General features: G+C 71.3%; 53 protein-coding genes, 1 tRNA gene and 1 riboswitch (2 of these 55 cut by a window edge). Of the genes, 37 read left to right on the top strand and 17 right to left on the bottom strand.

Going from position 1 to position 56141, the window contains the following annotated elements; translation table 11 throughout:
- The 14 genes from rimM to ACFYYB_RS12670 form a co-directional block, all read left to right on the top strand.
- Positions 1-344: the 3' portion of a ribosome maturation factor RimM gene (gene rimM / locus ACFYYB_RS12735; RefSeq protein WP_389435145.1), read on the top strand. 253 nt of this gene lie to the left of the window's left edge; only the last 344 of its 597 coding nucleotides appear in the window; its start codon lies beyond the left edge, outside the window; its stop codon occupies positions 342-344.
- Positions 344-1165 (top strand): tRNA (guanosine(37)-N1)-methyltransferase TrmD, encoded by an 822-nt coding sequence (gene trmD / locus ACFYYB_RS12730; protein ID WP_389435143.1) that lies wholly within the window; start codon positions 344-346, stop codon positions 1163-1165. Before rimM ends, trmD begins: the two co-directional genes overlap by 1 nt.
- Positions 1166-1299: 134 nt before the next feature.
- A complete protein-coding gene (gene rplS / locus ACFYYB_RS12725) occupies positions 1300-1650 on the top strand; it encodes a 50S ribosomal protein L19 (RefSeq protein WP_112450506.1) in 351 nt (116 codons plus the stop codon).
- Positions 1651-1694: 44 nt separating this feature from the next.
- Positions 1695-2507, top strand: a complete 813-nt coding sequence (gene lepB, locus ACFYYB_RS12720; RefSeq protein ID WP_389435141.1) for a signal peptidase I — start codon at positions 1695-1697, stop codon at positions 2505-2507.
- A gap of 157 nt (positions 2508-2664) precedes the next feature.
- Positions 2665-3375: a signal peptidase I gene (lepB, locus tag ACFYYB_RS12715; protein WP_389435139.1), complete on the top strand. Its 711-nt coding sequence runs from the start codon at positions 2665-2667 to the stop codon at positions 3373-3375.
- 113 nt (positions 3376-3488) lie between these two features.
- Complete coding sequence (lepB, locus tag ACFYYB_RS12710; protein ID WP_389435137.1) at positions 3489-4406, top strand: signal peptidase I; 918 nt, start codon at positions 3489-3491, stop codon at positions 4404-4406.
- Positions 4407-4450: 44 nt separating this feature from the next.
- Positions 4451-5227, top strand: a complete 777-nt coding sequence (lepB, locus tag ACFYYB_RS12705) for a signal peptidase I (RefSeq protein WP_389435135.1) — start codon at positions 4451-4453, stop codon at positions 5225-5227.
- Positions 5217-5744, top strand: a complete 528-nt coding sequence (locus tag ACFYYB_RS12700) for an NUDIX hydrolase (RefSeq protein ID WP_389435133.1) — start codon at positions 5217-5219, stop codon at positions 5742-5744. The genes lepB (ACFYYB_RS12705) and ACFYYB_RS12700 overlap by 11 nt, the downstream gene beginning before the upstream one ends.
- A 55-nt stretch (positions 5745-5799) precedes the next feature.
- Positions 5800-6108 (top strand): DUF2469 domain-containing protein, encoded by a 309-nt coding sequence (locus ACFYYB_RS12695; RefSeq protein WP_005311352.1) that lies wholly within the window; start codon positions 5800-5802, stop codon positions 6106-6108.
- Between the two features lie 128 nt (positions 6109-6236).
- The gene (locus tag ACFYYB_RS12690; protein WP_389435131.1) at positions 6237-6608 is read left to right on the top strand and encodes a YraN family protein; all 372 of its coding nucleotides are present in this window, start codon (positions 6237-6239) and stop codon (positions 6606-6608) included.
- Entirely contained in the window at positions 6608-8230 is a 1623-nt protein-coding gene (locus ACFYYB_RS12685) for a YifB family Mg chelatase-like AAA ATPase (RefSeq protein WP_389435129.1), read from the top strand. Before ACFYYB_RS12690 ends, ACFYYB_RS12685 begins: the two co-directional genes overlap by 1 nt.
- Positions 8231-8283: 53 nt before the next feature.
- Positions 8284-9423 (top strand): DNA-processing protein DprA, encoded by a 1140-nt coding sequence (gene dprA, locus ACFYYB_RS12680; RefSeq protein ID WP_389436179.1) that lies wholly within the window; start codon positions 8284-8286, stop codon positions 9421-9423.
- Between the two features lie 239 nt (positions 9424-9662).
- The gene (gene whiG / locus ACFYYB_RS12675; protein ID WP_250743879.1) at positions 9663-10496 is read left to right on the top strand and encodes an RNA polymerase sigma factor WhiG; all 834 of its coding nucleotides are present in this window, start codon (positions 9663-9665) and stop codon (positions 10494-10496) included.
- 105 nt (positions 10497-10601) lie between these two features.
- On the top strand, positions 10602-11159 hold the full coding sequence (locus ACFYYB_RS12670) for a TetR/AcrR family transcriptional regulator (protein WP_389436178.1): 558 nt from the start codon (positions 10602-10604) through the stop codon (positions 11157-11159).
- Here ACFYYB_RS12670 and ACFYYB_RS12665 read toward each other — a convergent pair.
- Positions 11113-11721: a murein hydrolase activator EnvC family protein gene (locus ACFYYB_RS12665; RefSeq protein ID WP_389435127.1), complete on the bottom strand. Its 609-nt coding sequence runs from the start codon at positions 11719-11721 to the stop codon at positions 11113-11115. The two genes, ACFYYB_RS12670 and ACFYYB_RS12665, sit on opposite strands and share 47 nt — an antisense overlap.
- A gap of 252 nt (positions 11722-11973) precedes the next feature.
- Between ACFYYB_RS12665 and rpsB the strand changes: the two genes are divergently transcribed.
- The 9 genes from rpsB (at position 11974) to ACFYYB_RS12620 (ending at position 21766) form a co-directional block, all read left to right on the top strand.
- Complete coding sequence (gene rpsB / locus ACFYYB_RS12660) at positions 11974-12903, top strand: 30S ribosomal protein S2 (protein WP_389435125.1); 930 nt, start codon at positions 11974-11976, stop codon at positions 12901-12903.
- A gap of 135 nt (positions 12904-13038) precedes the next feature.
- A complete protein-coding gene (tsf, locus tag ACFYYB_RS12655) occupies positions 13039-13875 on the top strand; it encodes a translation elongation factor Ts (RefSeq protein WP_389435123.1) in 837 nt (278 codons plus the stop codon).
- Between the two features lie 162 nt (positions 13876-14037).
- Positions 14038-14817: a UMP kinase gene (gene pyrH, locus ACFYYB_RS12650; protein WP_389435121.1), complete on the top strand. Its 780-nt coding sequence runs from the start codon at positions 14038-14040 to the stop codon at positions 14815-14817.
- A 50-nt stretch (positions 14818-14867) separates the two neighbouring features.
- Positions 14868-15425, top strand: a complete 558-nt coding sequence (frr, locus tag ACFYYB_RS12645) for a ribosome recycling factor (RefSeq protein ID WP_112453867.1) — start codon at positions 14868-14870, stop codon at positions 15423-15425.
- Positions 15425-16504, top strand: a complete 1080-nt coding sequence (locus tag ACFYYB_RS12640; protein WP_389435118.1) for a phosphatidate cytidylyltransferase — start codon at positions 15425-15427, stop codon at positions 16502-16504. Before frr ends, ACFYYB_RS12640 begins: the two co-directional genes overlap by 1 nt.
- Positions 16505-16597: 93 nt before the next feature.
- Positions 16598-17710, top strand: coding sequence for a 23S rRNA (adenine(2503)-C(2))-methyltransferase RlmN (gene rlmN / locus ACFYYB_RS12635; protein ID WP_327255165.1), 1113 nt, complete (start codon positions 16598-16600; stop codon positions 17708-17710).
- A 58-nt stretch (positions 17711-17768) separates the two neighbouring features.
- Positions 17769-17877, top strand: a riboswitch (TPP riboswitch).
- 84 nt (positions 17878-17961) lie between these two features.
- On the top strand, positions 17962-19068 hold the full coding sequence (locus tag ACFYYB_RS12630; protein ID WP_389435115.1) for a thiamine ABC transporter substrate binding subunit: 1107 nt from the start codon (positions 17962-17964) through the stop codon (positions 19066-19068).
- 59 nt (positions 19069-19127) lie between these two features.
- A complete protein-coding gene (locus tag ACFYYB_RS12625; RefSeq protein WP_389436177.1) occupies positions 19128-20744 on the top strand; it encodes an ABC transporter permease in 1617 nt (538 codons plus the stop codon).
- Positions 20744-21766 (top strand): ABC transporter ATP-binding protein, encoded by a 1023-nt coding sequence (locus ACFYYB_RS12620; protein WP_389435113.1) that lies wholly within the window; start codon positions 20744-20746, stop codon positions 21764-21766. Before ACFYYB_RS12625 ends, ACFYYB_RS12620 begins: the two co-directional genes overlap by 1 nt.
- Before the next feature lie 183 nt (positions 21767-21949).
- Here ACFYYB_RS12620 and ACFYYB_RS12615 read toward each other — a convergent pair whose 3' ends face one another.
- The 6 genes from ACFYYB_RS12615 to ACFYYB_RS12590 form a co-directional block, all read right to left on the bottom strand.
- Positions 21950-22855: a hypothetical protein gene (locus ACFYYB_RS12615; protein ID WP_389435111.1), complete on the bottom strand. Its 906-nt coding sequence runs from the start codon at positions 22853-22855 to the stop codon at positions 21950-21952.
- Positions 22856-22956: 101 nt separating this feature from the next.
- Positions 22957-24066, bottom strand: a complete 1110-nt coding sequence (locus tag ACFYYB_RS12610; RefSeq protein ID WP_389435109.1) for an LOG family protein — start codon at positions 24064-24066, stop codon at positions 22957-22959.
- A gap of 26 nt (positions 24067-24092) precedes the next feature.
- Positions 24093-25166: a hypothetical protein gene (locus tag ACFYYB_RS12605; protein WP_389435107.1), complete on the bottom strand. Its 1074-nt coding sequence runs from the start codon at positions 25164-25166 to the stop codon at positions 24093-24095.
- A complete protein-coding gene (locus tag ACFYYB_RS12600; RefSeq protein WP_389435105.1) occupies positions 25148-25957 on the bottom strand; it encodes an ABC transporter ATP-binding protein in 810 nt (269 codons plus the stop codon). Before ACFYYB_RS12600 ends, ACFYYB_RS12605 begins: the two co-directional genes overlap by 19 nt.
- Before the next feature lie 185 nt (positions 25958-26142).
- Positions 26143-27504, bottom strand: a complete 1362-nt coding sequence (locus tag ACFYYB_RS12595; protein ID WP_389435103.1) for an aspartate aminotransferase family protein — start codon at positions 27502-27504, stop codon at positions 26143-26145.
- Between the two features lie 3 nt (positions 27505-27507).
- On the bottom strand, positions 27508-28011 hold the full coding sequence (locus ACFYYB_RS12590) for an Lrp/AsnC family transcriptional regulator (protein WP_327304302.1): 504 nt from the start codon (positions 28009-28011) through the stop codon (positions 27508-27510).
- A 172-nt stretch (positions 28012-28183) separates the two neighbouring features.
- On the opposite strand from ACFYYB_RS12590, the gene ACFYYB_RS12585 reads away from it, so the two are divergent.
- The 3 genes from ACFYYB_RS12585 (at position 28184) to ACFYYB_RS12575 (ending at position 31544) form a co-directional block, all read left to right on the top strand.
- Positions 28184-29623 (top strand): gamma-aminobutyraldehyde dehydrogenase, encoded by a 1440-nt coding sequence (locus ACFYYB_RS12585; protein WP_389435101.1) that lies wholly within the window; start codon positions 28184-28186, stop codon positions 29621-29623.
- A gap of 118 nt (positions 29624-29741) precedes the next feature.
- A complete protein-coding gene (locus ACFYYB_RS12580) occupies positions 29742-30920 on the top strand; it encodes a spermidine/putrescine ABC transporter substrate-binding protein (RefSeq protein ID WP_389435099.1) in 1179 nt (392 codons plus the stop codon).
- 90 nt (positions 30921-31010) lie between these two features.
- Positions 31011-31544, top strand: a complete 534-nt coding sequence (locus tag ACFYYB_RS12575) for a hypothetical protein (RefSeq protein WP_389435097.1) — start codon at positions 31011-31013, stop codon at positions 31542-31544.
- Positions 31545-31551: 7 nt separating this feature from the next.
- Here the strand turns inward: ACFYYB_RS12575 and ACFYYB_RS12570 are convergent, their stop codons facing one another.
- The 5 genes from ACFYYB_RS12570 to ACFYYB_RS12550 form a co-directional block, all read right to left on the bottom strand.
- Entirely contained in the window at positions 31552-32796 is a 1245-nt protein-coding gene (locus tag ACFYYB_RS12570; RefSeq protein WP_389435095.1) for a serine hydrolase domain-containing protein, read from the bottom strand.
- 147 nt (positions 32797-32943) lie between these two features.
- On the bottom strand, positions 32944-33633 hold the full coding sequence (locus ACFYYB_RS12565; RefSeq protein ID WP_389435093.1) for a response regulator: 690 nt from the start codon (positions 33631-33633) through the stop codon (positions 32944-32946).
- On the bottom strand, positions 33630-34736 hold the full coding sequence (locus tag ACFYYB_RS12560) for a sensor histidine kinase (protein ID WP_389436176.1): 1107 nt from the start codon (positions 34734-34736) through the stop codon (positions 33630-33632). The genes ACFYYB_RS12565 and ACFYYB_RS12560 overlap by 4 nt, the downstream gene beginning before the upstream one ends.
- Before the next feature lie 95 nt (positions 34737-34831).
- Positions 34832-35521: a glycerophosphodiester phosphodiesterase gene (locus tag ACFYYB_RS12555; protein ID WP_389435091.1), complete on the bottom strand. Its 690-nt coding sequence runs from the start codon at positions 35519-35521 to the stop codon at positions 34832-34834.
- A gap of 20 nt (positions 35522-35541) precedes the next feature.
- Positions 35542-36567, bottom strand: a complete 1026-nt coding sequence (locus ACFYYB_RS12550; RefSeq protein WP_389435089.1) for an adenosine deaminase — start codon at positions 36565-36567, stop codon at positions 35542-35544.
- Between the two features lie 121 nt (positions 36568-36688).
- Here ACFYYB_RS12550 and ACFYYB_RS12545 point away from each other — a divergent pair, with 121 nt between their 5' ends.
- Positions 36689-37408: a DUF4190 domain-containing protein gene (locus ACFYYB_RS12545; protein WP_389435087.1), complete on the top strand. Its 720-nt coding sequence runs from the start codon at positions 36689-36691 to the stop codon at positions 37406-37408.
- 73 nt (positions 37409-37481) lie between these two features.
- Here the strand turns inward: ACFYYB_RS12545 and ACFYYB_RS12540 are convergent, their stop codons facing one another.
- The 3 genes from ACFYYB_RS12540 to ACFYYB_RS12530 form a co-directional block, all read right to left on the bottom strand.
- Complete coding sequence (locus ACFYYB_RS12540) at positions 37482-39113, bottom strand: TROVE domain-containing protein (protein ID WP_389435085.1); 1632 nt, start codon at positions 39111-39113, stop codon at positions 37482-37484.
- Positions 39114-39457: 344 nt separating this feature from the next.
- A tRNA-Ser gene (locus ACFYYB_RS12535) sits at positions 39458-39519 on the bottom strand.
- A 51-nt stretch (positions 39520-39570) separates the two neighbouring features.
- Complete coding sequence (locus ACFYYB_RS12530) at positions 39571-40146, bottom strand: NADAR family protein (RefSeq protein ID WP_389435083.1); 576 nt, start codon at positions 40144-40146, stop codon at positions 39571-39573.
- Positions 40147-40340: 194 nt separating this feature from the next.
- Here ACFYYB_RS12530 and ACFYYB_RS12525 point away from each other — a divergent pair, with 194 nt between their 5' ends.
- The 8 genes from ACFYYB_RS12525 (at position 40341) to ACFYYB_RS12490 (ending at position 50203) form a co-directional block, all read left to right on the top strand.
- The gene (locus ACFYYB_RS12525) at positions 40341-41867 is read left to right on the top strand and encodes a gamma-aminobutyraldehyde dehydrogenase (RefSeq protein WP_389436175.1); all 1527 of its coding nucleotides are present in this window, start codon (positions 40341-40343) and stop codon (positions 41865-41867) included.
- Between the two features lie 54 nt (positions 41868-41921).
- Positions 41922-43172: a spermidine/putrescine ABC transporter substrate-binding protein gene (locus ACFYYB_RS12520; RefSeq protein ID WP_389435081.1), complete on the top strand. Its 1251-nt coding sequence runs from the start codon at positions 41922-41924 to the stop codon at positions 43170-43172.
- 83 nt (positions 43173-43255) lie between these two features.
- On the top strand, positions 43256-44407 hold the full coding sequence (locus tag ACFYYB_RS12515; protein ID WP_389435079.1) for an ABC transporter ATP-binding protein: 1152 nt from the start codon (positions 43256-43258) through the stop codon (positions 44405-44407).
- On the top strand, positions 44404-45333 hold the full coding sequence (locus ACFYYB_RS12510) for an ABC transporter permease (protein WP_389435077.1): 930 nt from the start codon (positions 44404-44406) through the stop codon (positions 45331-45333). The genes ACFYYB_RS12515 and ACFYYB_RS12510 overlap by 4 nt, the downstream gene beginning before the upstream one ends.
- On the top strand, positions 45333-46139 hold the full coding sequence (locus ACFYYB_RS12505) for an ABC transporter permease (protein WP_266881382.1): 807 nt from the start codon (positions 45333-45335) through the stop codon (positions 46137-46139). Before ACFYYB_RS12510 ends, ACFYYB_RS12505 begins: the two co-directional genes overlap by 1 nt.
- 22 nt (positions 46140-46161) lie before the next feature.
- Positions 46162-47580 carry an NAD(P)/FAD-dependent oxidoreductase gene (locus ACFYYB_RS12500; RefSeq protein WP_389435075.1) on the top strand — a complete coding sequence of 473 codons (1419 nt, stop codon included), beginning with the start codon at positions 46162-46164 and terminating at the stop codon, positions 47578-47580.
- 195 nt (positions 47581-47775) lie between these two features.
- Entirely contained in the window at positions 47776-48240 is a 465-nt protein-coding gene (locus tag ACFYYB_RS12495; RefSeq protein ID WP_389435073.1) for a hypothetical protein, read from the top strand.
- Between the two features lie 151 nt (positions 48241-48391).
- On the top strand, positions 48392-50203 hold the full coding sequence (locus ACFYYB_RS12490) for a chitinase (RefSeq protein ID WP_389436174.1): 1812 nt from the start codon (positions 48392-48394) through the stop codon (positions 50201-50203).
- On the opposite strand, the gene ACFYYB_RS12485 is transcribed toward ACFYYB_RS12490, so the two are convergent.
- Positions 50188-50769 carry a phosphatase PAP2 family protein gene (locus tag ACFYYB_RS12485; protein WP_389435071.1) on the bottom strand — a complete coding sequence of 194 codons (582 nt, stop codon included), beginning with the start codon at positions 50767-50769 and terminating at the stop codon, positions 50188-50190. The genes ACFYYB_RS12490 and ACFYYB_RS12485 overlap by 16 nt on opposite strands.
- A gap of 483 nt (positions 50770-51252) precedes the next feature.
- Complete coding sequence (gabT, locus tag ACFYYB_RS12480; RefSeq protein ID WP_389435069.1) at positions 51253-52587, bottom strand: 4-aminobutyrate--2-oxoglutarate transaminase; 1335 nt, start codon at positions 52585-52587, stop codon at positions 51253-51255.
- A gap of 251 nt (positions 52588-52838) precedes the next feature.
- Between gabT and ACFYYB_RS12475 the strand changes: the two genes are divergently transcribed.
- Positions 52839-55241, top strand: coding sequence for an ATP/GTP-binding protein (locus ACFYYB_RS12475; RefSeq protein ID WP_389435067.1), 2403 nt, complete (start codon positions 52839-52841; stop codon positions 55239-55241).
- 162 nt (positions 55242-55403) lie between these two features.
- Positions 55404-56141 carry the beginning of a PucR family transcriptional regulator gene (locus tag ACFYYB_RS12470; protein ID WP_389435065.1) on the top strand. Its footprint extends 840 nt past the window's final position, so only the first 738 of its 1578 coding nucleotides appear in the window; it begins with the start codon at positions 55404-55406; the stop codon falls past the right edge of the window.

Here is a 56141-nt window from a genome sequence, read left to right as displayed (position 1 = left end):
ACCCGGCGGAGCTGCCGGCCGAGGACGACGAGTACTACGACCACCAGCTGATGGACCTCGATGTCGTCCTGGAGGACGGCACCGTGATCGGCCGGATCACCGAGATCTCCCACCTGCCCTCGCAGGACCTGTTCATCGTCGAGCGGCCGGACGGCACCGAGGTGATGATCCCCTTCGTCGAGGAGATCGTCGCCGAGATCGACCTCGAAGAGCAGCGCTGCGTCATCACCCCGCCGCCCGGTCTCATCGACGAGCGCGAGGCGATCGTCGTGTCCGCCCGGGACGAGGAAGCCGCGGAAGCGGGGCCGGACTCGGCGTCGGACTCGGACGGGGAAGACGCCTGATGCGTCTCGACGTCGTCACGATCTTCCCGGAGTACCTCGAACCGCTCAACGTCTCCCTCGTCGGCAAGGCGAGGGCGCGCGGCCAGCTCGACGTGCACGTCCACGACCTGCGGGACTGGACGTACGACCGGCACAACACGGTGGACGACACCCCGTACGGCGGCGGTCCCGGCATGGTCATGAAGACCGAGCCGTGGGGCGAGGCCCTGGACGCGGCCCTGGCCGACGGCTACGAATCGGGCGCGCACGGGCCCGTCATCGTCGTCCCCACCCCCAGCGGCCGGCCCTTCACCCAGGAACTGGCCGTCGAGCTCTCCGAACGACCCTGGCTGATCTTCACCCCGGCCCGGTACGAGGGCATCGACCGCCGGGTCATGGACGAGTACGCCACGCGCCTGCCGGTCTACGAGGTGTCCATCGGGGACTACGTCCTGGCCGGCGGCGAGGCGGCCGTCCTGGTCGTCACCGAGGCCGTGGCCCGGCTGCTCCCCGGGGTGCTCGGCAACGCCGAATCGCACCGGGACGACTCCTTCGCGCCCGGGGACATGGCCAACCTGCTGGAGGGGCCCGTCTACACCAAGCCCCCGGAGTGGCGCGGCCACGGGATCCCGGACGTGCTGGTCAGCGGCCATCACGGCAAGATCGCCCGGTGGCGCCGCGACGAGGCCTTCCGCCGTACGGCGGCCAACCGCCCGGACCTGATCGAGCGCTGCGAGGCCTCGGCCTTCGACAAGAAGGACCGCGAGCTGCTGAGCATCCTCGGCTGGAAGCCGTCCTCCGACGGCCGATTTTGGCGCAGGCCGCAGACCGTGGAAGAATAGGCGGCTGCTGTGTGCTCGCGTACGCCCCTGCCACAGGGGGACCGTCGTCCGCCGAGTCCCGCAGCTCCCGAATTCTCTCCGGAAACCCCGCATCGGCGACCTGTGGCGTCATGCGAAGAAAGCAGACGAATCACATGTCTCACCTGCTCGATGGCGTCAACGCCGCCACCCTGCGCTCGGACCTCCCGGCCTTCCGCCCGGGTGACACCGTCAACGTGCACGTCCGCGTGATCGAGGGCAACCGCTCCCGTATCCAGCAGTTCAAGGGTGTCGTCATCCGCCGCCAGGGCGCGGGCGTCTCCGAGACCTTCACCGTCCGCAAGGTCTCCTTCAGCGTCGGCGTGGAGCGTACCTTCCCGGTCCACTCCCCGATCTTCGAGAAGATTGAGCTCGTCACCCGCGGTGACGTGCGTCGCGCCAAGCTGTACTTCCTCCGTGAGCTCCGCGGCAAGGCCGCGAAGATCAAGGAGAAGCGCGACCGCTGATCTGCTCCCGGGGTTCAGGGGAAGGCCGGATAGGCTCGCCCCCGATGGACACCGAAGCACCTCACACGCAGCGCGGCCACTCTTCCCCCGACGAGGGGGAGGGGCGGTCGCGTTTCGTGCTTTCCGGAGCGGGACCGGACTCGGGTCCGACTCCGGGCACGGCCCCGGCGGCGGGCCCGGTGGCGGACTCGGCGGCGGACTCGGGTCGGGGCCCGTTGGACCGGCTGAGCTGGCGGCGTGCCGGGCTGCTCGGCCTCGCCTGCACCGTCTTCCTGCTGCTGTTCAGCAATTTCGTGCTCCAGCCCTTCCTGATCCCGAGCCACTCGATGGAGCCCACGCTCGCCGTCGGGGACCGGGTCCTGGTCAACAAGCTGGCGTACCGTTTCGGCGACCGGCCGGAGCGCGGGGACGTCGTGGTCTTCGACGGCACGGGCTCCTTCGTACAGGAGGACCGGGGCGGGAGTCCGATCGGCGACGCCCTGCACGGGGCGGTCTCCGCGCTCGGGCTGGCCGAGCCCTCGGACACCGATTTCGTGAAGCGGGTCGTGGGTATCGGCGGCGACGACGTGGTGTGCGACGAACAGGGCCGGATCAAGGTCAACGGGGTCCCGCTGGACGAGCCGTACCTCTTTCCCGGCGACTCCGGATCGAAAGTGCCGTTCCGTATCGTCGTGCCCCTTGGGAGCCTGTGGGTCATGGGTGATCATCGTTCCCAGTCCCGGGACTCCCGGGACCACCTCGGGGAGCCGGGCGGGGGGATGGTGCCGGTGGAGAAGGTGATCGGGCGGGCCGACTGGATCGGCTGGCCGGTGTCGCGCTGGGGTGCCGCGGATTCCGCGGGCGGCGGCCGTGGGTAGCCGCGGGCGCCCGCGGGGAGACCGGTACGAGGACGCCGGCTCGGAGCCCGAACCGGAGCCGGAGCCCGAGCCAGGCGCCGGGCCCGCCGAGCCCGGCAGCCGGGCCGAACGGCGTCGCCTCGCCCGCCGGGTGAAGCGCAGGCGGCGTACCCGGCGGGTGGGTGAGCTTCCCCTGCTCGTGGTGGTCGCGCTGTGCATCGCCCTGATCCTCAAGACCTTCCTCGTCCAGGCCTTCTTCATCCCGTCGGGATCCATGGAGCAGACGATCCGCATCGGCGACCGGGTCCTGGTGGACAAGCTCACCCCGTGGTTCGGCTCCCAGGTCGAGCGGGGCGACGTGGTCGTCTTCAAGGACCCGGGAGGCTGGCTGGGCGCCGACAGCGTCCAGCCGGCCGAGGACCCGGTGGGCGTCAAGCAGATCAAGCAGACGCTCACCTTCATCGGCCTGCTGCCCTCGGCGAACGAACAGGACCTGATCAAGCGGGTCATCGGGGTCGGCGGGGACAGCGTGAAGTGCTGCGACGCCCGGGGGCGGGTCAGCGTCAACGGCTCGCCGCTCGACGAGCCGTACGTCAACCCGGGCAACGCGCCCTCGGAGATCCGCTTCGAGGTGCAGGTGCCCGCCGGACGGATCTTCGTCATGGGCGACCACCGGGCGAACTCCGCCGACTCCCGCTACCACCTCGACGAGGCCTTCCACGGCACGATCGACGTCAAGGACGTGGTCGGCCAGGCCGTGGTGATCGCCTGGCCCGTCGGGCACTGGCACCGGCTGGAACAGCCCGCCACCTTCCGCATGGTTCCCGACCAGGCGCGCGGCGGTCGCCGCGCGCCCCGTAGGCGCCGGGGCGGCTCCTCGTTCGCATAGTGTGTCCTTGGTCTCCCGCGCCTTCGGGAACTCCCGCTCGTTAGGGGAGGGGAGGGCCCGCGCCGCATCAGGTCCGGGCGTCGAATTCCGAACGAGGAGTGGATGTGGGGGACGTGGCAGTTGGTGCACGGTCCGGACGCGACGAGGGTGGCGAGGAGCCGAAAGACTCCTCCGGGCCCGATGCCGTCGAGCAAGACGGCGACGCGCAGGACGGCGCCGAGGCACGCTCGCACCGTTCCTTCTGGAAGGAGCTTCCGCTCCTGGTCGGAATCGCCCTGCTGCTCGCTCTGCTGATCAAGACCTTCCTCGTGCAGGCCTTCTCGATCCCCTCCGACTCGATGCAGAACACCCTGCAGCGCGGCGACCGGGTGCTCGTGGACAAGCTGACGCCGTGGTTCGGGTCGGAGCCCGAGCGCGGTGAGGTCGTCGTCTTCCACGACCCGTCGAACTGGCTGAGCAACGAGTTCACTCCCGAGCCCAACATCGCCCAGAAGGCCCTCAGCTGGATCGGCCTCATGCCGTCCGCCGAGGAGAAGGACCTGATCAAGCGGACGATCGCCATCGGCGGTGACACGGTCGAGTGCAAGAAGGGGGGACCGGTCATCGTCAACGGCAAGGAGCTCGACGAGCCGTACATCTACCCGGGCAACACCCCGTGCGACGACCTGCCCTTCGGTCCGCTCACCGTGCCCAAGGGCAAGATCTGGGTGATGGGCGACCACCGGCAGAACTCGCAGGACTCCCGCTACCACCAGCAGGACCCCGCCACCCAGGGCTTCGTGCCCGTCAGTGACGTCGTCGGGCGCGCCGTGGTGGTCGCGTGGCCGGTCACCCGCTGGTCGACCCTGCCGGTTCCGGACACCTTCGACCAGCCCGGCATCGGCACGCAGACCAAGGCCACCGCGCTCGGCATGGACGCCGCCGGACTGGCGCCGGTCGGGCTCGGCCCGGCCGCCCTCGGGTTCGCCGGCGCGGTACCGGTCGTACTGTGGCGCAGGCGGAAGCTGACCGCAGGGCCTACCGGCAGGTAGGGTGCCGCCCAGGTCGACGATCTCCGAGTGTGGGGGCGCTTGCAATGGGCGGAACACGAGCAATACGAGCAGGTGACGGCGGTGGCCGCGGTGCTCTCGGCAGCGTGCTGTCGGGAGTCGTCGTGGCCATCGGCTTTGTGCTCTTCCTCGGCGGGTTCGTATGGGGAGCCGTCGTGTACCAGCCGTACACGGTGCCGACCGACTCGATGGTGCCGACGGTGAACCCCGGGGACCGCATGCTGGCACAGCGCATCGGCGGGGGCGAGGTGCACCGCGGGGACGTGGTGGTCTTCAAGGACCAGCAGTGGAGCGATTCGCCGATGGTCAAGCGGGTCGTCGGGATCGGCGGGGACACGGTCAAGTGCTGCGCCAGTGGCGGCCGGCTCACCGTGAACGGCAAGGAGCTGGACGAGCCGTACATCGAGGTGGAGAAGCTCGACCTGGCGGGCGCTCCGGACGGGGCCGCCTCCCGGACGTCGTTCGAGGTGACGGTGCCCGAGGGCAACCTCTTCCTGCTCGGCGACCGGCGCGGATCCTCGCTGGACTCGCGGGCACACCTGCAGGAGGCCGGCCAGGGGACGGTGCCCCGCTCGGCGGTGATGGCCCGCGTCGACGCCGTCGCGTGGCCGGACCTGTCGATGGTGGAGCGGCCCAAGGCCTACGCCGCCCTGCCCGGCGGGACCTCGACGGCGGGGCCCCTGCTGCTCCAGGTGGCGGCGGTGGTGGTCGGCGCCGCCCTGGTGGTGCTCGGAGCCGCGTACGGGCCGGTCGTACGGATCTTCGGGCGTGGGCGGAGGCGGGAGCGGGTCGATGTCCGCTGACGCGACGGCGGGGCCGGGGACGGGTTCCGGGTCGGGCGGGCCGCGGAAGGTGGCGCGGGTGATCCTGCTGGACCCCGAGGACCGGATCCTGCTGATGCACGGCTTCGAGCCGGGAGACCCGGCGGACGACTGGTGGTTCACCCCGGGCGGCGGCCTGGAGGGGACCGAGACCCGCGAGCAGGCCGCACTGCGCGAGCTCGCGGAGGAGACCGGGATCACCGACGTGGAACTGGGCCCGGTGCTGTGGCACCGCTACTGCTCGTTCCCCTTCGACGGGCGCCGCTGGGAGCAGGACGAGTGGTACTTCCTGGCCCGGACCAGCCAGACCGCGACGGTGCTGGGCGGCCTCACCGAGCTGGAGCGCCGCAGCGTCTCGGGCACCAGGTGGTGGACCTCCGAGGAACTTCTTGCGGCCCATGAGACGGTGTACCCGACCAGACTCGCAGAGCTGCTCCGCACGCTGCTCGACGACGGTCCCCCGGGTGCGCCCGTGAACCTGGCCCCGGAAATCGTTTAGGGGCGCACGGGCCTGGCGCACAATAGGGGGACGCACGGCTGAAGGGGAACATGCCATGAGTGCCGAGGACCTCGAGAAGTACGAGACCGAGATGGAGCTGAAGCTCTATCGCGAGTACCGCGACGTCGTCGGGCTGTTCAAGTATGTGATCGAGACCGAACGCCGTTTCTACCTCACCAACGACTACGAGATGCAGGTGCACTCGGTGCAGGGGGAGGTCTTCTTCGAGGTCTCGATGGCCGACGCGTGGGTCTGGGACATGTACAGACCGGCTCGCTTCGTCAAGCAGGTGCGGGTGCTGACCTTCAAGGACGTGAACATCGAGGAGCTCAACAAGAGCGATCTCGAACTTCCGGGCAGCTGATTCCCTCCTCTCCTCCGAGCCTTCCTCCCCCGCCGGGGTGATGCGGTTGTCCACATCGCCCCGGCTGTCCACCAAGATCCACTAGGTGGGCGGGGGTGCGGGACCGTCGGTGTCGGAGGTGGTGCCGGATGAACGCGAAGGGCGTGGCACAGCAGGCATTGGGGCGGTACGGCGAGGACCTCGCGACGCGGCGGCTCACCGAGGCCGGGATGACCGTGATCGCGCGGAACTGGCGGTGTCGCGGCGGGGAGATCGACATCGTCGCCCGGGACGGGGACGCCCTCGTCGTGTGCGAGGTCAAGACGCGGCGGGCCGGGGAGTTCGAGCATCCGATGGCCGCGCTGCGGCCCGCCAAGGCCGAGCGCTTGCACAGGCTCGCCGGACGTTGGCTCGCCGACCACGGGGGACCACCCCCGGGCGGGGTGCGCATCGACCTCGTCGGGGTCCTCCTGCCGCGGCGCGGCGGTCCCGTGGTGGAGCACGTCAGGGGGGCGGCCTGATGGGGTTCGCACGGGCCTGCTCGGTCGCCCTCGTGGGCGTCGACGGCGTGGTGGTGGAGGTCCAGGCGGACCTGGAGCCCGGGGTCGCCACCTTCGCCCTGGTGGGGCTGCCCGACAAGACCCTGATCGAGAGCCGGGACCGGGTCAGGGCGGCCGTCGTGAACTCGGGCGCCGCCTGGCCGCAGAAGAAGCTCACCGTCGGCCTCAGCCCGGCGTCGGTCCCCAAGGGCGGCGCCGGCTTCGACCTCGCCGTCGCCGCCGCCGTTCTGGGCGCCGCCGAAGTGGTGGATCCGAAGGTGATCGCCGATCTGGTCCTCATCGGGGAACTGGGGCTCGACGGCCGGGTGCGTCCCGTCCGCGGGATCCTGCCGGCCGTGCTCGCCGCCGCCGAGGCCGGATACCGGCAGGTCGTGGTCCCCCAGCAGTGCGCCGCCGAGGCCATGCTCGTCCCGGACGTCTCGGTGCTCGGGGTCCGCAGCCTGCGGCAGCTGATCGCGGTGCTCACCGACGGGGAGGTCCCCGAGGAGGATCCGCCGGATCCGCCCGGGCGGCCGGACCCGATGCTCGCCGGGCTGGTCGTCCCCGGCGCCGGACTGGGCACGGGCGTGGCCCGCGACGGCGACGGGCGGGACTTCCCCGATCTCGCCGACGTCGCCGGACAGCACGCGGCACGCCGGGCCCTGGAGGTGGCGGCCGCCGGGGGTCACCACCTCTTCCTCAGCGGACCGCCGGGCGCGGGCAAGACCATGCTGGCCGAGCGGATCCCCTGGATCCTGCCCCCGCTCACCCGACAGGACTCACTGGAGGTCACGGCCGTCCACTCGGTCGCGGGAATCCTGCCCCCGGGCGAACCGCTCGTCGCCCGGCCCCCGTACTGCGCCCCGCACCACTCGGCGACCATGCAGTCGCTCGTCGGGGGAGGGGCCGGGGTGGCCAGGCCCGGAGCGGTCTCCCTGGCCCACAGGGGGGTGCTGTTCCTCGACGAGGCCGCGGAGTTCAGCACCAAGGCCCTGGACGCCCTGAGGCAGCCCCTCGAAGCCGGACACGTGGTCATCGCCCGCGCCGCCGGGGTGGTACGGCTGCCGGCCCGGTTCCTGATGGTGCTGGCCGCCAACCCCTGTCCCTGCGGGCGGCACACCCTGCACGGGACCGGATGCGACTGCCCGGCCTCGGTGGTCCGCCGCTACCAGGCCCGGCTGTCGGGGCCGCTGCTGGACCGGGTGGACCTGCGGGTGGAGGTCGAGCCGGTCACCCGCTCCGATCTGCTGGGGCGCGGTGGCCGCGGCGAAGCCACGACGGTGGTCGCGGCCCGGGTGCGGGAGGCCCGTGACCGGGCGGCGGCGCGCCTCGACGGCACGCCCTGGCGGCTCAACGCGGAGGTACCGGGCCATGAGCTGCGGACCCGCTGGCCGGCCGCGCCGGGAGCACTGGCCCAGGCCGAACGGGACCTGGAGCGAGGTCTGCTGACCGCGCGGGGGCTCGACCGGGTGCTGCGGGTCGCCTGGACGGTGGCCGACCTGAGGAGCCGGGACCGCCCCGACGCCCTGGACGTGGCGGTCGCCCTCGAACTGCGCACCGGGATCGCGCGCGGAGCCTCGGCGCACCTGGACGCCGCCTCGTGACCGCCGCGCAGCCGCAGGAGGAGGCCGGGGCGGAGGCGGAGCCGCAGGCGCGGCTGGAGTTCGAGGGCGAGGTGCTCGCGCGGGCCGCGCTCACCCGGGTCCTGGAGCCCGGGGAGGAGCACGGCGGGCGCTGGCTGCGGTCGTACGGGGCCGTCGGGGTGATACGGCTGCTGACCGGACCCGAACCGGAGCCCGGGGCGCTGACCGGGGTCGGCGCCGAGCGGCTCGCCGGATACCGCCGCCGGGCCGCGGCGGCCGACCCCCGGCGGGACCTGGCGGCCGCCGCCGAGGCCGGGGGAAGGTTCGTCTGCCCGGGGTCCGCGGAGTGGCCGAGTCAGCTGGACGACCTCGGCGACGCCCGGCCCGTCGGGCTGTGGGTGCGGGGCGGGCCGAGCCTGCGGACCTGGGCGCTGCGGTCCGTGGCGGTGGTCGGGGCCCGCGCGTGCACCCCGTACGGGGCGCACATGGCGCAGGGTCTGGCCGGTGAACTCGCCGAGCACGGCTGGGTGGTGGTCTCGGGCGCCGCCTACGGGATCGACGGCGCCGCCCACCGCGGCGCCCTCGCCGCCGGCGGGGCCACGGTCGCCGTGCTGGCCTGCGGGGTGGACGTGCCCTACCCGCGCGGACACGCCGGACTGCTCGGCCGGATCGCCGCCCAAGGGCTGCTCCTCGGCGAGTTGCCCCCGGGCAGCCATCCCACACCGAGCCGATTCGTCCTGCGCAACCGCGTCATCGCGGCCCTGACCCGGGGCACCGTCGTCGTGGAGGCGGCCCACCGCAGCGGATCCCTGGTCACCGCCCGGCGGGCCCAGGCGCTGGGGAGGATCACCATGGGCATCCCGGGCCCGGCCACCAGCGGGCTCTCGGCGGGCGTGCACGAACTGCTGCGCGGTGAGGCCTCGCTGGTCACGGACGCTGCGGAGGTCATCGAGCTGGTCGGCGCGATGGGGGAGCTGGCCCCGGAGCGGCGGGGCCCCGTGATCGCCCGGGACCTCCTGGGCCCCGGCGCGGTCCGGGTCCTCGAAGCCCTCCCGGCGGGTCGCCCCGCCGAGCTGGAGGAACTGGCCCTGGCGGCGGGCACCGGCACCGATGAAGTCATCGGCAGACTGTACGAACTTCACTCTCTGGGGTTTGTCGAACGGCAGGGCGACGGCTGGCAGTTGGCCTCGAAGCGGCCGAGAGGAGGCGCATAAAGCGCGGCCACCCGGCGAGGCGGTCGTTGACCTGGGGCGTTCCGGTGAAAGAGTGAAGCCGATGAGAGACGCGGTCCTCCCGGTGGCACCCGCCGGGACCGTGCGCCAGGCGCCGGTCCCGGGCCGCCCGCGCGAGTCGGGGCGCCCTTGCGGGCCTGCGCGATCCCGTACTCTTCGCGCACCGCGACACTTCCGTCACGCTACGCTCCCAAGGAATCCGGCTCCGGCAAAGGCGAAGCATGCCCCAGCACACCTCAGGGTCCGACCGCGCTGCGGTGCCCCCCGCTGCGCGCGGCAGCGAGCGGTCCACCGCGCCCTCGTCGCTGGAGGTGCTGTGGCGCTCGTACAAGGACTCGGGTGACGAGCGGCTGCGGGAGCAGCTGATCCTGCACTACTCGCCCCTCGTGAAGTACGTGGCGGGCCGGGTCAGCGTCGGCCTGCCGCCCAATGTGGAACAGGCCGACTTCGTCTCCTCCGGAGTCTTCGGACTGATCGACGCCATCGAGAAGTTCGACATCGAACGGTCCATCAAGTTCGAGACGTACGCGATCACCCGCATCCGCGGCGCGATGATCGACGAGCTGCGGGCCCTGGACTGGATCCCCCGCTCGGTGCGGCAGAAGGCGCGCGCCGTCGAACGGGCCTACGCCACGCTGGAGGCCCAGCTGCGGCGCACCCCGACGGAGCACGAGGTCGCCGGTGAGATGGGCATCGGGGTGGAGGATCTCCACGCCGTTTTCAGCCAGTTGTCGCTGGCGAACGTGGTCGCCCTGGAAGAGCTGCTGCACGTGGGCGGGGAGGGGGACCGCCTCTCCCTGATGGACACCCTCGAGGACACCGCCGCGGACAACCCGGTGGAGGTCGCGGAGGACCGGGAGTTGCGCCGGCTGCTGGCGCGGGCCATCAACACGCTGCCCGAGCGGGAGAAGACGGTGGTGACCCTCTACTACTACGAGGGCCTCACGCTCGCCGAGATCGGCAACGTCCTCGGGGTCACCGAGAGCCGCGTCAGCCAGATCCATACCAAGTCGGTCCTGCAGCTCCGGGCGAAGCTGGCGGACGTCGGGCGCTGACCCGCCGGGAGCGGGCCGTGCGACCGGGGGCGGGCGCCGGGAGCGTGCGACGGCCTTGCGGTACATCCGTAGAGTGGACGCGTGCCCAGGATTCGAGCGGCCTCCGTGGCCGAGCACCGGTCGATGCAGCGCGGCGCCCTCTTGGACGCTGCCCGTTCCCTGCTGTCCGAGGGGGGAACGGAAGCGCTGACCTTCCCCGCCCTCGCGGAGAGGACCGGCCTCGCCCGGTCCTCCGTGTACGAGTACTTCCGGTCCCGCGCGGCCGTCGTCGAAGAGCTGTGCGCGGTGGACTTCCCCGTGTGGGCGGCCGAGATCGAGGCGGCGATGTCCGAGGCGCAGGAGCCGGAGTCGAAGATCGAGGCGTACGTGCGCAGCCAGCTGGGGCTGGTGGGGGACAAGCGGCACCGGGCGGTGGTGGCGATCTCGGCGAGCGAGCTGGACGCCGGGGCGCGGGAGAAGATCCGCGCGGCGCACGGGAGCCTGATCGCGATGATCGTGGAGGCGCTGGCCGCGCTGGGACAGGCGGAGCCGAGGCTGGCCGCGATGCTGCTCCAGGGCGTGGTGGACGCCGCCGTCCGGCGGATCGAGGCGGGCACGGGGGAAGACCCCGTCGTCGTCACGGACGCGGCGGTGGCCATGGCCCTGCGGGGCGTCGGGGGCTGACCCGCTCCGCCGCCGGCCCCGGGGTTCCGGCAAGGGGCAGTAGGCGGGGAGTCGGGCGGGGGAGGAGCGCCAGCGGGTTGAGGTAGGTCTCCGCACGCAGGAGACCCCAGTGGAGGCAGGACCGGGGGCAGTGCGTGCCGTCCGTGAGGACGGCCACCACCTGGCCGGCCGTGACCTCGGCGCCCTCCGCCACCAGCGGGCGGACCGGCTCGTACGTGGTGCGCAGGCCGTTCGGGAGGGTCAGCGAGAGCACGCCGCGACCCGCGACCGGGCCGGCGAAGTGCACCCGGCCCGGACCGACCGCGCGGAGCTCCGCGCCCACCGGCGCCGCCAGGTCCACCCCGCGGTGGCCCGCCGCGTACGGGGTCGGGGGTGGGTCCCACCAGCGGACCACCGTGAGGGGCGCGGGGAGCGGGCGTCCGCCCGTGACCCCCGAGGCGCCGGTGACCCCCGAGGCGCCCATGGCCCCCGGAGCAGGCCGCGGCCCCGGTACGGGCGCGGGCGCGGGCGGGCCCAGGGCGAGGCCGAGCGTCAGGGCCAGGGTGAGCAGCAGCTTCGTCATGGGGGTCAGGGTCCCGCCCCGGAGCCGGTCGCGCCGGGGCTTGTGGACGGGCGGGGCGCTGTGGACAACCGCGTCATCCGGCATACCACCGGGTCCCGTACACTTCTTGTGGCGATCCGGGTCACCGGGTCGACTTCGCACGCCCCAGCACCGGCCCCTCAGGGCCAGGTGACAGCGTCTCTCGGTCCCCTCTACGGGGGCAGGGCGCGACAGGGGCGTCAGGAACCAAACCGAGAAAACAAGGAGATGGCCATGGCCGTCGTAACGATGCGGGAGCTGCTGGAAAGCGGCGTCCACTTCGGTCACCAGACCCGCCGTTGGAACCCGAAGATGAAGCGCTTCATCTTCACGGAGCGCAACGGCATCTACATCATCGACCTGCTGCAGTCGCTGTCGTACATCGACCGCGCCTACGAGTTCGTGAAGGAGACCGTCGCCCACGGCGGTTCCATCATGTTCGTCGGTACCAAGAAGCAGGCCCAGGAGGCCATCGCCGAGCAGGCGACGCGCGTTGGTATGCCCTACGTCAACCAGCGGTGGCTGGGTGGCATGCTCACCAACTTCTCCACCGTCTACAAGCGCCTTCAGCGTCTGAAGGAGCTTGAGGCGATCGACTTCGAGGACGTCGCCGCCTCGGGTCTCACCAAGAAGGAGCTCCTGGTCCTCTCTCGCGAGAAGATCAAGCTGGAGAAGACCCTCGGTGGTATCCGCGAGATGTCGAAGGTTCCCAGCGCCGTCTGGATCGTCGACACCAAGAAGGAGCACATCGCCGTCGGTGAGGCGCGCAAGCTCCACATCCCGGTCGTCGCGATCCTCGACACCAACTGCGACCCCGACGAGGTCGACTACAAGATCCCGGGCAACGACGACGCGATCCGCTCCGTCACCCTGCTCACCCGCGTGATCGCCGACGCCGTCGCCGAGGGCCTCATCGCCCGTTCCGGTGCCGCCACTGGCGACTCGAAGCCGGGCGAGAAGGCCGCTGCCGAGCCGCTGGCCGAGTGGGAGCGCGACCTGCTCGAGGGCGAGAAGAAGGCCGACGACGCTGAGGCCGCTCCGGCCGAGGCCGCTGTCGAGACCCCCGCCGTCGAGGCCGAGGCTGAGGCCGCTCCGGCCGCCGAGGCCGAGGTCGTCGCCGAGGCCGTCGTCGAGGCTCCGGCCGCCGACGCCGAGCAGGCCTGACCCACTGAGAGCGCCCGGCGTTCATGCGCCGGGCACTCACAGCACGGACGATGACGGCGGGGGAGCCGCGCCACAAGCGCGCCTCCTCCGCCGTTCACCCGTAGATCTACGACTTCGAGAGAGAATCACAGACTCATGGCGAACTACACCGCCGCTGACGTCAAGAAGCTCCGCGAGCTCACCGGCGTCGGCATGCTGGACTGCAAGAACGCGCTGGTCGAGGCCGACGGTGACGTCGACAAGGCCGTCGAGGCACTCCGTATCAAGGGTCAGAAGGGCGTCGCCAAGCGCGAAGGCCGTTCTGCCGAGAACGGTGCCGTCGTCTCCGTCATCTCCGACGACAACACCTCCGGTGTCCTCGTCGAGCTGAAGTGCGAGACGGACTTCGTCGCCAAGGGCGACAAGTTCCAGGCAGTCACCGAGCAGCTGGCCAAGCACATCGCCGCCACGTCCCCGGCCGACGTCGAGGCGCTCCTGGCGTCCGAGATCGAGCCCGGCAAGACCGTGCAGGCGTTCGTCGACGAGGCCAACGCCAACCTCGGCGAGAAGATCGTCCTGGACCGCTTCGCGCAGTTCACCGGCGGCTACGTCTCGGCGTACATGCACCGCACCATGCCCGACCTGCCGTTCCAGATCGGTGTCCTGGTCGAGCTCGACAAGGAGAACGCCGAGGTCGCCCGCGGCGTCGCGCAGCACATCGCCGCGTTCGCCCCGAAGTGGCTCGCCGCCGAGGACGTTCCGGCCGAGGTCGTCGAGTCCGAGCGCCGTGTGGCCGAAGAGGTCACCCGCGCCGAGGGCAAGCCGGAGGCCGCGCTGCCGAAGATCGTCGAGGGTCGTGTCAACGGCTTCTTCCGCGACAACACGCTGCTTGGCCAGGCCTACGCCCTGGACGCCAAGAAGTCCGTCCAGAAGGTTCTGGACGAGGCCGGTGTCACCCTGGTGCGCTTCTCGCGCATCAAGGTCGGCATCTGAGTCCGTCCGTACGCGACGGACACCGGACCCCGGTAGGGTCTGAAGCAGTCGCCCGCGTTCGCGCAGGGCGACCGCAGATCTGACGAGGAGGCCATTGCCGTAGAGGGAACCGCGAGGACCCACCGGCAATGGCCTTCTTCGTATGTGCACGAGGAGATCTCCATGAATCAGGGCGTGGACACCCACACCGCTTCCCACGACAAGAGCGACCAGGACAAGAAGGGCCGCCGCTTCATGCTGAAGCTGTCGGGCGAGGCCTTCTCCGGTGGCGGAGGACTCGGCGTCGACCCCGACGTGGTCCACGCCATCGCCCGCGAGGTCGCCGCGGTGGTCCGCGACGGCGCGGAGATCGCGATCGTGATCGGCGGTGGCAACTTCTTCCGCGGCGCCGAGCTCCAGCAGCGCGGCATGGACCGGGCCCGGTCCGACTACATGGGCATGCTCGGCACCGTCATGAACTGCCTCGCCCTCCAGGACTTCCTGGAGAAGGAAGGCATCGACTCCCGCGTCCAGACGGCCATCACCATGGGCCAGGTCGCCGAGCCGTACATCCCGCTGCGCGCCGTGCGCCACCTGGAGAAGGGCCGCGTCGTCATCTTCGGCGCCGGCATGGGCATGCCCTACTTCTCCACCGATACCACGGCCGCCCAGCGTGCCCTGGAGATCGACGCGGAAGCCCTGCTCATGGGCAAGAACGGCGTCGACGGGGTCTACGACTCCGACCCGAAGAAGAACCCGGACGCGGTGAAGTTCGACGCGCTGGAGTACAGCGAGGTGCTGTCGCGCGACCTCAAGGTCGCCGATGCCACCGCCATCACGCTGTGCCGCGACAACAAGCTGCCCATCCTGGTCTTCGAGCTGCTCGCCGAGGGCAATATCGCGCGAGCCGTCAAGGGTGAGAAGATCGGCACGCTCGTGAGCGACCAGGGCACCCGGGCCTGAGCAGGCCCCGTCCGCCTGAACCATCCATTTCTGACATGCAGGAGCACGTGGTGACCGAAGAGATCCTCCTCGAGGCCGAGGAGAAGATGGAAAAGGCCGTCGTCGTCGCCAAGGAAGACTTCGCCGCGATTCGCACCGGTCGTGCGCACCCGGCGATGTTCAACAAGATCGTGGCGGAGTACTACGGCGCCATCACGCCCATCAACCAGCTCGCCTCCTTCTCGGTCCCCGAGCCGCGCATGGCGATCGTGACCCCGTTCGACAAGAGCGCCCTGCGCAACATCGAGACGGCCATCCGCGACTCCGACCTGGGCGTCAACCCCAGCAACGACGGCAGCATCATCCGGGTGACCTTCCCCGAGCTGACGCAGGACCGCCGCAAGGAGTACATCAAGGTCGCGCGTACCAAGGCCGAGGACTCCAAGGTGTCGATCCGCGCCATTCGCCGCAAGGCGAAGGACGCCCTCGACAAGCTCGTCAAGGACAAGGAAGCCGGCGAGGACGAGGTGCGCCGCGCCGAGAAGGAGCTCGACGACACCACCGCGAAGTACGTCGCGCAGGTGGACGAGCTGCTGAAGCACAAGGAAGCCGAGCTCCTCGAAGTCTGATGAACGACACTTCCTGGCAGCCGGAGCCGGTTCCGGCGGGTCCCGCCTACGATGCGCTGGTGGGCCCGCACACTCGGCCCATGCCCATCGTGCCCGATGCCGCCGGCCGTGACTTCGACGACCGGGAAGCACGCGATCGGGGGGCCGCCGCTGACGGCGGCCCCCTCTTCCGCGCCGAGACACCGCCGCAGGAGCCCATGCCCAGCCCCCCGCCGACCCCGCCTTCGCCGGCACCGCAGGACGCCTCGCCCCCGCCTCAGAAGAAGCGGGCCGGGCGGGACCTGCGGGCCGCCATAGGGGTCGGAGTGGGCCTCGGTGCGGTGATCTTCGCCTCGCTGCTCATCGTCAAGGCGGTCTTCGTCGGCGTCGTCGTCGTGGCGGTCGTCGTCGGCCTGTGGGAGCTCACCTCCCGACTGCAAGAGAAGAAGGGCATCAAGGCCCCGCTGGTCCCGCTCGCCATCGGCGGCGCGGCCATGGTCATCGCCGGATACGTCCGCGGGGCCGAGGGCGCCTGGGTGGCCATGGCGCTGACGGTGCTGGCGGTGCTCGTCTGGCGGATGACCGAGCCGCCCGAGGACTACCTCCGGGACGTCACGGCGGGTGCCTTCGCGGCGTTCTACGTGCCCTTCCTGGCCACCTTCGTCGCGATGCTGCTCACCGCCGACGACGGGCCGCAGCGGGTGATCACCTTCCTGCTCCTGACCGTGGTCAGCGACACCGGGGCCTACGCGGTCGGGTGGCGCTTCGGCAAGACCAAGCTCGCCCCGCGCATCAGCCCCGGAAAGACCCGCGAGGGGCTGTTCGGAGCGGTGGCCTTCGCGATGGGGGCCGGCGCGCTGTGCATGGAGTTCCTGATCGACGGGGGCGTCTGGTGGCAGGGCCTGGTGCTCGGCTTCGCCGTCGCCGTCAGCGCCACGCTCGGCGACCTCGGGGAATCCATGATCAAGCGGGATCTCGGGATCAAGGACATGGGCACCCTGCTGCCGGGCCACGGCGGCATCATGGACCGGCTGGATTCCCTCCTCCCGACGGCCCCCGTGGTCTGGCTGCTGCTGGCGCTGTTCGTCGGTACCGGCTGACCTGCGAAAAGGCGCCCGTACAGGCAGGGCGGTTACTCTTGGAAGGCGCGCTGCTTCTGCGGCGCGCCTTTCGTCTTACAAGGAGTACCTGCCATGGCCCGCCCTGTCCCGGGAGAGCTCACTTTCGTCGCGCCTCGTGGAGCGAAGAAGCCGCCCCGGCACCTCGCCGACCTCACGCCCGAGGAGCGCCGGGAGGCCGTCGCCGCGATCGGTGAGAAGCCGTTCCGGGCCAAGCAGCTCTCCCAGCACTACTTCGCCCGGTACGCGCACGACCCGGCCGAGTGGACCGACATCCCGGCCGCGTCCCGCGAGAAGCTCCAGCAGGAGCTGCTGCCGGACCTGATGAACGTCCTGCGCCACATCTCCTGCGACGACGACACCACGCGCAAGACCCTGTGGAAGCTGCACGACGGCACGCTCGTCGAGTCCGTGCTGATGCGCTACCCGGACCGGGTCACCATGTGCATCTCCTCGCAGGCCGGCTGCGGCATGAACTGCCCGTTCTGCGCCACCGGCCAGGCCGGTCTGGACCGCAACCTGTCGACGGCCGAGATCGTCCACCAGATCGTCGACGGCATGCGCGCCCTGCGCGACGGCGAGGTCCCCGGCGGGCCCGCCCGGCTGTCGAACATCGTCTTCATGGGCATGGGCGAGCCGCTCGCCAACTACAACCGCGTCGTCGGCGCCATCCGCCGCCTGACCGACCCGGAGCCCGACGGCCTGGGCCTGTCGCAGCGCGGCATCACGGTCTCCACCGTGGGCCTGGTCCCGGCGATGCACCGCTTCGCCGACGAGGGCTTCAAGTGCCGCCTCGCCGTCTCCCTGCACGCCCCGGACGACGAGCTGCGCGACACCCTGGTCCCCGTGAACACCCGCTGGAACGTCCGCGAGGTGCTCGGTGCGGCCTGGGAGTACGCGGAGAAGTCCGGCCGCCGGATCTCCATCGAGTACGCCCTGATCCGCGACATCAACGACCAGGCCTGGCGCGGCGACCTGCTCGGCAGGCTGCTCAAGGGCAAGCGCGTGCACGTCAACCTGATCCCGCTGAACCCGACGCCGGGCTCGAAGTGGACCGCCTCGCGCCCCGAGGACGAGAAGGCCTTCGTCGAGGCCATCGCCCGCCACGGAGTGCCGGTGACCGTACGCGACACCCGTGGCCAGGAGATCGACGGCGCGTGCGGCCAGCTCGCCGCCTCGGAGCGCTGATTTCCGCCAGTTGAGGTGGGCATTCGGCCACGGGGTACCCTGTGGCCGAACCAATTTCATATTCCGACAGGGGAGCGCCACAGCGCTGAGAGTGCGGTAACCGTCACCGCAGACCCTCTGAACCTCGCCCCGGTCATTCGGGGTAGGAAGTTCGGTCATCACTCAAGCTGTTGCGCCCTGCCCGGCGTCCGCTCCACAGAGCGCCGGGCAGGGCCGCGTCTTCTCCTGGACATCCCAGGAGGAATGCACCAATGAGCACCACCAAGAAGATGGCGGGCGTCGCGCTCGCGGCCGCGCTCGGCGTCACCACGCTCAGCGCCTGCGGCGGCGGCGACGCCAAGGACAAGTCCGCCGGGGCCTCCGCGTCGGCCGCCCCGAAGTCCAAGACGATCACTCTCGTCTCGCACGACTCCTTCAACGTGACCGAAGCGGTCCTCAAGGAGTTCGAGCAGCAGAGCGGGTACACCGTCAAGGTCCTGAAGTCCGGAGACGCGGGCACGGCACTGAACCAGGAGATCCTCACCAAGGGCTCCCCGCGCGGCGACGTCTTCTTCGGCGTGGACAACACGCTGCTCTCCCGCGCCCTCGACAACGGCATCTTCACGCCGTACGAGGCCAAGGGGCTGGCCGGTGTGAAGCCCGAGTCCGTGCTCGACAAGGAGCACCGGGTCACCCCGGTCGACTCCGGCGACATCTGCGTGAACTACGACAAGGCCTACTTCGCCGACAAGAAGCTCGCCCCGCCGCAGACGCTGGACGACCTGATCAAGCCGGAGTACAAGAACCTGCTGGTCACCGAGAACGCCGCGACCTCCTCGCCCGGCCTCGGCTTCCTGCTCGCCTCCGTCGGCAAGTACGGCGACGAGGGCTGGAAGGACTACTGGAGCAAGCTGAAGGCCAACGGCGTCGAGGTCGTCGACGGCTGGGAGCAGGCCTACAACGAGCGCTTCTCCGGCTCGGCGGGCGGCAAGAAGGCCAAGGGCGACCGCCCGCTGGTCGTCTCCTACGCCTCCAGCCCGCCCGTCGAGGTCCTCTACGGCGAGCCGCAGCCGGCCGTGGCCCCCACGGGCGTCTCGACGGGCACGTGCTTCCGGCAGACCGAGTTCGCGGGTCTGCTCAAGGGCGCGAAGAACGAGGAAGGCGGCAAGGCGCTGCTGGACTTCCTGATCTCCAAGAAGTTCCAGGAGGACATGCCGCTCCAGATGTTCGTGAACCCGGTGACCAAGGACGCGGCGCTGCCCGAGCTGTTCACCAAGCACGGCGTGGTCATCGAGAAGCCCGAGACGGTCGCCCCCGAGGCCATCGCCAAGAACCGCGACCAGTGGGTCAAGGCGTGGACCGCGCTCGTCGTGAAGTAGGACGGTTGAGTTCCGTACCGAAGGAGAGCGGGCGGGCCACGGCCGTCAGGCTCGGTCTGATGGCCGTGCCGCTCGTCTTCTTCGGGCTGTTCTTCGCCTACCCCGTGGCCGCGATCGTCGGGCGCGGGCTCAAGACGGACGCCGGCTGGCAGTTCGGCCGGATCGGCGAGGTGCTGGCCCGGCCCGACATCGGCGACGTGCTCTGGTTCACCACCTGGCAGGCGCTCGCGTCCACGGCGCTCACGCTCCTGATCGCACTCCCCGGCGCGTACGTCTTCGCGCGCTTCGAGTTCCCCGGCAAACAACTGCTGCGGGCGCTCGTGACGGTGCCGTTCGTGCTGCCGACCGTCGTGGTCGGCACCGCCTTCCTCGCACTGGTGGGGCGCAACGGCCTGCTGGACAAGGTGTGGGGGATCCGCCTCGACACGACCGTGTGGGCGATCCTGCTCGCGCACGTCTTCTTCAACTACGCCGTGGTCATCCGCACGGTCGGCGGACTGTGGGCGCAGCTCGATCCGCGTCAGGAGGAAGCCGCCCGGGTGCTCGGCGCCGGGCGGTTCGCCGCCTGGCGGCGCGTGACGCTGCCCGCGCTGGGCCCGGCCGTCGCCGCCGCCTCGCTGATGGTGTTCCTGTTCACGTTCTCCTCCTTCGGTGTCGTGCAGATCCTGGGCGGGCCCGCGTACTCCACCCTGGAGGTGGAGGTCTACCGGCAGACCGCGCAGCTCCTGGACCTGCCGACGGCCGCGGTGCTGACGATGGTGCAGTTCGCGGCCATCGGAGCGATCCTCGGCGTGCACTCCTGGACCGTGCGCAAGCGGGAGACCGCGCTGCGGCTCGTCGACCCGGGGCGGACCACGCACCGGCCGCGCGGCTGGGCCCAGCGCACCCTGCTCGGCGGGGTGCTGCTGACGGTGGCGCTGCTGATCGTGGCGCCGCTGGCCGTGCTGGTCGAGCGCTCGCTGGACGCCCCCGGCGGCTACGGCTTCGGCTTCTACCGGGCGCTCCAGGAGGTGGGCGCGGGCGGCGGAACGTTCCTGGTGCCACCGCTGGAGGCCATCTGGAACTCCCTGCAGTACGCGCTCGCCGCCACGGCCATCGCGCTCGTCGTCGGCGGGCTCGCGGCCGCCGCGCTGACCCGGCGCGCGGGCCGTTTCGTACGGGGCTTCGACGCGCTGCTGATGCTCCCGCTGGGGGTGTCGGCCGTCACCGTCGGCTTCGGCTTCCTCATCACCCTCGACGAGCCGCCGCTGGACCTGCGGACCTCGTGGATCCTGGTGCCGCTGGCGCAGGCGCTGGTGGGCGTCCCCTTCGTCGTACGGACCATGCTGCCGGTGCTCCGCGCGGTGGACGGACGGCTGCGCGAGGCCGCCGCCGTGCTCGGCGCCTCACCGCTGCGGGCCTGGCGGGAGGTGGACCTGCCCATGGTGCGGCGGGCCCTGCTGATCGCGGCGGGCTTCGCCTTCGCCGTGTCCCTCGGGGAGTTCGGGGCGACCGTCTTCATCGCGCGGCCCGACCATCCGACGCTGCCGGTCGCCGTGGCACGGCTGCTGGGGCGGGCCGGGGAGATGAACTACGGGCAGGCGATGGCCCTGAGCACGATTCTGATGCTGGTGTGCGCGGTGTCCCTGCTGGCGCTGGAGCGACTGCGACCCGACAAGACCTCCGGAGAGTTCTGATGACCCTGCTTCAGCTGGAAGGGGTGTCGGTCCGCTTCGGTGAGCGTGCGGTCGTGGACGCCGTGGACTTGGCGGTCGCCGAACACGAGATCGTGTGCGTGCTGGGGCCCAGCGGGAGCGGCAAGTCCACCCTGCTCCGGGTGGTGGCCGGGCTGCAGCCCGTCGCCGGCGGGAGGGTGCTGCTGGGCGGCGCCGACCATGCGGCGGTGCCCGTACACCGGCGGGGGGTGGGCCTGATGTTCCAGGACCACCAGCTGTTCCCGCACCGGGACGTGGGCGGGAACGTCGCGTTCGGGCTGCGGATGCGGGGCGCTTCGAAACAGGCCTCCGAGGCCCGGGTCACCGAGCTCCTGGAGCTCGTCGGGCTGCCCGGTGCGCAGGGCCGGGCGGTGGCCTCGCTGTCCGGCGGCGAGCAGCAGCGGGTCGCGCTGGCGCGGGCGCTGGCGCCTTCGCCGCGGCTCCTGATGCTGGACGAGCCGCTGGGGCAGTTGGACCGCGGGCTGCGGGAGCGGCTGGTGGTGGAGTTGCGGGGGCTGTTCTCGCGACTGGGCACGACCGTGCTGGCCGTCACGCACGACCAGGGCGAGGCGTTCGCGCTGGCCGACCGGGTGGTCGTCATGCGGGACGGGCGGATCGCGCAGGCGGGGACCCCGCTGGAGGTGTGGGAGCGGCCGGCGTCGGAGTTCGTGGCACGGTTCCTGGGCTTCGAGAACGTCGTCCCGGCGGTGGTGTCGGGTGGGGTCGCCGCCACTCCGTGGGGGAAGGTGCCGGTTGCGGCGGGGGCCTCCGAGGGGGACCGCCAGGTGCTGGTCCGGCCGGCCGGGGTGGTGCTTTCGCCTGCGGGGCTGGGGTGCGAGGTGGTGTCCCGGACCTTCCGGGGGACGCATGTCGCGCTGCTGCTCCGGCCCGAGGTGGGGCCGGAGCTGGAGGCGGAGTGTGACTTGGCCGGGGCGCCGGCGGTCGGGGACCGGGTCGCGGTGACCTTCGCTCCGGCCGAGGTGGTCGTGCTGCCGGGGGAGTAGGGCCGGACCGCTGCGCGGGAGATGTCCCCTACCCGCCCTTCCACCGTTCCCAGGGCTCCGCTCTGACCTGGTCCTCAAGCGCCGGACGGGCTGGGACGGGGTCCCGGGCCGCGCCCGGACCCCCTGGGGCTCCGCCCCGGACCCCGGTCCCCCAACGCCGGACGGCTGGAAAGACCAGCCGCCTCAGCCGACCGGGGCCGGTTCCGGGGTGGGGACGTCGCCGTGGGCGCCCTCGTGGTTGCCGTACCAGGCGACCGCCACCGCGCCGGTCACCGCCAGGACGAAGCCGAGGACCGCCAGCCAGGCCATGCCGGGGCGGGACGCGTCGCCCAGCCAGAGCACGCCGATCGCTCCGGGGAGCACGGTTTCACCGACCACCAGGGCGGCGGTGGCGCCGTTCACCGAGCCGATCTGGAGCGCCACGGTGTGCAGGTACATGCCGCCGACGCCGGCGAGGACGATGGCGTACAGGGCCGGGTCGGAGAGGAGGGCCGGGAACGAGAACGGCTCGACGCCGTTCAGGATGCGGACCCCGACTCCCAGCGCACCGAACGCCAGACCCGACAGCAGGCCCGCCAGGATCGCGGCGCGGGCGCCGAGGAAACGTACCGCCACGGTGCCGCCCACGATGATCAGTACGGTCACGGCCAGGAGCCACCAGTGCGTGGCGGCCGGCACGTAGTGACCGCCCTCGTGGCCCGCCGCCGTCGCCAGCAGGACCAGGGCCGCGCAGACGACCCCGATGGAGGTCCATTCCTTCCGGGTCAGCCGGATGCCGAGCATCTTCACGCTCAGCACGGCCGTGATCACCAGGTTGGCGCTGATGACCGTCTGGGACAGGAAGAGCGGCAGGAGGCGGGCGGCCAGCGCGCCCAGGCCGAAGCCCACGAAGTCCAGGATCGTGCCGACGATGAACTCCCAGGTCATCGCGGCCTTCGCCGTGGAGCTGAGGTTCGGGCCGCCGTGCTGGGTGACCCCGGCGGCGGCGGGCGACATCCGGGCCGCCCGCCGGGATCCCACGGCTTGCAGGACGGATCCCGTGCCGTAGCAGATGGACGCCGCGATAGCGGTCAGCAGGCCTATGAGCACCCGTGGGCTCCGTTCACGTCTGGCAGGTTTTACGTAGTGCGTACCTCTTCCAGACGTGGAAAAGGGGCGAGAAGTTGCCTGGCCGGGGCAGGCGGTTCAGGTCAGCCCATCGCGGCGAGGGCCGCCGGTACCTCGGCCACCGAGTCGACCAGGGCGATCCGGGACTCCATCGCCCGGCCCCGGGCCAGCGCCTGGAGCAGCGGCCAGGCGGGCAGCCGTTCGGTCCAGTGGACGCGGTCGACGAGGATCATCGGGGTCGGCTCGCTCCGGGACTCGTAGTAGTTGGGCGTCGCGTTGTCGAAGATCTCCTGGACCGTGCCCGCCGCGCCGGGCAGGAAGACCACGCCCGCGTTGGACCGCGCGAGCAGCCCGTCCTCGCGGGTGGCGTTCGCGAAGTACTTCGCGATGTGCCCGGCGAAGGGGTTCGGCGGCTCGTGTCCGTAGAACCAGGTCGGGATGCCCACCGAGTCGCCGCCCGTGACCGCCGGCCAGCGTTCCCGTACGGCGAAGGCCGCGCGCGCCCAGTCGGAGACGGACGGGGTGAAGGTCGGGGCCTTGGCCAGCATCCGCAGGGCTTCGGGCAGGGCGTCGTCGGGGGCCGGGGCGAGGTACGCGCCGAGGTTGGCCGCCTCCATCGCGCCCGGGCCGCCGCCGGTGGCCACGGTCAGCCCGGAGCGGGTCAGCGTCCGGCCGAGTTCGGCCGCGCCCCGGTAGGCGTCGCCGCCTCGGGTCATGGCGTGGCCGCCCATCACCCCGACGACGCGTGCGCCCACGAGGTGTTCGTCGAGGGCGTCGGAGACGGCGTCGTCGTGGATGGAGCGCAGCATCGAGGAGTAGATGTCGCCGTCCGCCTTGGTCTCCTGGAACCAGGCGTACGCCTCGGCGTCCGGGGTGGCCTCGTAGCCGGCGGACAGCCCGGTGAAGAGTTCCTCCGGCGTGTAGAGCAGGCCCCGGTAGGGGTTGAACGGCAGGTCCGGAACGGGCGGGAACACCAGGGCGCCGTCCGCGCGCACCTTGACCGAGGCGTCCGGTTCCATCGCGCAGCCCAGGAACACGGCGGACGAGGTGTCGGCGGACAGCAGTGCGAAGGTCCGCTCCAGCAGGTTGACCGACTGGATCCGGTACCCGCTGAGCGAGCCGCGGGCCGCGACCCGGTCGAATTCGGCGAGGGTCTCGATCTCGTTGTCGGTCTCGATGTGTGGGTTGACCATTCGGCCCACCCTAAGGGCTGCTCACCTCAGCGGGTCAACGCCAGCGACGTCAGCTGTGACACACCCCAGCTGAGCGGCAGGCACACCGCCACCAGCGCGGTGGCCCGTACGGTCGCGGCCGTACGGAGGACCTTGCCCGGGGCGCCGAGCCCGGTCAGGGTCTCGCGGGTGGCGCCCCGGGCCTGGTGGACCTCGACCGCGGAGGTGAGCAGGGTGGCGGTCGCGCACAGGGCCACCAGGGCGGCGGCGGGCACGGTCAGCGGGCCGAGCGGGACCTGGAGCCCGCCGTGGTCGCGCAGGGCCACGGCGCTGAGGGCGCCCGCCCCGACGGCGCACAGGACCCCGAGAGGTGCGCCCAGCCGGGGGGCCTCCTCCTGGAGGGTCCGCCCGGCCAGCAGCCGGAGCGCGCCCGGGCGGACGGCCTGGACCAGCGCCCCGCAGGCGTAGGCGAGGCCCGGACCGGCGAGGGCCAGTCCGAGGGCGGTCAGGGCCCAGCCCGTGGGCACGCCGGCTCCGCCGGGGCGGGCGTAGGCCAGCGCGGCGAGTCCGCAGGCGGTGAGGGCGATGCCCCAGGGCAGTGCGGTCTGTGGCGCGGGCCGGGGGTGCGGGCGCAGGGCGAGGGCGGTGGCGATCGAGGCGGCCACCGGGAGCAGGGCCAGCAGGGTGAGGGCTGCGGCCACGGGCAGGGGCTGGTCGGCGTGGAGCAGCCCGGCTCCGGCGCCGTCGAAGGGGAGCCCGGTCACCTCACCGCGCAGGTGGAGGAAGACGGCCAGGGCCACGGCGCTGCCGAGGGTGCAGGCCACGGCGGTGGAGATCGTCGCGACCAGGGTGAGCCGTACGGGTCCCAGCCCGGCGGCGTCCAGCCCCTCCAGGGGCCGGGTCGCGGGGTCGGTCCGGGCCACGGCGACGGCGAACTGGACGGTGGCGGCGAGGGGGACCAGGGCCCACAGCAGCTGAGGGAACGATCCGGCGGGCCGGGCCGTGGCCTGCGCGAGGACGTACAGCAGCAGGAAGCCGCTGCCGGCCGACGCGGCGGCGACGAGCAGCCGGCGCAGCTGTACCAGCGGCCGGGAGCCGCGGGCTAGGCGGAGAGCGAGCACGCGGCCTGTTCCTCCGGGGGCTGGGGGAAGGAGGTGGGGGAGAGCCCGGCCGCGGTTGCCGCGGCGGCGGGTCGGCCGTCCAGCAGGGAGAAGTGCCGGTCGGCGACGGCCGCGGTCTCCTCGTCGTGGGTGGCCAGGAGCACGGTGATGCCGTGGGAGCGGGCGGCCGTGGTGAGCGTGCGCAGCAGCAGCGAGCGCTCGGCGCGGTGCAGCGGGGCGGTGGGTTCGTCGGCGAAGACCACGGCGGGCAGGTGCGCGAGGGCGCGGGCGAGCGCGACGCGCTGGGACTCGGCCCGGTTGAGGGCGCCGGGGTGCTTGCGGGCGAAGGCGCCGATGTCGAGGCGGTCCAGCCATTCGCAGGCGGCCCGTTTCGCGGTGCGGTGACTCGCGCCGGCGATCAGCAGCGGCAGGGCGGCGTTCTCCCAGACGCGGAGCTCCGGGAGCAGCCGCGGCTCGGGGCCGATCCAGCCGAAGCGGTCGCGGCGCAGCCGCTCGCGGGCCGGGGCGCCCATGGTGTGCACGGGGACGCTGCTGAACCAGACCTCGCCCTGCTCGGGCCGGAGCTGTCCGGACAGGCAGCGCAGCAGCGTGGTCTTGCCGCTGCCCCGGGGGCCGGTCACGGCGAGGATCTCTCCCGCGCGGACGCCGACCGAGACCCCGATCAGGCCCGGTGAACCGCTGTGGGAGTAGTGAAGGGACCGCGCCCAGAGCAGATCGTCCTGGGGCAGGGCACTGTCGGGCCGGGCATTGTCCAGCGCGGCGTTGTCCCGTGGAGCCACCATGGCGTACACCTCCGTCCGGGGGAACGAAGCGGAGCCCGCTTGGTCACTGGCGCCGCAATGAGATGTAAAGAGATGAACGTCTTGGATGGTGACAGCACACGGCCCGGACCCCCTCGTTCTCACTCGAACGGAGGATCCGGGCCGTGTGGTCCGGCAGTTTGCCGCCTGCGGGACGGTGGGAGGACGCGGGCTGGTTAGAGCTTGGTCCAGGCCTCGGTGAGCACGCGGCGCAGGATGCCCTCGATCTCGTCGAAGGTGCCCTGGTCGGCGATCAGCGGCGGGGCCAGCTGGATGACCGGGTCGCCACGGTCGTCGGCGCGGCAGTACAGGCCGTTCTCGAAGAGCGCCTTGGAGAGGAAGCCGTAGAGCACGCGCTCGGTCTCCTCGTCCGTGAAGGACTCCTTGGTGACCTTGTCCTTGACGAGCTCGATGCCGTAGAAGTAGCCGTTGCCGCGGACGTCGCCGACGATCGGCAGGTCGTGCAGCTTCTCCAGCGTCGAGCGGAAGGCGTCCTCGTTGTCCAGCACGTGCTGGTTGAGGCCTTCCTTGTCGAAGATGTCGAGGTTGGCGAGCGCCACCGCGGAGGACACGGGGTGTCCGCCGAAGGTGTAGCCGTGCAGGAAGGTGTTGTCGCCCTTGTAGAACGGCTCGGCGAGGCGGTCCGAGATGATGCAGGCACCGATCGGGGAGTAGCCCGAGGTCATGCCCTTGGCGCAGGTGATCATGTCCGGGATGTAGTCGAACTTGTCACAGGCGAACATCGTGCCGAGGCGGCCGAAGGCGCAGATCGTCTCGTCGGAGACGAGCAGGACGTCGTACTCGTCACAGATCTCGCGGACGCGCTGGAAGTAGCCGGGCGGCGGCGGGAAGCAGCCACCGGCGTTCTGCACCGGCTCCAGGAAGACGGCGGCGACGGTGTCGGCGCCCTCGAACAGGATCTCCTGCTCGATCTGGTCGGCGCACCAGCGGCCGTAGGCCTCGGGGTCGTCGCCGTAGATCGGGGCGCGGTAGATGTTGGTGTTGACCACCTTGTGCGCGCCGGGGACCAGCGGCTCGAAGGGGGCCTTGAGGGCCGGCAGGCCGGTGATGGACAGCGCGCCCTGCGGGGTGCCGTGATAGGCGACCGCGCGGGAGATGACCTTGTACTTGGTGTGCTTGCCCTGCAGCTTGAAGTACTGCTTGGCGAGCTTCCAGGCGGTCTCGACGGCCTCGCCGCCACCGGTGGTGAAGAAGACCTTGTTCAGGTCGCCCGGGGCGTAGTGCGCGAGGCGCTCGGCGAGCTCGACGGCCTTGGGGTGCGCGTACGACCAGATGGGGAAGAACGCGAGTTCCTGCGCCTGCTTGTAGGCGACCTCGGCCAGTTCCTTGCGGCCGTGACCGGCGTTGACCACGAACAGTCCGGCGAGACCGTCCAGGTAGCGCTTGCCCTTGTCGTCGAAGATGTAGGTGCCCTCACCCCGCACGATGGTGGGGACGGGCGAGTTCTCGTAGGACGACATGCGGGTGAAGTGCATCCACAGGTGGTCGTACGCGGTCTTGGAGAGGTCCTGGCTCACGGGCTATCTCGTTCCCCACATGTAGGTCTGCTTCTTCAGCTTCAGGTAAACGAAGCTTTCGGTTGATCGCACGCCGGGGAGCGCACGGATCTTCTTGTTGATCGTGTCGAGCAGGTGGTCGTCGTCCTCACAGACGATCTCCACCATCAGGTCGAACGAGCCCGCGGTCATCACCACGTACTCGCATTCGGCCATCGCGGTCAGCGCGTCGGCCACGGGGTCGAGGTCTCCCTCGACGTTGATGCCGACCATCGCCTGGCGCCGGAGCCCCACGGTGAGCGGATCGGTGACGGCGACGATCTGCATGACGCCCTGGTCGAGCAGCTTCTGAACCCGCTGACGCACCGCTGCTTCGGACAGGCCGACGGCCTTTCCGATCGCTGCGTAGGGGCGGCGACCGTCCTCTTGCAGTTGCTCGATGATCGCCAGGGACACAGCATCGACCGAAGGGGACGGTTGTCTTGTCCTGGAATCTGCGCTTCGACTGACCACGACCTCACTGTGCACGAGGAGTCGTCTGTTCCGCAAGGCGAGAACGATGTAATTCGTTGTTTGGGGAGTCAGATCTCACTGATTCCGTAGTTCGTGATGTGTGGGCCTGTCGAAAACGGCGTCCGAGAGGCTAGGCTTGGGTAGCTGTCTCAACCGTTGGACATGTGATCACAGGAGTGTGGCTGTAGTGACCACCGAACTGCGTCGTCTGCGCAACTACATCGGCGGGGAGTTCAAGGACGCCGCCGACGGGCGGACCACCGAGGTGGTCAACCCCGCCACGGGCGAGGCGTACGCGACCGCCCCCCTCTCCGGCCAGGCGGACGTCGACGCCGCCATGGCCGCTGCCGCCGCCGCCTTCCCGGCCTGGCGCGACGCGACCCCCTCCGAGCGCCAGAAGGCCCTGCTGAAGATCGCGGACGCCTTCGAGGCCCGCGCGGACGAGCTGGTCGCCACCGAATCGGAGAACACCGGCAAGCCGCTCGGCCTCACGGCCAGCGAGGAGCTGCCGCCGATGGTGGACCAGATCCGCTTCTTCGCCGGTGCCGCGCGCCTGCTCGAGGGCCGTTCGGCCGGCGAGTACATGGAGGGCATGACCTCGATCGTCCGCCGCGAGCCGGTCGGCGTCTGCGCGCAGGTCGCTCCGTGGAACTACCCGATGATGATGGCCGTCTGGAAGTTCGCCCCGGCCCTGGCCGCGGGCAACACCGTGGTCCTCAAGCCCTCGGACACCACCCCGGCCTCCACCATCCTGATGGCGGAGATCATCGGCTCGATCCTGCCCAAGGGCGTCTTCAACGTCGTCTGCGGCGACCGCGACACCGGCCGGGCCATGGTCGAGCACCGCACTCCGGCGATGGCCTCCATCACCGGCTCGGTGCGCGCGGGCATGCAGGTCGCCGAGAGCGCCTCCAAGGACGTCAAGCGCGTCCACCTGGAGCTCGGCGGCAAGGCCCCCGTCGTGGTCTTCGAGGACGCCGACATCGCCAAGGCCGCCGAGGACATCGCGGTCGCCGGCTTCTTCAACGCCGGCCAGGACTGCACCGCGGCCTGCCGCGTACTGGTCCACGAGTCGATCCACGACGAGTTCGTCGCGGCGCTGGCCAAGAACGCGGCCGACACCAAGACCGGCCAGCCGGACGACGAGGACGTGCTCTACGGTCCGCTGAACAACCCGAACCAGCTGAAGCAGGTCGCGGGCTTCATCGAGAGGCTCCCCGCCCACGCCAAGGTCGAGGCGGGCGGCCACCAGGTCGGCGAGAAGGGCTACTTCTACGCCCCGACCGTGGTCTCGGGCCTCAAGCAGGACGACGAGATCATCCAGAACGAGGTCTTCGGCCCCGTCATCACGGTCCAGTCCTTCACGGACGAGGACCAGGCCCTGGCGTACGCGAACGACGTCGAGTTCGCGCTCGCCTCGTCGGTGTGGACCAAGGACCACGGCCGCGCGATGCGGATGTCCAAGAACCTCGACTTCGGCTGCGTGTGGATCAACACCCACATCCCGCTCGTCGCCGAGATGCCCCACGGCGGATACAAGAAGTCCGGCTACGGCAAGGACCTCTCCGCCTACGGCTTCGAGGACTACACGCGCATCAAGCACGTCATGACCTCGCTCGACGGCTGACCGGAAGCCGGACGGGCGGCCTGGCGGCCGCCGCATCGGCCAGGGCACTGCCTTGAAGGGGCGGGTAGTAGACAACATGTCTATTGCCCGCCCTTTGGTGTTCCACCAGGCTCTTTCCATGCCTGAACTCGCCTTTTCCCGCCGCGCGGCGCTGCGCGGCCTCGGTGCCGCGGGCCTGCTGGCCGGCCTCACCGGCTGTGGTGTCCCGGCCGCGTACGTCCCGGAGGACCGGAGGGAGGGCCGGGACCGCTCCGTCGCCGACCGGAGCGTCTCCTTCTCCAACTGGCCCCTCTACATCGACACCGACGAAGAGGACGAGAGCCGGCGCCCGACGCTGGAGGCCTTCTCGGAGAAGACCGGCATCGAGGTCCGGTACACCGAGGAGATCAACGACAACGACGAGTTCTTCGGCAAGATCAGCCCGGCGCTGATGAACCACCAGCAGACCGGTCACGACGTGGTCGTGGTCAGCGACTGGATGGCCGCCCGCTTCGTCCACCTCGGCTGGGCCCAGAAGATGGACCGCTCGGCGCAGACGAACGTGTCGAAGCATCTGGACCCGCAACTGCGCTCGCCCGCCTTCGACGAGGGCCGGCTGCACACCGTGCCCTGGCAGTCGGGGATCACCGGCATCGCCTACAACCGCAAGGCCCTCGGCCGCGAGATCAAGTCCGTCAAGGACCTGTGGCACCCGGACCTGGCCGGCAAGGTGACGCTCTTCTCCGGCCTCGACGAGTCCTTCTCCCTGCTGATGCAGGGCAACGGGGCCGACGTGACCCGGTGGACCGAAACCGACTTCCACCGGATGTGCGACCAGGTCGAGAGCATGGTGAAGAAGAAGCACATCCGCCGCTTCACCGGCAACGACTACACCTCCGACCTGAGCAAGGGCGACGTGCTGGCCTGCCAGGCGTACTCCGGGGACGCGATCCAGCTCCAGGCCGACAACCCCGACATCGAGTTCGTGGTCCCCGAGGAAGGGGGCGAACTCTGGGCGGAGAGCCTGCTCATCCCCAACCTGGCTCCCCGCAAGGCCAATGCCGAGGCGCTCATCGACTTCTACTACGACCCGGAAGTGGCCGCGCTGCTCGCCGCCTCCGTCAACTACGTCTGTCCGGTCCCCGCGGCCCGCGAGGTGCTGGCCGCCTCGGACGACCAGGAGACCGCCGAACTGGCCGAGAACCCGCTGATCTTCCCCGACGAGGACATGCGCAAGCGGCTCGTCGTGGCCCGCGACATCTCCTCCGCCGAGCGCTCGTCCTTCGCCAAGCGCTGGAACGGCATCGTCGGTCTTTGAGGGGCGGGCCCGATCACGATCCCGCAGCGGAACTGAACATGTTCAGCAATTCGGCTGAACATGTTCAGAAAGCTGCGTAGGCTTCCTCCCATGAGCGAGAGAAGCGCCCTTCTGCGGCGGATCCGTGCCTGGCTTGCCCTGTTCCTCGTCTGCCTCGTGCTGAGCGGACTCACCGCCTTCCCCCTGGTGAGCGAACTCCACTGGGCCAACGCCCTGGTGGACAACGAATGGTTGCGACGCGTCGGCGACGGGCTGGAACGGGCGGACTCCGAATACCCCTTCCTCCTCTACGGCACCGACTGGCTCGCCTTCGCCCACCTGGTGATCGCCGTCTTCTTCTACGGGGTCCACCGTGACCCGGTCCGCAACATCTGGATCGTCGAGGCCGGCATGATCGCCTGCGCCGGCATCGTCCCGCTGGCCCTGATCTGCGGCCCCATCCGGGGGATCCCCTTCTATTGGTCGCTGATCGACATGTCCTTCGGCGTCTTCGGGGTGATTCCCCTGCTGGTCCTGCGCCGCATGATCAAGCGACTGGAAGCGATGCCGACGGACCCCGGCCGGGACGCGGTTCCGGCTCCGGCTCCGGACCTGGCCGTGGACCTGGCCGGGACCCGGGTCTGAGTCCGGGCTACTTGGCGAAGGCCGCCATGACGATGCCGAGGGCCACCGGGTTCATGTCCTGGCCCTTGGCATCGGTCGAGTTGACCGAGTACACGAGGGTGCGGGACAGGTCGCGGGTCCCGCCTATCGCCGTGTTGTAGCCGTGCCGGCCGCCCGTCTTGCCCCAGGCGACCGTGCCGTCGGGGAGCTTGATCCGCGACATCCCGGCCGTCAGCGTCGCGGACTTGCCCGTGACGAAGTCCTTCACCCCGGGGACCGTGAACATCTCCTCGAGCTGCGCCGCCGGCACGAGGCGTCCGCCGAACAGGGCGATGGTGAACCGCTCCAGATCGGCCGTGGTGGAGATGATGTCGCCCGCCGCCCACCGGTCCGAGGAGTTCCACTCCGTCACGTCCCGCAGCTCGGTGGAACCGTCCTGACGGGCCACCGCCTGGTACCCGTGGTTGTGGCGACCCGGTATGCGGGTCTGGAAACGGCCCGGGAACGAGGTGTCCCGCAGCCCCAGCGGCTTCAGTACCCGCGCCGCGACCGCCTTCTCGTACGTCGTGCCCGTCACCTTCTCGATCAGCACGCCCAGCACCGTGTAGTTGATGTTCAGGTAGTGCTGGGCCGTGCCCGGGACGAACTCGGGGCTCTTGGTCACGGCGTCGGCGATCTGGTCGTGCGGATCGGTCACGTCGAAGCGGTGTTCCCACTGCGCCTCGAAGGAATCGCCCGGACCGTCGGCCGCCGGAATCCCGCTGGTGTGGGTGAGCAACTGCCGCACGGTGACCGTGCCGTACGCCTCGGGGACGGTCCCGGGCAGGTACCGGCGGACCGGCCCGTCGAGGTCGAGCTTGCCCTCGGCGGCGAGCTGGAGCACCACCGCCGCGGTGAAGACCTTGGTCACCGATCCGGCCCGGAACCGGCCCTCCTCGATCGCCGCGCGCCCGGTGCGGATGTCCGCGAGACCGGAACCGCCCTGCCACCCGCCGCTCGTGCCGCCCACCCGTACCAGCGCGGCCGTGGCGTCCTTGTGGTCCGCCCCGAGCCCCGCGAGGGCCTGCTCCAGCGCCGTGGCGTTCGGTGGGGTCGGGACCTGCGGTGCCGGGCTCTGCGCGGCCGGCGCCGCGGCGGCCGAAGGCTGCGGCTGGCCGCCTTGGCCGCCTTGGCCGCCTTGGCCGCCCGGGCCGGCCTGGGCGGCGACGGCCGGTCCGGCCGCGACACCCAGGACCAGAGTGGTGGCGATCAGCGTGCGGGTCATGGCGTTCATGGTGGGATCCCCCTGTCGGCTCTCCGGGCGACTTCCGCCCCGATGACCTCAATGCTGCAGGTCAGGGGGGTAGTTGCGGATCACCATCAAGAGTGGTCTTTGCCGGTACGACAACTCACCACCGAGAGCCAGGAGATACGACCCGTCTCACTCCCCAGAGGGAGATACCGGAGAGCCAGCCGCGATCAGACCCGTCTCGTACGCGCAGATCACCGCCTGGATCCGGTCCCGCAGCCCCAGCTTCGACAGCACGTTGCCCACATGCGACTTGACCGTGTGCTCGCTCACCATCAGCTCCAGCGCGAGCTCCGCGTTCGACAGTCCTCGCCCCAGGTGCAGCAGCGTCTCCCGCTCGCGGGCCGTCAGCACCTCCAGCCGCTCCGCGGACAGTGCCTCCCCGGCCGCCGGCCGGGCCGTCGCCGCCGTGTACTCCGCGATCAGCCGCCGGGCCACCGAAGGCGCCAGGAGGGAATCGCCCGCCGCCACCACCCGTACGGCGTGCACCAGATCGTCCCGTCGCACGTCCTTCAGCAGGAACCCGCTGGCCCCCGCGTGCAGCGCCTCGTACACGTACTCGTCCGAGTCGAAGGTCGTCAGCATCACCGTCCGGCAGGAACTCGTCCCCGAGATCTCCCGGCACGCCTCGATCCCGTCCAGCACCGGCATCCGGACGTCCAGCAGCGCCACGTCGGGGGCGAGCGACCGTACCGCCGAGACCGCCGCCGCCCCGTCGCCGGCCTCCGCCACCACCTCGATGTCCTCCTGCGCGTCCAGGATCATCGCGAAGCCGCTGCGCACCAGTTCCTGGTCGTCGGCCACCACCACACGGATCGTCACTTCCCCACCTCCGCGCCCGACGTTACAAGCACGACGCGCAGCTCGAAGCCGGTGCCGTCCGGTCCCGGGCCCGTCCGGGCCGTACCCCCGTGGGCGGCCGCCCGCTCGCGGATCCCGATCAGGCCGTGCCCGCCGGGCCGCGCCCGCGGCACGGAACCCGCACCGGCCCCCGCCCCCGGACCCCGCCCGTCGTCCGTCACCGTCACCGTGAGCTCCCGCTCCCCGTACTCCAGGCCCACGGCCACCGCCGAAGCCCCGGCGTGCTTGACCACATTGGTCAGGGCCTCCTGCACCACCCGGTACACCGTCGCCTCCAGCGCCGCGGGCAGGGCGCGCACCGTACCCGTGCGTTCCAGGCGCACCTCGGGCCCGCTGCCCCGGACCCGCTCCAGCAGCCCCTCCAGCTCCCCGACACCGGGCTGCGGGGAGCGCGGAGCCGCCTCGTCCGTGCGCAGCACCCCCAGCATCGTGCGCAGCTGGGCCATGGCGTCCCGGCCCGTCTCCGCGATGGCCTCGAAGGCGGCCTCGGCGCGCTCGGGGGCCCTGCGCACGGCCACCGGACCGGCCTCCGCCTGCACGATCATGATGCTGACCGCGTGCGAGAGGATGTCGTGCATCTCCCGCGCGATCCGGGCCCGTTCGCGGGCGGCCGCCTGCTCCGCCTCGATCCGGTTGGCCCGCTCCAGCTCGGCCGCCCGGTCCAGGAGGGCCGCGGTGTACGCCTGCCGGGTGTGCTGCAACCGCCCCAGCGCGTACGCGGCCCCGGAGACGAAGAGGGTGAAGAGCAGCTCGCGCGCGGTCCCGGTGTTCCAGTACACCGACACGGCGACCGTGAGGATCGTGAGCCCGCCCACCGTCAGCCGCACCCGGGCCGTGCACCGCAGGGCGACCGTGTAGAAGGCGATCAGCCCCGCGTACGGAAGCGGCTGCCCCGGGCCGTCGCCCCCCAGGTTGTACACGCCGCCGGCTACCAGGATCGCGACCAGCACCGTCACCGGAGCCCGCCGGCGCCAGACCAGTGGCAGCACGCCGAGCGTGGTCATGGCGTACGAGATCCAGTCCGCGGGCGGCGCCCCGGCCGGCCGCGGCACCACGAAGGGCATCGTGACGGCCAGTTGCACCAGCAGCGTCAGTCCCAGGTCCTGCCGGCGCGGACCGGCGCTCCGGATCCGCCCCGCGATCTCCCCCCAGGCCCGTATCACCGGCCGAGCCCGGCCCGTACGGCTCTCAGCGCGTCCACCCGGTTCGTCGTGATCGAGTCGACTCCGGCCCTGATCAGCGCGCCCATCGCGCGCTTGGTGTCCGGGGTCCAGGCCGACACCAGCAGGCCGTCCCGGTGCAGGGCCTCCACCAGCTCCGGGCCGACCAGCCCGAAGCGGTAGTTGAGCCAGCTCGGGGCCACCGCGTCGATCAGCACCCGGCGCGGGGGAGCCAGGGTGGTCCAGGTCAGCGCGATCTCGGCGCCCGGATCGGCGGCGCGCACCGCCAGCATGGTGGCCGGACCCGCGCAGTAGTACGTACGGTCGCGGGCCCCGCATTCGCGGACCTGGCCGACGACGGTCCGTACGGCCTGGGCCGTCGCACCCGGCAGGTCGATCATGACCCGGCCCGCGCCGGTGGCCATCAGGGCCTCGCGCAGGGTCGGGATCCCGCCGCCGGTCAGCTCCTTCAGCTGCGGGGCCGTGACGTCTTCGAGCCGTACGTCGTGGCCCCACAGCCGCCGGAGGTCCTCGTCGTGGAGCAGTACGGGGACCCCGTCGCGGGTCATCCGTACGTCGATCTCCACCGCGTCCGCCCCCCGGTCGAAGGCGGACCGGAGGGAGGGCAGGGTGTTCTCGCGGGCGCGGTAGGGATCCCCGCGGTGTCCTACGGCAGTCAGGGTGCGCATCCGCCCATTCTGCTGGGCCGTCAGGAAGCCAGCCAGGCGGAGGTGTACGTGTCGATCTCGGCGGTGAGCTTCGCCTTGCCGGCCGGGTCCAGGAAGGAGGCCTCGACGGCGTTCTTCGCGAGCTGGGCGAGGCCCCGCTCGTCCAGGTCCAGCAGGCGGGCGGCCACCGCGTACTCGTTGTTGAGGTCGGAGCCGAACATCGGCGGGTCGTCGCTGTTGATGGTGACGAGCACGCCGGCCGCCACCATCTCCTTGACGGGGTGCTCGTCCAGCTTGGCGACGGCTCGGGTGGCGATGTTGGAGGTGGGGCAGACCTCCAGCGCGATGCGGTGCTCGGCCAGGTAGGCCAGGAGCTCGGGGTCCTGGGTGGCGCTGGTGCCGTGGCCGATGCGCTCGGCGCCCAGGTCGCGGATGGCGTCCCAGACGCTCTGCGGGCCGGTGGTCTCGCCGGAGTGCGGCACGCTGTGCAGTCCGGCGGCGCGGGCCGCGTCGAAGTACGGCTTGAACTGCGGGCGCGGGACGCCGATCTCGGGGCCGCCGAGGCCGAAGGAGACCAGGCCCTCGGGGCGCAGGTCGACGGCGAGGCGCAGCGTCTCCGCGGCGGCTTCCAGGCCGGCCTCGCCGGGGATGTCGAAGCACCAGCGCAGGATCACGCCGAGCTCGGTCTCGGCGGCCTTGCGGGCGTCCTCGATGGCCTCCATGAAGGCCTTCTCGTCGATCCCGCGGCGGGTCGAGGAGTACGGGGTGATGGTGAGCTCGGCGTACCGGATGTTCTGCCGGGCCATGTCGCGGGCGATATCGAAGGTGAGGTCGCGCACGTCGTCGGGGGTGCGGACCAGGTCGACGACGGAGAGGTAGACCTCGATGAAGTGCGCGAAGTCGGTGAAGGTGAAGTAGTCGGCGATGGCCTCGGGGTCCGTGGGGACCTTGGAGTCGGGGTGCCGGGAGGCGAGTTCGGCCACGATGCGGGGGGAGGCCGAGCCGACGTGGTGGACGTGGAGTTCGGCCTTGGGCAGCCCCGCGATGAAGGGGTGCAGGTCGGGCATGAGGGTGCCTCCGAAGGACGCGGTGCGGATGGAACGGTGTTCATCGTAGGCAGGATCCGCACCGCCGAAGGGGCCTGTCGGAGGGAGCGCTTAGCATGGCCGTACGAGAGGGGGGCGCCGTATGACCGATCAGAGCCCCGAGTCGCGAGACCCCTGGGCGCCGCCGGAGCAGCCCGCGGTCGATCTGGGCAAACAGCAGGGCGGGCAGGGTGCGCCGGGGGCGCAGGGCGCGCCGGGGGTGCACGACCAGCAGACCGTCGCGGGGATGCCGGGGGCCGGCGGCATACCTCCGGGCACGCCGGTGCCCGCACCTCAGACCGGGCAGGCGCCCGGGGCGACGCCCGCCTACGGCTACCCGGCGCAGCAGGATCCCGCCGCCGGGTACGGCTACCCGGCCCAGCCGGGCGCGCCGCAGGCCCCGTACGGCGGCTACCCCGCCCACCAAGGCGCCCCGCAGCCGCCGTACGGCGGCCAGCCGGGGTACCCGGGGTATCAGGCGTACCCCGGATACCCCGGGTACGCGCCCAAGAGCAACGGCTTCGGCGTCACCGCGCTCGTGCTCGGGATCCTCTCCGTGTGCACGTGCTACCTGGGCCTCCTGTTCGGCGTTCCGGCCGTCATCTTCGGAGTGCTGGGCCGAGGAAAGGCCAAGCGCGGCGAGGCCGACAACGACGGCATGGCGCTGGCCGGCATCATCACCGGCGCGGTCGGCATCGTGATCAGCATCGCGTTCGTCGTGTTCTTCATCGTCGTCGCCGGCATGTCCGAGGACGGCGGCTCCGAGTACGACTCGGAGTTCCCGTCCCCGTACGAGAACACCCAGGTCCTCCAGCGGGGTTGATCCGCGACCGGCGGGCACGACGGAGGGCCGGGCGGGGACGGTGCGCGTCCCTGCCCGGCCCTCCACCCCGCCCTCAGGCGCCCGTGTCCGCCCGCCCCTGCTCCGGCCCGGCCTCCCAGGGCCACCTGGCGTCCCGGCCGTCCTCGATCAGGGACACCATGCGGAAGGCCGCGTCGGTGAGCCCGCCGAAGGTGTGCCGGTGCGCGGACCCGGAGGGCGCGTGGCCCACCCGGTGGCCGGCGAGGTTCCACGTGTAGACCGGCACCGTGTCCGGCACCAGGGCCGTGGGATCGCCGCCGTAGGCGTACGTGGCCTGCTCGTCGGTGACGATCAGCACCCGGTCGTGCCCCGCGTAGTGCGTGCGCACCGCCTCCGCCGTGAAGGTGCCGCCGAGGTCCTCGAACCGTTCCAGCACCTTCAGCACCGACTCGCCCCGCCGGAAGCCGACCGCCTCGCTGGTGGAGCCGAACTGCACCAGGTCCGCGTCCTCGGCGCGCAGCGCCAGCGCCGCCCCGAAGACGGCCGCGGCGTCGGCCCGGTTGAGCTGCGAGCGGTCCGACAGCGGCGACCACATCGACCCGGACCGGTCCACCAGGACCAGCGTCCGCCCGGGCAGCGCCGGTACGAGGGCCAGGGAGTGGCCCAGCGCCCGCTCCAGCGGGTACGCCCAGCGCAGCGAGGGCGCGTGCCGGTGGGCCGCCAGGTAGCGGAAGGGGAACTGCCGGGCCCGGGCGACGGTCTCCGGGTCGGAGATCTTCGCCGCGACCCACTCGGCCACCGCGTCCGAGACCCCGGCCTCGTCGAAGTTGCGCAGGTTGCGCAGCAGCGCCATCACGCCCATGGACGGGATGACCGCCTCCCAGGCGGCCGCGTCCATCGGCCCCTGCAGCCAGCCGGCCAGCGCCTCCCAGGTCATGCCCGCCGCGGCGAGCCGCTCGGCGCCGTCCGCCGAGGTGACCACGGCCCGGCGCTCCGCCACGGGCAGCTCCATCAGGGCCCGGTGCGCGCGCAGGGTGCGGTTGCCCGACGGTGCCTCGGCGGTCTCCGGGCTGTGCCGGCGGTCGAGGGCGTACCGGAACAGCTCGCCCTGCCAGGGCTTGTCCGGGTCGGGGGAGGCGTGCACCAGGTTGAGGACGTCGCCGAAGCGGTATCCCCGGGAGGCGGTGTCGTACTTCAGCAGGGAGTTGCCGGAGTAGAGACGGCGCACCGCGTCGGCGATCCCGCGCTTGACGGGCTTGGGCACGCTGCGCCCGTACGCGGCCGTCCAGTAGGCGAGCAGCTCGCCGGGCTCGTCCGCGCGCAGCAGTACGGAGTCCACCACCTGCCGGTTCGACGGCCCGTCGGTCGCTCCGGCGTCGAGCCGCGCCTTGACGTACTCGGCGGCTCCGACGAGCGAGGCCGTCCGCATGTTGCCGTCGCGCCGCAGCCAGCCGAGCAGGCCCGCGGTCCACGCGGGATCCTCCACGGCGAGGGCGCGCACGAGCGCGCCGTAGCGGTCGTCGCGGGCCTCGCCGGACTCGTAGGCGGTCCGCTGCGTCACGAAGTTGGCGACGGCGAGCAGGAACAGCTCGGAGCGCGGATCGCGCACGAAGCCGGGGCTGCCGTGCGCGTTGGCGGCGCGGCGGCCGGTGGAGCGGACCGGTGAGGTGGGCGTGGCGGACGGAGCGGGCGACGCCTTGGAGCGGAGCAGGTTGAAACGAGCCATGTGAATCCCCCCGAATTCAGTGGAAACCGGGGGAGGCGGGACGTACGGGAGGCCCGAGATCGGAAGTCGACGACGGACTTGTGTCAGCTGCTCTACTCATCTGAGCTACCGGCCGGAGCCGGGCGGGACTCGAACCCGCCACCTGCTGATCCGGAGAAGTAACCGTTGCCTGCGCACCGGGCTTCCCGTACGTGTGCCTCCCGAGATCAAAGTGGCTGCGGCCTGGGTTTCTTTGCAAAAGAAGGAGCCGCTGCCCGCGCACCGGGAGGTGCGTGAAGAGGTGTCCAGAGATAGAGGTCGGCGAAACCACGTGGTGCTCTACCAACTGAGCTACACCGACCCGAAGCCGATGACGGGACTCGAACCCGCGGCCGCCCCATTAACAGTGGAAGTAAGTCTCACCTGCGCACCTGGACAAGGATCACGCTAGACGCACACCCCCCTCGCCCGCGAGCGATTAAAGCCCCTCCCGCGCCCCCTCCCGCAGCACCGCCCCCAGCCGCTCCCGCGCCTCCATGAGCGCGAAGCCGAGCAGGTTCAGGCCGCGCCACCGCGCCGGGTCCAGCGCGCGCTCGTCGTCGGGGGCCAGGCCCACGCCCCAGATCCGGTCCATCGGACTGGCCTCCACCAGGACGCGGTTCCCGGTCGAGAGCAGGTACGAGGTCAGCGCGGGATCGGAGCCGAACTTGTGCACGCTGCCCTCCACCACCAGCGCGAACCGCTCCCGCTCCCAGACCGCGTTGTCGAAGCCGCGCACCAGCCGCCCGGCCTTCTTCGCCTCGGCCGGAGTCCTCGCCTCCAGGGCCGCGCGCTCCGCCTCGGCATCCTCGAACAGGCGTGCCTTTCCGGCCATCATCCAGTGCTCGGCGGTGGCGTACCGGACGTCACCCACGGTGAACTCGGACGGCCACCACTGACTGAGGCAGCTCGGCCCGAGCGTTCCGTCCGGCCGCGGACGGTGTCCCCAGAACGGCAGGAACTTCACCCGCTCACCCCGGCTGACCTGCCCGATCAGTTCCTCGATCTTCTCCATGCATGCGAGTCTCGCAGGAGCACCGGACACTTCGTACGGGATTTCGGGCGCGCCTCGACACATGGTCGACCGATTCCGTCGCGTAATCAAAAGGCAACAACGGAATCACTTGGCCGAGGGGTATACCTCTGCCAGGATCGGCACTCAATTCGAGCTGTAGCTCGAACTGTAGCTACGGAGAGCGTGAGAGCGTGATGGGCAACCGCTTCCAGGTCAAGGTCCAGGTCAAGGACCGATTCGCCGCAGGCGCGCAGTACATCGACGGGCAGCTGCGGCCCGGCACCTCGGGCCGGTCACACACCGTGGTCGACCCCGCCACCGGCGAGGAGGTGCTCACCTACGAGCTGGCCTCCACCGCCGACGTGGACGCCGCCGTCGCCGCCGCCAAGCGGGCCTTCCCCGGCTGGTCGGGAGCCACCCCCGGCGAGCGCTCCGAGGCGCTGCACCGGCTGGCCGGGGTGCTGGCCGAGCGGGCGGAGGAGTTCGCGCACGCGGAGTCCCTGCAGTGCGGCAAGCCGGTCAAGCTGTCGACGGAGTTCGACGTCCCGGGGACCATCGACAACACCGCCTTCTTCGCGGGCGCCGCGCGCCACCTCCAGGGGCAGGCCGCGGGAGAGTACTCCGGGGACCACACCTCGTACGTACGCCGCGAGGCGATCGGGGTCGTGGGCTCCATCGCGCCGTGGAACTATCCGCTGCAGATGGCCGCCTGGAAGATCCTTCCGGCGATCGCCGCGGGCAACACCATCGTCCTCAAGCCCGCCGAGCTCACCCCGCTGACCTCCCTGATGTTCGCCCAGGCGGCCAAGGAGGCGGGCCTGCCCGACGGCGTGGTCAACATCGTCACCGGCGCCGGCCGGGACGCGGGCGAGCACCTGGTCGGCCACCCGGACGTGGTCATGACCTCCTTCACCGGGTCCACCGCCATCGGCAAGCGGGTCGCCGAGATCGCCACCGCCACCGTCAAGCGGCTCCACCTGGAGCTCGGCGGCAAGGCTCCGTTCCTCGTCTTCGACGACGCCGACCTGGAGGCCGCCGCCAACGGCGCCGTCGCCGCCTCCCTGATCAACACCGGCCAGGACTGCACGGCCGCCACCCGCGCCTACGTCCAGCGCCCCCTCCACGACGCCTTCGTCGCCCGGGTCGCCGAGCTGATGGAGACCGTCCGCGTCGGAGACCCCTTCGACCCGTCGACCGACCTCGGCCCGCTGGTCTCGCACGTGCACCGCGACCGGGTCGCCGGTTTCGTCGAGCGCGCCCGCGCGTACGCCACGGTCGTCACCGGCGGTGAGATCCCCGGTGGCGAGCTCGCGGACGGCGCGTACTACCGGCCCACGCTGATCTCCGGCGCGGCCCAGGACAGCGAGGTGGTCCAGTCCGAGATCTTCGGGCCGGTCCTCGTGGTGCTGCCCTTCGACACCGACGACGAAGGCATCGCGCTGGCCAACGACACCCCGTACGGTCTCGCGGCCTCGGCCTGGAGCCGTGATGTGTACCGGGCGAACCGTGCCACCCGGGAGATCCAGGCGGGCTGCGTCTGGGTCAACGACCACATCCCGATCATCAGCGAGATGCCCCACGGCGGCTACAAGGCCAGTGGGTTCGGAAAGGACATGAGCAGCTACTCCTTCGAGGAGTACACGCAGGTCAAGCACGTGATGTACGACAACACCGCGGTTGCCGCGAAGGACTGGCACCGCACGATCTTCGGGGACAGATAACCACGTAGAGCCGCCCGACCAGCGGTTCGCACCCATCCCGAAAGGGCACCTCCCATGGAGCAGTTCGAGCCCGACCGCCTCTCGGCGGCGCAATTCGCCGCCATGCGGCGCAGCCTCACCACCGGGCGCGGCGCCCTCACCCGCCGCTCCGTGCTGCGCGCCTCCGGAGTCGGAGCGCTCACCCTCGGCGGCCTGTCCGCGCTGGCCGGCTGCGGCATCCCGCCGGCCAAGCGCGCGGAGGGCAACGCCGCGGCCTCCGACGACCACTCGGCGCAGGAGAAGGAGATCAACTTCTCCAACTGGACCGAGTACATGGACACCAGCGAGGACGAGAAGTCCCGTCCCACGCTGGAGGAGTTCACCAAGCGGACCGGGATCAAGGTCAAGTACACCGAGGACATCAACGACAACGTCGAGTTCTTCGGCAAGGTCAAGCCCCAGCTCGCGGCCGGCCAGGACACCGGCCGCGACCTGATCGTCGTCACCGACTGGCTGGCCTCGCGCATCATCCGCCTCGGCTGGGCCCAGAAGCTGGACCCCTCGCACCTCCCGCACGCGTACGCCAACCTGATCCCGCAGTTCCGCAGCCCCGACTGGGACCCGGGCCGCGCGTACAGCTACCCCTGGACCGGCATCAACACGGTGATCGCCTACAACACCAAGGCGACCGGCGGGAAGAAGGTCGACTCCGTCACGCAGATGCTCGACGACCCCTCCCTCAAGGGCCGCGTCGGCTTCCTCACCGAGATGCGCGACAGCGTCGGCATGACCCTGCTCGACCAGGGCAAGGACCCGGCCAACTTCACCGACGCCGACTACGACGCGGCGATCGGCCGGCTCCAGAAGGGCGTGGACAAGAAGCAGATCCGCCGCTTCACCGGCAACGACTACACGGCGGACCTCGACAAGGGCGACCTCGCAGCCTGCCTGGCCTGGGCCGGCGACGTCATCCAGCTGCAGGCCGGCAACCCGGACATCCAGTACGCGATCCCGGCGCCCGGCTACATCACCTCCAGCGACAACCTGCTGGTCCCCGTGAAGGCCCGGCACAAGGCCAACGCGGAGCGGCTCATCGACTACTACTACGAGCCGGCGGTGGCCGCCCAGCTGGCCGCCTACATCAGCTACGTCTGTCCCGTCGAGGGCGTCAAGGACGAGCTGGCCAAGATCGACCCGGAGCTCGCGGACAACGTCCTGATCGTTCCGGACAAGGCGATGGCCGCCAAGTCGCACGCCTTCCGCTCCCTCACCAGCGAGGAAGAGACGGCGTACGAGGAGAAGTTCGCCAAGCTCATCGGAGCCTGACGGGTCCCGCCGCGTCCCCACCGGCGAAGACACCCGAACCGGCACCTGCCCCTTCCACGACACACCACCGAAGGCCCAGGCCCATGACTGACAAGACCGAAGGCGGCGACGTCCGCCTCGCCGGGATCAGCAAGCACTACGGATCCTTCACCGCCGTGCACCCGCTGGACCTCACCATTCCCCAGGGCTCCTTCTTCGCCCTGCTCGGCGCCTCGGGCTGCGGGAAGACCACCACCCTGCGCATGATCGCCGGTCTGGAGGAGCCCTCCACCGGCACCGTCAGCCTCGGCGACCGCGAGGTCACGCACCTTCCGCCGTACAAGCGCCCGGTCAACACCGTCTTCCAGAGCTACGCCCTCTTCCCGCACCTCGACGTCTCGGAGAACATCGCCTTCGGGCTGCGCCGCCGCGGCATCAAGTCGGTCAAGAAGCAGGTCGACGACATGCTGGAGCTGGTCCAGCTCGGCCAGTTCGCCCAGCGCAAGCCGCACCAGCTCTCCGGTGGCCAGCAGCAGCGCGTCGCCGTGGCCCGCGCGCTCATCAACCACCCGCAGGTGCTGCTCCTCGACGAGCCGCTCGGCGCCCTCGACCTCAAGCTGCGCCGCCAGATGCAGCTGGAGCTCAAGCGCATCCAGACCGAGGTCGGCATCACCTTCGTGCACGTCACGCACGACCAGGAGGAGGCCATGACCATGGCCGACACGGTCGCCGTGATGAACGGAGGCCGCGTCGAGCAGCTCGGCGCCCCCGCCGAGCTCTACGAGAACCCGAAGACGACCTTCGTGGCGAACTTCCTCGGCACCTCCAACCTCATCGAGGCCGAGGTCCTGGAGGCCGGCGCGTCCGACGTCGTCGTCTCCTCGGCCGGTACGAAGCTGCGCGTCCCGGCGTCGCGATGTTCGACCACACCCCGCGCCGGCGGCAAGCTGCTGGTCGGGGTGCGCCCGGAGAAGATCTCCCTGGTCCACGCGGACGCGGAGAACACCATCGAGACCGGCCGCAACAAGGTCGCCGGCAAGATCGCGGCCTCCTCCTTCATCGGGGTCTCCACCCAGTTCGTCATCGACAGCCCGGTCTGCCCGGAGCTGGAGGTGTACGTGCAGAACATCGAGCGCGACGCCCGCCTCGTCCCCGGCGCCGACGTGATACTGCACTGGAACCCGGAGCACACCTTCGGCCTGGACGCGGCCCAGGACATCGACGCCGGCATCGAGACGGTCGAGGAGAGCGCGTGACCGCCCCCGCGACCCTGCCCGAGGTCGCCGTCTCCGCCGAGCCCCCGGTGCACAAGCCGTCCCTGAAGAAGCGCCTGGTCCCGTACTGGCTGCTGCTCCCGGGCATCCTGTGGCTGCTCGTCTTCTTCGTGCTGCCGATGGTCTACCAGGCCTCCACCTCGGTGCAGACCGGCTCCCTCGAGGAGGGCTTCAAGGTCACCTGGCACTTCCAGACCTACTGGGACGCCTTCACCGAGTACTACCCGCAGTTCCTGCGCTCCCTGCTCTACGCCGGCACCGCGACCGCGCTGTGCCTGCTGCTGGGCTACCCGCTGGCCTACCTGATCGCCTTCAAGGCGGGCCGCTGGCGCAACCTGCTCTTGGTGCTGGTCATCGCCCCGTTCTTCACCAGCTTCCTGATCCGCACCCTGGCCTGGAAGACGATCCTGGCCGACGGCGGCCCGGTGGTCGGCGTCCTCAACACGATCGGCTTCCTGGACGTCACCAGCTGGCTCGGCATGACCGAGGGCGACCGCGTCCTCGCCACGCCGCTCGCGGTCGTCTGCGGTCTGACGTACAACTTCCTCCCCTTCATGATCCTTCCGCTCTACACCTCGCTGGAGCGCATCGACACCCGCCTCCACGAGGCGGCCGGGGACCTGTACGCCCGTCCCGCCACGGTCTTCCGCAAGGTGACCTTCCCGCTGTCCATGCCGGGCGTGGTCTCCGGAACCCTGCTGACCTTCATCCCGGCGAGCGGCGACTACGTCAACGCCGAACTGCTCGGCTCCACGGACACCCGCATGATCGGAAACGTCATCCAGTCGCAGTACCTGCGCATCCTCGACTATCCGACGGCGGCCGCGCTGTCCTTCATCCTCATGGCCATCGTGCTGGTCATGGTCACCATCTACATCCGCCGAGCGGGGACGGAGGACCTGGTCTGATGAAGAGCGCCACCACCTGGCTGCGCCGCAATCTCGTCGTGATCGCGGGGCTCGGCACGCTCGCGTACCTGATCCTGCCGAACGTCGTCGTCACGGTCTTCTCCTTCAACAACCCCACCGGGCGCTTCAACTACGCCTGGCAGGAGTTCTCCCTCGACGCGTGGAAGGACCCCTGCGGGGTCGCCGACATGTGCGGGTCCCTGTCCCTCTCGCTCCAGATCGCCCTGTGGGCCACCATCGGGGCGACCGTGCTGGGCACGGCGATCGCCTTCGCGATGGTCCGCTACCGGTTCCGGGGGCGCGGCGCGGTCAACTCGCTGATCTTCCTGCCGATGGCCATGCCCGAGATCGTGATGGCGGCGTCCCTGCTCGCCCTCTTCCTCAACATGGGCATCCAGCTCGGCTTCTGGACGATCCTGATCGCCCACGTGATGTTCTGCCTCAGCTTCGTCGTCGCCGCCGTCAAGGCCCGGGTGCTCTCCATGGACCCCCGCCTGGAGGAAGCGGCCCGCGATCTCTACGCCGGACCCGTGCAGACCTTCCTGCGCGTCACCCTGCCGATCGCGGCCCCCGGCATCGCGGCGGGCGCGCTGCTCTCCTTCGCGCTCTCGTTCGACGACTTCATCATCACCAACTTCAACTCGGGCAACACCGTCACCTTCCCCATGTTCGTGTGGGGATCGGCCCAGCGCGGTACGCCTGTACAGATCAACGTCATCGGCACGGCGATGTTCGTCATCGCGGTCCTGGTGGTGCTGGGCGGCCAGATGGTCGCCAACCGCCGCAAGAAAGCACAGCCCAAGTAGCACCTGTAGGGAGTTGGAAGACATGGCCCCAGACGCCATGCGCACCGCTGCACGATCTCTTTCCGAAGCGAAGCCGGTCTCGTACTGGCTGGACGACCCCGGCAAGCCCGCCGCGGAGCCCGCCCTCACCGGGGACGAGCACTGCGATCTGCTCGTCATCGGCGGCGGCTACAGCGGCCTGTGGACCGCGCTGATCGCCAAGGAGCGCGACCCCGCCCGGGACGTCGTCCTCATCGAGGGCCACGAGGCGGGCTGGGCCGCCTCGGGCCGCAACGGCGGCTTCTGCGCGGCCTCCCTCACCCACGGCCTGGCGAACGGGATGGCCCGCTGGCCCGACGAGCTCGCCACGCTGGAGGACCTCGGCGCCCGCAACCTCGACGCCATCGAGGAAGCGGTCGCCCGCTACGGCATCGACTGCGACTTCGAGCGCAGCGGCGAGATCGACGTGGCCACCGAGCCGCACCAGGTCGAGGAGCTCCGCGAGTTCCACGCCGAGGCCGAGCGGCTCGGCCTCGCCGGCCGCTCCGAATGGCTGGACGCGGACGCCCTCCGCGCCGAGGTCGACTCCCCGACCTTCCTCGGCGGGATCTGGGACCGCGACGGCGTCGCCATGCTCAACCCGGCGAAGCTCGCCTGGGGCCTGAAGCGGGCCTGCCTGGAGCTGGGCGTACGGATCTACGAGAACACGCGCGGGCTCGACCTGGCCGGCTCGGGGGAGGGGATGGCCGTGCGGACCCCGTACGGCCGGGTCTTCGCCCGCCGGGTGGCGCTGGGGACCAACATCTTCCCGTCGCTGGTCAAGCGGGTGCGCCCGCTGACCGTCCCCGTCTACGACTACGCGCTGATGACGGAGCGGCTGACCGAGGAGCAGCTCGCCTCGATCGGCTGGAAGAACCGGCAGGGGCTCGGCGACAGCGCCAATCAGTTCCACTACTTCCGGATCACCCCCGACCGGCGGATCCTGTGGGGCGGCTACGACGCGATCTACCCGTACGGGGGCAGGCTCGACGCCGAGCACGACCACCGGCCCGAGACCTACCTCAAGCTCGCCGAGCACTTCTTCACCTGCTTCCCGCAGCTGGAAGGGGTGAAATTCAGCCACGCCTGGGGCGGGGCGATCGACACCTGCACACGCTTCTCCGCCTTCTTCGGCACCGCGCACGCGGGCAAGGTGGCCTACGCGGCCGGCTACACCGGCCTGGGCGTCGGAGCCACCCGCTTCGGCGCCGACGTGATGCTGGACCTCCTGGCGGGGGAGAAGACCGAGCGCACCGAGCTGGAGATGGTCCGCTCCAAGCCGATGCCCTTCCCGCCGGAGCCCTTCGCCTGGACCGGCATCACCATGACGAAGTGGTCGCTGGCCCGGGCGGACCGGATGGGCGGACACCGCAACCTGTGGCTGAAGACGCTGGACCGGTTCGGTCTCGGCTTCGACAGCTGAGGCCGGGACCCGACGGCGCCGCCCCGGTGCGCTGATCGGGTAAGCGACCTCCGCACGCCCCGGGCGCACCTAGCCCGTGATGGTGTGACCCGCTTCACTACCACGGGGTAACGAAACCCGCGTCATACCTGCGCCCGGCCCCGCTCTCTCCTGTGAGAACGCTTCACCTCACCCACAGAGAGCGGAGGCCGGGCGATGACGATCCCGGGGGACAAGACGGCAGTGGACTGGCTGGTTTCGGTGGCGCCCGATCCGGACGCCTGCCGCTGGGAGTGGGAGCGCAACCCCCTCGGGGTCGCCCTGCTGCCCGCCGGCCGCCGGTGGGACGTGCTGATCCTGCCGGGGGAGCTGGGACGCACGACCCTCGAAGTACTGGACACGCTGCCCGCCCGGCCCGGCCCGGTGCTCGCCGATTTCGGCGACTCCAGGCTGGGCTTCTTCGTGCCCCCGGGCACGGCGTCGCGCTGGATCGGGACGGGCGTACGGGGAGCCGGTGACGGGACCTGGATCGTGGTCCCGTATCCGGGCCGGGCCACGGGCGGGGTCCGCTGGCTCGTCGTCCCGGACGGGCGGGGCACGCTCACCGATCCGGCGGTACTGGAGCTCGCGATGCACGAGGCGGCGGCGCGCGTCGTGGGGCGGACGGGTGGGAAGTCTTGACAAGAAGATTGGTCTGGACCATCTTGGGCGCCGCTGCGCCTTCCCCCACGGCTCGCCCGCGCGCGGCCCGGCTCCATCCCCCCATGTACTGGAGGCAGTTGTGCGCCCCACTCGTCCTGCCGGCCCCACCCGCCCCGCCAGACCCACCGTCATACGCTCCGCGCTGTCCCTCCTTACCGCCGCCGCCCTCGCGGCGGCCGGTCTCCTCGCCGCAGGTCAGCCGGCCGTCGCGGCCGACGCCGACCTCATCCGCAACGGCGGCTTCGAAGCCGGCCTCGACGGCTGGAGCTGCTCGGCCGGCAGCGGAGTCGCCGTCAGCACCCCGGTACACGGCGGCACTTCCGCCCTCAAGGGCACCCCGGCCGGGCAGGACAACGCCCGCTGCTCCCAGACCGTCACCGTCAAGCCCGACTCCGCGTACACGCTGAGCGCCTGGGTGCAGGGCGCGTACGTCTACCTCGGCGCGACCGGCACCGGGACCACGGACCCGCAGACCTGGACCCAGAGCCCCGGCGCCTGGAAGCAGCTGAGCACGAGCTTCCGTACCGGCGCGAGCACCACCTCGGTGACCGTGTACACGCAGGGCTGGTACGGCCAGCCGCCGCAGTTCACCGACGACGTGACCCTCGTCGGCCCGGACCCCGGCGGCTCCGGACCCGGCCCCCAGATTCCGGCCGCCCCCACCGGGCTCACCGCGTCCGCCTCCTCCTCCACCACGGTCGGCCTCTCCTGGGCGGCCGCGACCGGGGCCACCTCGTACAAGGTCTACCGGGACGGCGCGAACCCGACCACCGTCGGCGGCACCTCGGCGACGGTCACCGGCCTCACCGCCTCCACGACGTACTCCTTCCAGGTCAGCGCCGTGAACGCGGCCGGCGAATCCCCCAAGAGCGCGGCCGCCTCGGTGACCACGCCGAACGGCGGCGGCAGCCCGGGCAACCCCGGCCTGCCCGCGCACGCCTTGGTCGGCTACCTGCACGCCAGCTTCGCCAACGGCTCCGGCTACGTCCGGATGGCCGACGTACCCGCCTCCTGGGACGTCATCAACCTGGCCTTCGGCGAGCCCACCTCGGTGACCTCGGGCGACATCCGCTTCCAGCTCTGCCCGGTCAGCGAATGCCCGAACGTCGAATCGGCCGCGGACTTCAAGGCGGCCATCAAGGCCAAGCAAGCCGCGGGCAAGAAGGTCCTGATCTCGATCGGCGGCCAGAACGGCCAGGTCCAGCTGGGCACCACGGCGGCCCGCGACACCTTCGTCTCCTCCGTCAGCAAGATCATCGACGAGTACGGGCTCAACGGCCTCGATATCGACTTCGAGGGCCACTCCCTCTCCCTGGCCACCGGCGACACCGACTTCCGCGCCCCCACCACCCCGGTGATCGTCAACCTGATCTCCGCCGTGAAGACCCTGAAGGCCAAGTACGGCCCGGACTTCATCCTGACGATGGCGCCCGAGACCTTCTTCGTCCAGCTCGGCTACCAGTACTACGGATCCGGCCCCTGGGGCGGCCAGGACCCGCGCGCCGGCGCCTACCTTCCGGTCATCCACGGCCTGCGCGACGACCTCACCCTGCTCCACGTCCAGGACTACAACTCGGGCTCGATCATGGGCCTCGACAACCAGTACCACTCCATGGGCGGAGCCGACTTCCACATCGCCATGACGGACATGCTGCTCACGGGCTTCCCCGTGGCCGGCAACACCGCCCGCGTCTTCCCGCCGCTGCGCGCGGACCAGGTCGCCATCGGCCTGCCGGCCACGACCAACGCGGGCAACGGCCACACCTCCCCGGCGGAGGTCAACAAGGCGCTGGACTGCCTGACCAAGAAGACGAACTGCGGCTCGTACCAGACCCACGGCACCTGGCCCGCCCTGCGCGGCCTGATGACCTGGTCGATCAACTGGGACCGCTTCGGCAGCTGGGAGTTCTCGAAGAACTTCGACGCCTACTTCGGCGGCTGACCGTCGGCCGAGTGACCGTAGGACGTGGCAGGGCCGGGGCGCGCACGCCCCGGCCCTGCCGTGCGTCCCCGGCTCGCCGCGCTCCGCACCACGAGCAGCAGCGGTGTGCACATCAGGAGGCTGGCCAGGACGTCCAGGGGCCAGTGGTAGCCGCGCAGGATCAGCCCCGTCGCCGTCAGGGCGGTGAGGGCCGCCGCGAGGGGGAGGGGCCAGCGGCCCCGGGTGTACGGGCGCACGAGCAGGGCCGCGCCCGTGTACGCCACGTAGGCGGTGGCCGTGTGGCCCGAGGGGTAGTAGCCGGAGGCCCAGGGCTCCAGGGGGCCCGGCCGGCCGGTCCACTCCTTCAGCGGGACGATCAGGGCCGGCACCAGGGCCATGGCCAGGGCCGCGGCCGCCGCGCCCCGCCGGTTGCCGCGCCGGACGGCGTGGACGACCGAGAGGAGCAGGACGGGGACCGCGACCGGGACGTTGCCGAGATCGGAGAGGCGCTGGGTGACCGCGTCGGGGACCGTGCGCACCAGCAAGCGGCTGAGGGCGGCGTCCGGGACCAGCAGGGGCCCGGACACGAGGACCTGCCAGGTCGTCAGGGCGAAGAGCGCCGCGCAGAGCGCGGAGACGGCGGAACTCGCCGAGAGGAGAGTGGCCGGCCGCCCCGGAACAGGGGGGGTGGTTCCGGGGCGGCCGCCCGGATCGGGATGCCGGGCGCCCCGGGGGGTTTGGGGCGTGCGGCCGTCCGATCGGTGAAGAGTGTGCGCGAACGCATGCCCAGTGCGGCGCTGGGGAAGCCCGGTACTGGTGTCGCCTCCGGTTTCCCGGCAGCGGGGTGTCTCACTCATCTGCAGAAACCGTACGGCAGCGGAAGGGGGACCGACAGCGGGAAAACGCTCCCGCCATCGGCCCCCCACAGCTTCTTCACAGCGCCCGACCGTTACCCCCGGTAGTGACCGCGCGGTGATCGAGGATCGCGTCCCCGCGTTCTAGCGCCTGTGTCAGGCGTTCGACCGGGGGGTTGCGCGGGCGGTCGGTCGGACGATGGACCGGACGGTCGATCAGAGGGTCGCGAACGCGGCCTCGATGACGTCCAGGCCCTCGTTCAGCAGGTCCTCGCCGATGACCAGCGGCGGCAGGAAGCGGAGCACGTTGCCGTAGGTGCCGCAGGTGAGGACGAGCACGCCCTCGGCGTGGCAGGCCTTGGCGAGCGCGCCGGCCGCCTCCGGGTTCGGGGTCTTGGACGTGGGGTCCTTGACGAGCTCGATCGCGATCATGGCGCCGCGGCCGCGGATGTCGCCGACGATGTCGTACTTCTCCTGGATGGCCGTCAGGCGGGCCTTCATGATGGACTCGATCTTCTTCGCCGCGGCGTTGAGGTCGAGCTCCTTCATGGTCTCGATGGAGCCGAGCGCACCGGCGCAGGCCACCGGGTTGCCGCCGTAGGTGCCGCCCAGACCGCCGCCGTGCACGGAGTCCATCATCTCGGCGCGGCCGGTCACGGCCGCGAGCGGCAGGCCGCCCGCGATGCCCTTGGCGGTCGTGATGAGGTCGGGGACGATGCCCTCGTCCTCGCACGCGAACCACTGGCCGGTGCGGCAGAAGCCGGACTGGATCTCGTCGGCGACGAAGACGATGCCGTTGTCGTTGGCGAACTTCACGATCGCCGGGAGGAAGCCCTTGGCCGGCTCGATGAAGCCGCCCTCGCCGAGGACCGGCTCGATGATGATCGCGGCGACGTTCTCGGCGCCGATCTGCTTGACGATGTTGTCGATCGCCTGGGCGGCGGCCTCGGGGCCGCAGTTCTCGGCGCCGGTGGGCCAGCGGTAGCCGTAGGCGACCGGGACGCGGTAGACCTCGGGGGCGAACGGGCCGAAGCCCTGCTTGTACGGCATGTTCTTCGAGGTCAGGGCCATCGTGAGGTTCGTACGGCCGTGGTAGCCGTGGTCGAAGACGACGACGGCCTGGCGCTTGGTGTACGAACGGGCGATCTTGACGGCGTTCTCGACGGCCTCGGCGCCGGAGTTGAACAGGGCCGACTTCTTCGCGTGGTCACCCGGGGTGAGCTCGGCGAGGGCCTCGCAGACCTCGACGTAGCCCTCGTAGGGGGTCACCATGAAACAGGTGTGGGTGAAGTCGGCGAGCTGCGCGGCGGCGCGGCGCACGACGGCCTCGGCGGAGGCGCCGACCGAGGTCACGGCGATGCCGGAACCGAAGTCGATCATGCGGTTGCCGTCGACGTCCTCGATGATGCCGCCGCCCGCGCGGGCGGTGAAGACGGGAAGCACGGAGCCCACGCCGCCGGCCACCGTCGACAGACGGCGGGCCTGCAGCTCCTGCGACTTGGGGCCGGGGATCGCGGTGACGATGCGGCGCTCCTGCGGAACAGCGGTCATAGGGGGGCTCCTGGGGGGTGTTTTCGGACGCACTTGTGTCTTTGTCCGCAGGCTAGGCCCGGGAGGCGGGGTCCTGCATGCTCCGTTCGGGAGTGGTCCTCGCGTGTCCTTGTCCGTGACGGCCATAGGGAGGAATCCGCGCATGTCTTGTGGATCATGCCCGGGTACGGGTCGCGGGGCGGCGACGGCCACTAGATTGAGCGCGCAGGGCAGTGCAGGGCATGCGCTCACGGGCAGGGGGCAGAGGTTTCATGGACACCGACGGCACGCACGGTGGGGAGCGGCGGACGCCCTCCGGCACCGGACACGTCCCGCGCCCGGCCGGCCCCCCGGGCATCCAGGGCCTCCCGCCGAAGCCCGGTCACGCCCCCGGCGCCGTCCCGGCACCCGCCGCGGCCCGGGCCGCGGGTCCCACCCTCGCCGCGTGGCTGCGCGTCCCGCGCCCGTCCGCGGGCCCCGGCGTCTGGTCGTACGGGCACGTTCCGCGCGCGGAGCAGGAGCCCACGGCGCCCGAACGCTCTCTGATCCGTGGCGCCATCATCTCGCTGATCGCCTGCGTGATCGTCTGGTTGGTGCTGCGCGCCAACCTGATCCCGTACTGGCAGGTGCCCCCGCGTCTGTTCACTCCGAGTGACTGGTGGCCCTCTTTGGGGAGGGACCCCGGCCTGGGTACCCCTGGTGACAACGCCCTGCAGGTGTACCGGCTCCTGGTGATCTGCGGCCTCCTGTACGGCTTCGGCCGACTCGGCAACTGGCGCGCCGCCTGGAACCTGGCCGCTGCACGCGGTCGGCTGACTCAGGGGGCGCTCGCGGCGGTCACAGGGCTGGCCGTTCTTCTCATCGTGCCGCGCGAAGTGGTGCCACTGAAGCAACTCGTGTACTCCCTGTTTCCCTTCAAGGGCGCGGGAGCGGCCCACGCTGCGGCCCTCGTCAGCCAGGCGGACACGGTCCTCACCGTTCTCCAGGTCCTCGTCGGCGTGCTCTTTCTGTGGCTCGGAGTGCGCCGCCACGCAAGAGCGGACGGCGCGAGCTCCCCTGGGGAACCGTCGCCCGCCGCCCAGCAGATCGCGCCCGGCGGCCCCGACGACCCCGGGGTGTGGACCGAGGTGCGGGACGCCGGGATGGCGGAGGTGGCCGATCGGCTCGGGGCCGAGGTGGTGGCCGGGCGGATGAACGACGTGGACTTCGTGCGGATCCGCCGCGCCTGGGAGACCGTACGGGCCGATCCCTCGAGGGCGCGGGCCTTCGCCGAGTCCGTGCGGGACAAGGGCGCCGGCGCCTGCGTGCACCCGTCGGGGGCGCGCGAGCTGCCCCTCCGGGCGGCACGGCACGATCTGCTCGCCCGGCAGGTGCTGCTCGGCACCGTCCAGGACGGCGAGCGCAACCCCTACGCCCGCCGCGGCAGCGGCTTCGCCCTCGACCCCGGAGTCCTCGGCACCTCGCTGCTCGCCATCGGCCCCTCGGGCGCGGGCAAGACCTCCCGCCTGGTCCGCCCCGTCGTGGAGTCACTGGCCCTGCAGGCCCTCGCCGGCCAAGCCGCCGTCGTCGTGGTCGCCTCCACCGGCGCCGCCCTCGGACCCGACGAGGGCTACGACGTCGTCGTCCGCGTCGGCGATCCCGACTCCGTCTACGACCTGGACCTCTACGGGGGCACGACCGACGCCGACGAGGCCGCCACGCTCCTCGCGGAGGGCTTCGTGGGAGACCTGCCGGGGGTCGACGTGCGCCGCGCCGCCACCGCCCTCGCCCAGCTCCTCGGACCGTTCCGGGCCGCGTACGGCCGTTTCCCCGCGGTGCCGGAGCTGCGGGAGCTCCTCGACCACGTGCCCGTCGCCCTCGCCGGGCTGCGCGAGGCCCTGGAGGCCGCCGGACAGCACCGGATGCTCCGCGAACTCGACGCGCGCGAACGCCAGCACGGGGCCCCCGCCGACCCCGGCCCGGCCCTCGCCGACCGGGTCGCGCTGCTGGACCGGCCCGCCTTCGCCGGGTTCTTCGACACCACCGGCGCCGGGCGGCCCTTCTCCCTGCGGGCCCTGGAGCACCCCCTGCGGGTCCGCGTGGACCTTCCCGAGCGCGGGCACGCCGACGCCTCCCGGATGCTGGCCCGACTGCTGCTCGCCCAGTTCAACGCCTCCGCCGCGGCCCGCACCGACCGCACGCTCTTCGCGCTCCTCGCCTTCGACGACGCCTCCCACACGCTCACCCCGGAGGCGGTGCGCGGCATCCAGCGGCTCCGCTCGGCCAACGCGGGAGTCCTGCTCACGCTGCGCACCCTGGACGACGTACCGGAAGCCCTGCGCACCCCGCTGCTCGGGGCCGTGGGCTGCCGGATGGCCTTCTCCGGGGTCACCACCTGGGACGGCAAGCGGTTCGCCGAGACCTGGGGCACCGAATGGGTGGAGACCCGCGACGTCACCCACCGGACGGTCTTCGCCGACCAGCCGCTCACCCGGGCCATCCACGCCTTCCGCAAGCTGGTCTCCGGCAAGGCCGTCACCACCGACGCCGTGACGGTGCGCCAGGTGGAACGGGAACGCTGGTCGGCCTCCGACCTGGCGCACGTGGTGCCCCCCGGCCACGCCGTGCTCTCCCTGACCTCCGTCCGCGGCGAGCGGGCCGCCCCGCTGCTGGTGCGGCTCGGGGGACAGGACTGAGGCGGGACGACCGCAGGAACGGAGCGAACCCGTACGGGGTGGCAGAATCAAAGGGTGCCGTTCGTACGACACGGCGAAAAACGCGGTGGTGGTCCACGGCGAGAATCCTCCGTCGGCACCTCGCCGCCGCACCCCTCCTCTCCCTAAGGCGCCCCGGTACCCATGCCGCTCACCCTCGCCTCGCTCGTCCAGCACTCGGCGCTCAAGCTCAGCGTCCGTGCCGGGGAGGGCCGCCTCGACACCCCCGTGCGCTGGGCCCACGTCAGTGAGCTCGCCGACCCCGTTCCCTACATGGAGGGCGGGGAGCTCCTCCTCATCACCGCGATGAAGCTGGACGCGGAGGACCCCGAGGAGATGCGGCGCTACGTGCGCAGGCTCGCGGCCGCCGGGGTCGTCGGCATCGGCTTCGCCATCGGGGTGAACTACGACGCCGTGCCCGAGGCGCTCGTGGAAGCCGCCACCGCCGAGGACCTGCCGCTGCTGGAGGTGCCCCGGCGCACCCCGTTCCTCGCCATCAGCAAGGCCGTCTCCGCCGCCCTCGCCGCCGACCAGTACCGGGCCGTGACCGCCGGCTTCGAGGCGCAGCGCGAGCTGACCCGGGCCGCGCTGTCCGCCGACGGGCCCGCCGAACTGCTGACGAAGCTGGCCGCGCACGTGCACGGCTGGGCCGCCCTGTACGACACCTCGGGCGCCGTCGTCGCGGCCGCGCCCGACTGGGCCGCGCGCCGTGCCGCCCGCCTCACCCCCGACGTGGAACGGCTGCGGGAGCGGCCGGCGCCGGCCAGCGCCGTGGTCGGCGGCTCCGAGGACCGGGTGGAACTCCAGTCGCTCGGTACCGGGCGCCGGGCGCGCGGAGCCCTCGCCGTCGGCACCGGGGCCCCGCTCGGCACGGCGGAGCGG

It is taken from the genome of Streptomyces sp. NPDC002886 (genome assembly GCF_042888445.1).
GTDB lineage: Bacteria > Actinomycetota > Actinomycetes > Streptomycetales > Streptomycetaceae > Streptomyces.
The sequence above is the reverse complement of the archived record's forward strand: the minus strand, read 5'-3'. Positions and strand labels throughout refer to the sequence as shown.

What these genes read in the sequence shown, in the direction of transcription:
- trmD (WP_389435143.1), top strand. Translation starts at nt 344, where the DNA reads ATGCGTCTCGACGTCGTCACGATCTTCCCGGAGTACCTCGAACCGCTC.
- rplS (WP_112450506.1), top strand. Translation starts at nt 1,300, where the DNA reads ATGTCTCACCTGCTCGATGGCGTCAACGCCGCCACCCTGCGCTCGGAC.
- lepB (WP_389435141.1), top strand. Translation starts at nt 1,695, where the DNA reads ATGGACACCGAAGCACCTCACACGCAGCGCGGCCACTCTTCCCCCGAC.
- lepB (WP_389435135.1), top strand. Translation starts at nt 4,451, where the DNA reads ATGGGCGGAACACGAGCAATACGAGCAGGTGACGGCGGTGGCCGCGGT.
- ACFYYB_RS12700 (WP_389435133.1), top strand. Translation starts at nt 5,217, where the DNA reads ATGTCCGCTGACGCGACGGCGGGGCCGGGGACGGGTTCCGGGTCGGGC.
- ACFYYB_RS12695 (WP_005311352.1), top strand. Translation starts at nt 5,800, where the DNA reads ATGAGTGCCGAGGACCTCGAGAAGTACGAGACCGAGATGGAGCTGAAG.
- ACFYYB_RS12690 (WP_389435131.1), top strand. Translation starts at nt 6,237, where the DNA reads ATGAACGCGAAGGGCGTGGCACAGCAGGCATTGGGGCGGTACGGCGAG.
- ACFYYB_RS12685 (WP_389435129.1), top strand. Translation starts at nt 6,608, where the DNA reads ATGGGGTTCGCACGGGCCTGCTCGGTCGCCCTCGTGGGCGTCGACGGC.
- whiG (WP_250743879.1), top strand. Translation starts at nt 9,663, where the DNA reads ATGCCCCAGCACACCTCAGGGTCCGACCGCGCTGCGGTGCCCCCCGCT.
- ACFYYB_RS12665 (WP_389435127.1), bottom strand. Translation starts at nt 11,721, where the DNA reads ATGACGAAGCTGCTGCTCACCCTGGCCCTGACGCTCGGCCTCGCCCTG.
- rpsB (WP_389435125.1), top strand. Translation starts at nt 11,974, where the DNA reads ATGGCCGTCGTAACGATGCGGGAGCTGCTGGAAAGCGGCGTCCACTTC.
- tsf (WP_389435123.1), top strand. Translation starts at nt 13,039, where the DNA reads ATGGCGAACTACACCGCCGCTGACGTCAAGAAGCTCCGCGAGCTCACC.
- pyrH (WP_389435121.1), top strand. Translation starts at nt 14,038, where the DNA reads ATGAATCAGGGCGTGGACACCCACACCGCTTCCCACGACAAGAGCGAC.
- ACFYYB_RS12640 (WP_389435118.1), top strand. Translation starts at nt 15,425, where the DNA reads ATGAACGACACTTCCTGGCAGCCGGAGCCGGTTCCGGCGGGTCCCGCC.
- rlmN (WP_327255165.1), top strand. Translation starts at nt 16,598, where the DNA reads ATGGCCCGCCCTGTCCCGGGAGAGCTCACTTTCGTCGCGCCTCGTGGA.
- ACFYYB_RS12630 (WP_389435115.1), top strand. Translation starts at nt 17,962, where the DNA reads ATGAGCACCACCAAGAAGATGGCGGGCGTCGCGCTCGCGGCCGCGCTC.
- ACFYYB_RS12625 (WP_389436177.1), top strand. Translation starts at nt 19,128, where the DNA reads ATGGCCGTGCCGCTCGTCTTCTTCGGGCTGTTCTTCGCCTACCCCGTG.
- ACFYYB_RS12620 (WP_389435113.1), top strand. Translation starts at nt 20,744, where the DNA reads ATGACCCTGCTTCAGCTGGAAGGGGTGTCGGTCCGCTTCGGTGAGCGT.
- ACFYYB_RS12610 (WP_389435109.1), bottom strand. Translation starts at nt 24,066, where the DNA reads ATGGTCAACCCACACATCGAGACCGACAACGAGATCGAGACCCTCGCC.
- ACFYYB_RS12580 (WP_389435099.1), top strand. Translation starts at nt 29,742, where the DNA reads ATGCCTGAACTCGCCTTTTCCCGCCGCGCGGCGCTGCGCGGCCTCGGT.
- ACFYYB_RS12575 (WP_389435097.1), top strand. Translation starts at nt 31,011, where the DNA reads ATGAGCGAGAGAAGCGCCCTTCTGCGGCGGATCCGTGCCTGGCTTGCC.
- ACFYYB_RS12570 (WP_389435095.1), bottom strand. Translation starts at nt 32,796, where the DNA reads ATGAACGCCATGACCCGCACGCTGATCGCCACCACTCTGGTCCTGGGT.
- ACFYYB_RS12560 (WP_389436176.1), bottom strand. Translation starts at nt 34,736, where the DNA reads ATGCCCTTCGTGGTGCCGCGGCCGGCCGGGGCGCCGCCCGCGGACTGG.
- ACFYYB_RS12555 (WP_389435091.1), bottom strand. Translation starts at nt 35,521, where the DNA reads ATGCGCACCCTGACTGCCGTAGGACACCGCGGGGATCCCTACCGCGCC.
- ACFYYB_RS12550 (WP_389435089.1), bottom strand. Translation starts at nt 36,567, where the DNA reads ATGCCCGACCTGCACCCCTTCATCGCGGGGCTGCCCAAGGCCGAACTC.
- ACFYYB_RS12545 (WP_389435087.1), top strand. Translation starts at nt 36,689, where the DNA reads ATGACCGATCAGAGCCCCGAGTCGCGAGACCCCTGGGCGCCGCCGGAG.
- ACFYYB_RS12540 (WP_389435085.1), bottom strand. Translation starts at nt 39,113, where the DNA reads ATGGCTCGTTTCAACCTGCTCCGCTCCAAGGCGTCGCCCGCTCCGTCC.
- ACFYYB_RS12530 (WP_389435083.1), bottom strand. Translation starts at nt 40,146, where the DNA reads ATGGAGAAGATCGAGGAACTGATCGGGCAGGTCAGCCGGGGTGAGCGG.
- ACFYYB_RS12525 (WP_389436175.1), top strand. Translation starts at nt 40,341, where the DNA reads ATGGGCAACCGCTTCCAGGTCAAGGTCCAGGTCAAGGACCGATTCGCC.
- ACFYYB_RS12520 (WP_389435081.1), top strand. Translation starts at nt 41,922, where the DNA reads ATGGAGCAGTTCGAGCCCGACCGCCTCTCGGCGGCGCAATTCGCCGCC.
- ACFYYB_RS12515 (WP_389435079.1), top strand. Translation starts at nt 43,256, where the DNA reads ATGACTGACAAGACCGAAGGCGGCGACGTCCGCCTCGCCGGGATCAGC.
- ACFYYB_RS12505 (WP_266881382.1), top strand. Translation starts at nt 45,333, where the DNA reads ATGAAGAGCGCCACCACCTGGCTGCGCCGCAATCTCGTCGTGATCGCG.
- ACFYYB_RS12500 (WP_389435075.1), top strand. Translation starts at nt 46,162, where the DNA reads ATGGCCCCAGACGCCATGCGCACCGCTGCACGATCTCTTTCCGAAGCG.
- ACFYYB_RS12495 (WP_389435073.1), top strand. Translation starts at nt 47,776, where the DNA reads ATGACGATCCCGGGGGACAAGACGGCAGTGGACTGGCTGGTTTCGGTG.
- gabT (WP_389435069.1), bottom strand. Translation starts at nt 52,587, where the DNA reads ATGACCGCTGTTCCGCAGGAGCGCCGCATCGTCACCGCGATCCCCGGC.
- ACFYYB_RS12475 (WP_389435067.1), top strand. Translation starts at nt 52,839, where the DNA reads ATGGACACCGACGGCACGCACGGTGGGGAGCGGCGGACGCCCTCCGGC.